The organism is Vibrio sp. L85 (genome assembly GCF_963871815.1).
GTDB classification, from domain to species: Bacteria; Pseudomonadota; Gammaproteobacteria; order Enterobacterales; family Vibrionaceae; genus Vibrio; species Vibrio harveyi.
Genome location: NZ_CAWMYL010000128.1, coordinates 1 through 57,671 on the forward strand (window position 1 = coordinate 1; position 57,671 = coordinate 57,671).

Sequence of the window (57,671 nt, forward strand, 5' to 3'; positions counted from 1 at the left end):
CCACTTAAGAAATTAGCTTATGTGTCCAACCACTGGGGTCCACTTCTAATCTACTTTCAGCAAATACAATACCTTAGAAAGAACGCCTCTCACAGTTACTTTAAGTCACTCTTAAATAAAAGGAATCCGTCATTCTAGCGAGCACTAGCGAGACTAAGAATCTACGTCCAAGGAGTTCGATACCTAAAGACCTTACTCCGGCTCAGGACCGTATTTGTTCTGACCGGCAGAACCTTTCAAGAAACCACACTCGATAAGAATCCATAGACCACATAGCAGAGAGACCGAAGCAATCAGCATTTGCGGTGTAGATGGATCCTGTGCGGCTGGGTTAGTCATTGGCGTGGCAACTCGACCAATGATCAATGGGATGTTCAACGCTAGCCAGTAAATCGACTTATTACGGTCATGCCAACGCTTAGTGGTTATCGCCAAATCTGGGATCAGAAGAATCAATAAGAAGATAGGCAGAAGAATATAAGAAAATGCAGGGAACAACTTACTGATGCCCGCACCAAAACCTAAGATTAGGATGTAGTAGATGATGTTCCACATCCAGTAAGTTTTACGACCTATACGCCCTTGGAAAGAAAACAATAACTCTTTAATCGACATCGACTTTTACCCTAATTTTGAAAGGCTATAGATTAGCCGAGTCAGCATGGTTTGAAAAGTTCATCCCCCAGAGGAAAATATCACCAGATTTCAAACTGTAGGTATGCACATTTAGAGCCTTCAGTTTGTAGACTCTAAATGTCTAAATGTCTAAATGAGGCAGTTTGGACTTTAACCCGAGCAATAGAGCTAGTTCACCACCTTCTGGAAGCAATCAATATCCATATCGCGCACATTCACCGTTAAGCTACGAACATGACTCGCTTGTTCCTGTAAAACAACCATCAGTGCTCTTGATAACTCGCGTTTTTGTTCTGCATTTCTACCTGCCAACAAATCAAAGTTGATGTGAATAAAATCAACACTATCGCCCTCTTCTCCCACCAACCAATTGTGGTAACGAAGCGCACGTGATTTGACGGACGCAAGCTCGAACAAACCACTCTCCAAGGTGACTTTGTGTAGATCTTCTAGTAATCCCTGAACATTCACACGCTCATCGACTGAGTTGGAATATTCTAAAACTAAGTTTGGCATTTTGATTCCTTTCTTATTACGGCGAACTTTTAACCCACAGTAATACCAATCTAAGGCGCATTTTCCGAGGAATGGACTATCATTCTGTCTACGCGATCACCAATCGATTGCTTTTGACAAAAATAACAGAACTAATGCAGCACCGACCAGATGAAGAAAGCCGAATAAGACATGACGCCAATCATGATCTGTTCACATTATTCTGTTATATTCCTACGTAGATTTTTTACATTAATAGACTATTTACATTAAAGATAAGGGAGATATTCCTATGCGTCGTCCTGTAGTGATGGGTAACTGGAAACTAAACGGTAGCAAAGCAATGGTAACTGAGCTGCTAACTGGTATTAACGCTGAACTTGAAGGCGTTGAAGGTGTTGACGTAGCAGTAGCTCCACCAGCTCTTTACATCGATCTAGCTGAGCGCGTAATCGCTGAAGGCGGTAACAAAGTTATCCTAGGTGCACAAAACACTGACCTAAACAACAGCGGTGCTTTCACTGGCGACATGTCTCCAGAAATGCTGAAAGACTTCGGTGCTTCTCACATCATCATCGGTCACTCAGAGCGTCGTGAATACCACAACGAATCTGACGAGTTCATCGCTAAGAAATTCAACTTCCTAAAAGAAAACGGTCTAACGCCTGTTTTCTGTATCGGTGAATCTGAAGCTCAAAACGAAGCTGGCGAAACTGAAGCTGTATGTGCACGTCAAATCAACGCAGTTATCGACACTTACGGTGTTGAAGCTCTAAACGGTGCAATCATCGCTTACGAACCAATCTGGGCTATCGGTACTGGTAAAGCAGCAACAGCTGAAGATGCACAACGCATCCACGCTTCTATCCGCGCACTAATCGCAGCGAAAGACGAAGCAGTTGCAGCACAAGTAATCATCCAATACGGCGGTTCTGTTAAGCCAGAAAACGCTGAAGCTTACTTCTCACAACCAGACATCGACGGTGCTCTAGTTGGCGGCGCTTCTCTAGACGCTAAGAGCTTCGTAGCTATCGCTAAAGCAGCGGCAGCAGCTAAAGCTTAATTTCGCTTTTTATTAAGCAGAAATAACAAAGGGATGCATCACGCATCCCTTTTTGTTTGCCTACGATCTAATGAGTTTTGTCATTCCGAGGAGTCTAAGCGACATCAGGAATCTACCCTCCGCACACCCCCAAATCAAACCAGCAAAACAACAGACATAACCTATGAGAATCCCGTCATTCCGAGGAGCCTAAGCGACATCAGGAATCTACTAACCGCATGTGTCAAACCCAAAGTTAAGTAACGAAAAGCGCCTTACATCAAAACAAAGAACCTAATCGCACTTCCGATTATTCCCACTCAATTCCATCCAACCAACGAACTCTATTCACTTACCCTGCCCTCAGATTTAGTATTGACCTATGCTTGTTCAAGGAGGAGCAATCGACATGACAACACCAATATCAGACATCGCCAGTGTGATTCACCATGGTAGGAAACATACCGTCACTGGCTCTTGTCATGAATTGAAACTGCCACACGGCAGCATCTTGATCGATTGCGGACTCTTTCAAGGTAAAGACATCCATTTTGGTAATCGCAAGGCATCACTGGATATTGAATTTCCGGTTAAACACATTAAAGCATTAGTCCTGACTCATGCTCATATCGACCATATCGGACGCCTACCTTGGTTACTGGCTGCTGGATTTAAAGGTCCCATCTACTGCACAAAAGCAACAGCCGAACTGGTACCGCTCATGCTAGAAGATGGATTAAAGCTGCAACTGGGTTTGAACTACCACCAGCGTCAACAAGTCCTCAACGTTATTAAAAAACAGCTAAGACCCCATGACTACCAACAATGGCTGCCACTTGGCAAACAATGTTACTTACGCTTTCAACCTGCAGGGCACATTCTTGGTTCTGCTTACGTAGAATTCAAACTCCCCAATAATGAAATCATCGTGCTTTCCGGCGATCTAGGTCCGTCCAATACCCCGCTCTTACCCGATCCAAAGCCGCCAAAGCGTGCCGACTATTTGTTCATCGAGTCCACATACGGCAACAAAGAGCATGAAGACATTGCAACTCGAACTGAGCGCTTGAACACCATTATCGATCACGCACTGCAAGACGGTGGTGTAATTCTGATCCCAGCTTTCAGCGTAGGACGTACGCAGGAACTGTTATTCGATATTGAGCAACTGATTCACCAACGCGACTTGTCGTCTTCTTTGCCAATTATCTTAGACTCTCCGCTCGCGAAAAGAGTCACGAAGACCTACCGGCGTTTCAAAAAACTGTGGGGAAAAGAAGCGAAGCAAAAGCTCAACAATCATCGTCATCCCCTCGCCTTTGAACAATGCATTACTGTGGAAAGCCATAGAGAACATCAAGCATTAGTGAATCGACTAACCTCCACCGATGAGCCTGCAATTGTCGTCGCGGCATCCGGTATGTGCGAAGGAGGAAGAATCGTCAATTACTTAAAAGCACTCTTACCAGACGAAAAAAATGATGTGCTGTTTGCGGGCTATCAAGCGCAAGGAACCTTAGGGCGAGAAATCCAATCAGGCAGCCACACGGTGGATATAGATAACCAACCAATCGAAGCCAACGCACAGATCCATACCATCTCTGGATATTCTGCACATGCAGACCAAAGCGATTTATTGAAGTTTGTTACTGGGATTCCAACACAACCAAAAGCCGTGCATTTGATACATGGAGAGAAAGAAGCAAAAAAAGAGTTAGGAGAGAAGTTGGAAGCAGAAGGAATTGAGGTGGTTTATTGATTAGAGCGAAGCAGATACTTAAGTAAGAGTAAAGAAAGAAGGTCCTAGCAAACTAGGACCTTACCGGAAATTGATCAGTCACTACCAAACAAGTCACGCGTGTAAACTTTATCCGCTACGTCAGCTAACTCTTCCACCATTCGGTTAGAAACAATTACATCCGCACTTTGCTTGAATTCATTCAGGTCTTTAATCACTCGAGAGTTAAAGAAATCTTCTTCTTTGAGTACTGGTTCGTAAACTACGACCTCAACACCTTTCGCCTTGATACGCTTCATGATGCCTTGAATAGAAGAAGCACGGAAGTTATCCGATCCCGCCTTCATGATTAAACGATAAATACCGACAACTTTTGGTTCGCGCTTAAGAATAGCTTCAGCCACAAAATCTTTACGAGTACGGTTAGCATCAACAATCGCACCAATGATGTTGTTTGGTACATCTTGGTAATTGGCTAAAAGCTGTTTAGTGTCTTTTGGTAAGCAGTAACCACCGTAACCAAATGATGGGTTGTTGTAATGATTACCGATACGAGGATCTAAGCCAACACCTTCAATGATCTGACGAGCATCCAAGCCATGAGCTTCTGCATAAGAGTCCAGCTCATTAAAGTATGCTACACGCATAGCAAGGTAGGTGTTTGAAAATAGTTTTACTGCTTCAGCTTCTGTCGAATCAGTAAATAGAACTTGAATATCGTCTTTTACTGCCCCTTCGACCAGCAAGCCAGCAAACACTTCGGCACGTTCACTGCGTTCACCAACGATGATACGTGATGGGTGAAGATTATCGTAAAGCGCTTTGCCTTCACGCAAGAACTCAGGGGAGAAGATGACATTCTCACATCCCAACTCTTCTTTGATTCGAGCAGTATAGCCAACAGGAACAGTAGACTTAATCACCATTACTGCATTAGGATTGATGGACATAACATCTTTAATCACCGCTTCAACTGAAGAAGTATTAAAGTAATGCGTGACTGAGTCATAATCCGTTGGCGTTGCGATCACAACATATTCTGCGCCTTTATAAGCTTTCTGCTTATCGGTTGTTGCGATGAAGTTAAGTTCCCTGTTTTCAAGGAAATGTTCAATCTCAGCATCAACAATTGGTGATTGTTTTTTGTTTAGCAATTCAACTTTTTCAGGAACAATATCTAGTGCAACCACCTCATGGTTTTGAGCTAACAGCATAGCGTTAGAAAGCCCAACATAACCGGTACCAGCAACAGCAATTTTCATAATTTTACCCTAACTAACTCTAAGAGTTACACTTCTGAAAAAGATTAGAATTAAACAACACAGCTCTTAAACAATCTATAGATGTTTGTTGTTTGGAGTTGAGCGATATCAAATCACTCAACATAATAAAAAGAAATGGACACTAAGTGTCCATTTAAATCTATTCGTTTACAGCCAGCTCTGTATCAACCAGATTTAACTCCAATTGATTATGACTCCAGACTAAGTCACCAATACCGTCCGTAGGATTAAATCCTGTAGGAGCATTTAATAATAATGTGCGGATGTTTTCGTGATCCATACTATGGCAGGCGAAATCGAGATCGTTCAACAGTAGTTCGTACTCTCTTAAAGGTAAATGAACCTCATGTGCGGTCATTATTCGCTCATGCGCTGTTTGTTTGACATTGTCGCCAATAAGCAACTCTTCATACAGTTTCTCACCAGGTCGAAGTCCAGAAAATTGAATCTCAATATCACCATGAGGATTAGCTTCGGATTTAACTTCAAGACCGGATAGTTGAATGAGATTACATGCTAAGTCTGTAATTTTTACTGACTCACCCATGTCTAAAACAAATACATCGCCTCCTTTGCCCATTGCTCCAGCTTGAATAACTAGCTGTGCAGCTTCAGGAATGGTCATGAAGAAACGAGTGATCTCTGGGTGAGTCACGGTTACTGGTCCGCCTGATGCAATTTGCTTTTTAAACACAGGAATCACGGAGCCTGAAGAACCGAGAACATTACCAAATCGTACCATACAAAATCGAGTGCCATTTGGTTTTGCATTTTCTTGATCAGCAAGAGCCTGCAGACCAAGCTCCGCCATTCGTTTGGTTGTACCCATTACGTTAGTAGGGCGAACGGCTTTATCTGTAGAGATTAATACAAATGATTCAACACCGGCTTTAATCGCCGCGCACGCAGTATAATAAGTCCCATAGATATTATTACGAACACCCTCAATTACGTTAAATTCGACTAATGGAACGTGTTTATATGCAGCGGCGTGATATACCGTTTGAACTTTAAAAGAAGACATTGTCGTTTCTAGACGATGTTGACGCTGAACAGAGCCCAACAAAGGAATAATGTCGCAAGTTAGCCCTTTTTCAATTTTAAGTTGATTTAGTTCGCGATCAATCTGATACAAACCAAATTCAGACAACTCAAATAAAATAATAGACTTGGGTGACTGCTCCACAATTTGACGACACAATTCAGAGCCAATAGAACCACCAGCACCTGTCACCATAACCACTTTGTCTTTGATATTCGCTTCTAACAACACTTGTTGAGGAGCTACTGGATCTCGCCCAAGTAAATCCTCAATCGCGACGTCCTTAAGCTCATCAATTTTGGCTTTCCCGGAGACAATATCTGTCATATCTGGGACCGTAAGCACTTCAACAGGTAACTTAGCCAGCTCGTCAAGAATGACCTTACGACGTGAACGCTTAGCACTTGGCACTGCAAGTAAGACTTGAGAAACATCATATTTATTTATGAGGGGCATTACGTCTTCAATAGCAATAACAGGCAACCCTAAGATCATGGTATTGCAAAGAGTTGAGTCACCATCAATAAATGCTCTTACGCGATAGTCTCCACTACTTCTTAATGCCATCGCCAATTGTCGACCGCCCGATCCCGCCCCATAAATGAGAACCTCTTTACTCTGCGTTGAATAGCTTTGAGCAATCAAAGAACGAACGATAACACGGGGTCCCCCACAGAAAAGAGCAAGAAACGCACCATAGATGATAGGAACAGTTCGAGGAAACGGGTCACTCATGTAGAAACTAAGGGCAGCTAAGAGCGTAGCAGAAATGACCGCACCAGCTGTCACTACAAATAAAGCTTGAAAAGTAAGATAACGAAGAACTGCTCTGTAGAGCCCTAAGCGAGCAAAAACAGCAATCGTGACAATTGTCACTGCAATTTGAATTCCCCAGACAGCGGAATAAGTAAAATAATTGGTTGCTCCAGAACGAACTAAGATTGCAAAATGAAAAGCCATGAAGATCAACATAATATCAATCAGAACACTGACAATTCTTTTGTTAGTCCGCGAAAGTTGCCATATAAATTGTAGACGTTGCATAGTATTTCTATTTGTTAGTAGCATTCATAATAATTTAAAGTGTAAGTAAAACATCCACATTTACACTATTATCTCCATTAGAATGTTAATTTCATGGTTCACTTTAGGTTACTTGTCATACAAACTCGATGAACAAACAAGGAGCTTAACATTAAAGCTCCTCAATATGTCTACTGACCTATTTTTGCGCCAGCAACAAAACCTCACGCATAACTTGACAGGTCTTATCAACCTCTTGTTCTGTCAAGGTTGGATGAACTAAAAACATCAAACTAGTTTCGCCCAATTTAACAGCGTTTTTCAAGCGCTCAACAGGGCGCCAAGGCGTACCATCAAATGCTCTTTCCAGATACACTTCAGAGCAACTACCTTGATAAGCAGGGACACCACGTTCAAGGATAGCTTCAATAATGCCATCTCGGGTCCACCCATCAGCAAGGTTTTGGGGCTCCACAAACAAATAATGCTTATACTCTGCATGCTCACAATATTCCGGCACTTCAACTCGACGAACCACGCTAAGGTCTGCAACCACCTTATCGATTTGTGCTGCATTCACTTGGCGTTGCGCCGTCCATGCAGGCATACGAGCAAGTTGGATACGACCAATCACAGCTTGCAGCTCTGTCATGCGCCAGTTAGTCCCGAAAGACTCGTGTAACCAACGGAAGCCTGGTGGATGCTCGCGGTTGTAAATGGCATCAAAGCTTTTACCGTGATCCTTGTACGACCACATGGTTGACCATAATGCTTTATCATTGGTTGTCACCATACCGCCTTCGCCACCTGTCGTCATAATCTTATCTTGACAGAAAGACCACGCACCAATGTGACCAATAGTTCCGACACTGCGACCTTTGTATTTCGCACCGTGTGCTTGAGCGCAATCTTCAATTACGTAAAAACCGTGTTGCTCTGACAGCGCCATAATGGCATCCATCTCTGCTGGCATACCAGCAAGATGCACCACAATCACCGCTTTTGTTTTTGGTGTTAGAACAGCTTGTATCGATTCCGCCGTTATCGCTTGGCTGTTTAGGTCTACATCCGCAAAAACGGGTGCAGCACCGGAAGTCACAATTGACGAGGCCGAAGCAAGGAACGTTCTTGGGGTGGTAATTACCTCATCACCCTCACCTACACCCAGGGCCTTCAATGCCACATCTAGTGCAAGCGTGCCGTTACCAAGAGCAATTGCGTACTCACAACCAGCCCATGCTGCAAAATCTTTTTCGAACTCGCGACACTCGTTACCTGTCCAATAGTTCACTTTGTTTGACAGTAGCACTTGGCTGACTGCATCAGCTTCTTCTTGAGAAAAAGAAGGCCATGGAGAAAATGGTGTATTAAGCACGATGCCACCTAAAAAATTTATTTTTCTGATTTAATGAATTTCTGAGCAGGGGAGCCCACTACTACTTGAGAGCTAGTAACATTGTTTATCACAGTTGAACCACAACCAACAATCGTATCATGACCTATGGCAATCAGTTGCTTAATTTGGCTACCGATCCCTATCCAGGAATTTTCGCCTATTTCAACCCCACCAGCCAAGTTTACACCAGGGCTAATGTGTACGCCATCTGCGAGATTACAATCGTGGTCGATAGTGCATGCTGTGTTGATGATACAACTCATTCCTATATTGCTAAAAGCGTTAATTACTGCATTCGCCATCACTACAGTCCCGGCTCCAATGTTAGCGTATTTGCTTATTACAGCACTAGGATGAGCAACAACGCCAAAGCAAGCTCCTGCAAGGCTTAGTTCTCGCTGTTTACTAATGCGGATAGCATTGTGACCTATAGCAATTATAGTAAGATCATACACTTTCGCCCTACGCAAAAGTGTATTGGTATCGCCTAATACTTTCCAATGAGCGACGGAAGTAAGGTTAGGCCATTGATCATCAAAAAATGTAATTTCGTCATAACCGTTTAGTTCTGCTATCTCAGCAACAACTTTACCATGGCCACTAGCGCCCAAAATTGCACAACGTTTCATTACTTATCACGCTCTCGGTGCTCTTGACCTATAAAAGGCTCAATAGTCGCATGACCATCTGCAGATATGCCTTCTTTTACTAATACTTTCTTAACGGTCAATAAAATAATTTTTATATCTAGCCAAAAAGACTGATTTTCCACATACCAAATATCGAGCTTAAACTTCTCTTCCCAACTGATTGCGTTACGCCCATTAACTTGCGCCCAACCAGTTACCCCAGGACGAACATCATGACGTCTTGATTGTTCTTTGTTATAAAGCGGTAGGTATTGCATGAGTAATGGACGAGGCCCAACCAAGCTCATTTCCCCTTTTAACACATTCCATAGTTCTGGGAGTTCATCTAAGCTACTATTTCTAAGCTTATCGCCAAAGGGAGTTATACGCTCAGAATCAGGAAGTGGACTCCCTTGTTGATCCACCGCATCTTTCATAGTACGAAACTTGACCATTTCAAAAGGTTTACCATTTAAGCCTGGACGCTTTTGACGGAACAAAACTGGAGAACCAAGGTTTTTACGAATCTTCCACGCAACTAGCGCAATAATAGGAGAAAGAATAATTAATGCTACAAAAGATAAGACAACGTCTAACATTCTTTTCACAGGACCTCCTTAAAAACCGAAATAAAGCGTTCCACACCTTTTTTTAAAGACAACTCTTCATAATAGAAATGTTTTGCATTCTTTTTCATCTTTTCAAGCTCTAACGGGGATTTACAAACCACGGAATTAATAGCATCAGCTAAAGACTCTGGGTTGTTAGGCTTACATGTTACTCCAGCTTCAGATTGTTCAATTAAATCAGCAGCATCACCACTTACTCCCATAATAATCGGTTTACCGATTGCCAAATTCGCTTGTGTTCTAGAAGGAATAGTGATCCTAAATAGTTCTTCGTCGTTTAAATGCACTAGAAGCATATCCGCATCATTTAGCAGGCTCCCTACCTGGTTCATTGGTACTCTTGGTAGAAAGAAAGTATTCGTTAACTTCTTGTCTTGACTTATTTGAACAGCATCTTTCTTGGCAACACCATCACCAACAAAAACAACATTGACATCAATTTCCTTTTTCATGAGAATTTCTGCCGCATCTAAAATTGCAGGTAGCCCTTGTGCCAAACCTAAATTCCCAGCAAAAACCAGATTTAACTTCCCATTAGATGGTAAGCTTACTTTGCATTTTTCATAATTATTTAATGCAGGCTCATTACACCAATTATATATAACTTCTATTTTACTATCTGGTACACCTCTCGAGACCAAACGCTTTTTAAAGCCCGGCGATAAAACTACTATTTTTGATGCGCGCTTGTAAACAAACTTACAGACCAAACTAATAATTTTTAAAGCCTTTTTATTATTCAACATTCCTGTTGCTGCTAAAGTATCTGGCCATAAGTCTTGGATATCTATAACGAAAGGAGTCCGCTTAAAAATCCCCAACAATGCAGCAGAAATACTTGTGGTTAAAGGTGGATGATAACTATAAATAACATCGACACTTCGTACTTTAAGCAAACCAATAATTGTCGAACTAACAGAAAATGATAGATAGTTTAGTATACGCTTGATTGCTGAAGAGTCATGACTAGGATACAGAGGCGCTCTGTGTATTGTAAATCCATCTAATACTTCTTTCTGGTAAGGTAAGATTTTATAGCCATCATAAACTTTCCCTCCGGGATAGTTAGGAAAACCAGTTAAAATCTCTACTTCGTGACCTTGCCTTCTCAACTCTTGGGCGAAAAGCAATCCTTTAAATGTAGGTTCTGGTTCAAACCATTGCGTTAATAATAATATTTTCATTTTGGTTATTATAGTTAAGGGCTTGTAATAGTGTATACAAGCCCCATTTAAAATTAATATTCTTTCCAAACAACTCGTTTTACATAGTCAGTATATGAATGAATAATACGTACCACTTTATCAGAGACGTTTGGCATTGAATAATCGTAAACTTGACGTAGTTGTCGTTCTTCGCCTCTAGATTGAGACTCTAAAACACCTAACGCCTGCATTACTCGTTCTACACCCAAGCCAACCATCATTACTGAAGCTTCCTCCATACCTTCAGGGCGTTCATGAGCTTCACGCATATTTAATGCAGGGAAGTTCATAATTGACGATTCTTCGTTAATAGTACCACTATCAGAAAGAACCGCTTTCGCGTGTTTTTGCAAATGGTTATAGTCATGAAAACCTAAAGGTTTTAATAATCGAATATTTGGGTGGAACTCAAGACCTTGAGCTTCAATACGATTACGAGTACGCGGATGAGTAGAAACTATAACTGGAAGATCATAGTGACTTGCAACCGTATTTAACGTCTCTGCTAACTTTGCTAGTTGCTTAGGTGAGTCAACATTTTCTTCTCGGTGAGCGCTAACTACAAAAAACTGCTCTTTCTGTAAACCAAGTCGCGAAAGTACGTTTGAGTTATCGATTTGAGGCATGTAGTGGTTTAACACCTCAAACATTGGACTGCCCGTTTTAATAACGCGATCAGCTGGAAGCCCTTCCGCTAACAAGTAATCACGAGCAATCGCGCTGTAAGTAAGATTAATGTCTGCGGTATGATCGACAATACGGCGGTTGGTCTCTTCAGGGACTCTCTGATCGAAACAGCGATTGCCTGCCTCCATATGAAAGATAGGCACCTTACGGCGTTTCGCTGGAATGGCAGAAATACAAGAGTTGGTGTCACCTAAGACCAACATAGCTTCCGGCTTTATCTCTGCCAACACTTCATCCACTTTGATAATGACCTGACCAATGGTTTCAGCAGCGTTCTTGCCAGCTGCATTAAGAAAGTAATCCGGCTTACGGACCCCTAAGTCGTTAAAGAATACTTCATTAAGCTCGAAGTCATAATTCTGACCGGTGTGCACTAGAATATGCTCACAATGCTCATCCAATTTTGCCAACACACGAGACAGACGAATAATCTCAGGGCGTGTGCCAACCACCGACATGACTTTTAATTTCTTCATTTTTGTTTCTCTTCAAGGTTTACAGTGGGAACGCAAAGGTATCTGGCGCTTCTCGGTCAAAAATCTCATTTGCCCAAAGCATAACGATCATCTCTTCTTCGCCAATATTCGTGATGTCATGTGACCAACCTGGCACTGTCTCGACGATTTGAGGAGCGCAGCCTTCTGTCTCCAACTCATAGCGCTCACCCGTCCCGATGTGCTCAAACTTAAAGCGAGCTTTACCCTTTAAGACAAGGAACTTTTCATTCTTGCTGTGGTGATAGTGCCCACCTCGAGTTATCCCAGGGTGCGCGGTAAAGAAAGAAAATTGGCCTGCCTGCTTTGTTTTTAGCATCTCGCTAAACACACCACGCTCATCACCATAACTTGGGATGGTATAGCTAAATTGCTCAGGCGACATATAGCTTAAGTAAGTCGAGTATAATGCACGAACCAATCCTGTCCCCACATCTTCCGTGACTAAGTTATCTCGACTCTCTTTAAAAGCTCGCAGTAAATCTGCAACCTCACCAACTGTGGTTGGGTACTCCGGTGAAACGACTTTAGCCCCGCTCGGCTCAGTACCATCAAGTAAAGCAATTAAGCTACGACAAACGTCATCGATATAAACAAGCGTTACTGAAGCTTTAGGGTCGTTGATGGTAATATCTAGATCATTGAGTGTGTTGTAACAGAAAGTGGCAACAAATGAGTTGTAGTTTGGGCGGCACCATTTCCCAAATACGTTAGGAAAACGGTAGATATAAAAAGACGCACCGCTCTCGTGTCCATAGAGCTCAACACTCTGCTCTGCAGAGCGTTTGCTCTGTCCATACGCATTGTCTTGAAGAGCTTGAGTGGAAGAACTCACCACAAGAGGCGTCTTTCGGCCACTGGCTTTCAGTTGCTCCACAACAAAGTCAGTAAAATCGGCGTTGCCCTCTTGGAATTCCGCTTCTGTTTTTGGGCGATTAATTCCGGCTAAGTGATAAACAAAGTCAGCTTCTGCTAACGCGTGAGTCGTTTGCTCACTTGTGGTATCACGGTCAATTTCAACAAGGTCTTCATAACCATGTTCGCGAAGCATGACACAAAGGTTTTTTCCAATGAAACCTTTTGCTCCTGTTACAACAATCTTCATTTATACACCCTCTGGTACGACCAAGCTTCCCGACTCGATATCGCCAATAAAGTCAAGCTTACGCAATAGTTCAACCATACCTTCTACATCTAAACGCTCTGTATTATGAGAATTGTAGTCCTCAATAAGTGACAGATCTTTTTCACCTTCTTCATTGTATTTTGAGTAGTTAAGGTCTCGATTATCTGATGGGATGCGGTAATAGTTACCTTGATCTTGAGCTACAAACATTTCCTCACGGCTACACAATGCTTCGTACAACTTCTCGCCATGTCGAGTACCAATGATATTCACTTGGTGACCTGACTTATCTGTAATCTGTAACAAAGCATTAACCAACACTTCAATCGTTGCCGCTGGTGCCTTTTGCACAAAAATATCACCATTTGTACCATTCTCGAATGCATGAAGGACTAAATCAACAGCATCGTTAAGAGTCATCATAAAGCGAGTCATATTAGGGTCAGTAATTGTAATCGGTTGACCATTAATAATTTGACGTAAAAACAATGGAATAACGGAACCTCGAGACGCCATAACATTACCATATCGAGTCGCCGATATTACCGTTTTATCTGGGTCAACATTACGTGATTTTGCAACGATGACTTTTTCCATCATTGCTTTAGAAATACCCATAGCATTTATAGGATAAACAGCTTTATCTGTGCTTAAGCAAACTACACGTCTAACTTCGTTTTGTATAGCTGCTTCTAAAACGTTTTCTGTACCTAATACATTAGTCTTAACAGCTTCCATAGGATGAAACTCACAAGAAGGTACTTGTTTTAGCGCAGCCGCATGATAGATGTAATCAACACCGCGAGTAGCATTGAGAATACTTTGATAATCACGAACATCACCAATATAAAACTTAAGTTTATCGCTGTTATATTTTTTACGCATATCATCTTGCTTTTTCTCATCGCGAGAGAATATACGAATCTCCTTAATATTTGTTTCTAAGAAACGATCTAAAACGGCATTACCAAATGAGCCAGTACCGCCTGTAATTAACAGAATCTTACCATTAAACATTATTTACCTCTGAATTTATAAATTTTAACCGCATCAAACAAAAGCGAAGCTCTTCGTCTCACCATCGCAAAACTGAAAGAACGCTTTTTGGGCGTTAGATTACAACTGTGCTGGCGATAAGAAATCAAAGGTTCATCAACAAACTCGACATCGCCCAATTTTAAAGCACATAAGCACAAGAAGTGGTCGTGGGCATAAGTAGCTTTGGAAAAGCCTGGTGATTTTTCTAATAATTCTCTTTTAAAAGCTAAAGCACAACCAAAAAACCTAGGAAAGAAAACAAACCGCATAACAGAAAAGATATTTTGTTTTGTTAGCTTGCATCTAGACAAATCCAAATAGTCACTTTGAATAAACTCACCATTAGAGTCAATAGTTTGAATACCATGGTGAACCATAATCACCTTGTCATCTTTCAATGCATTAAGACAAATTGAGACTTTATCTTCCGCCCAGATATCATCCTGGTCAGATAAGAAAATATAGTCTCCTTGGGCTAAGTTCAGGGCTTTTTGAAAGTTTCCCACATGCCCTAAGTTAACGTCGTTGATATGCAATTTAATACGATTATCATTAAACTCATTAATTATTGCAATAGTATCATCGCTCGAACCATCGTCACATATAATTAATTCATCCTCAACCCCAAGTTGATTCAGTATTGACGCTACTTGTTGAAACACAAATAAAGAACCATTATAAGTGGTCATACAAACAGATATCATTCTAAATTATCCTCAATAAACATATACCACCAATAGCTAACAAAAAATAAAACAACTGGAGCAGAGAGCATTGGATTTAACGCGGACGAAAAGACAATGGGGAAGACCAAAAAACATGTCGAATCGTATTTTTTAATTCTATAAAAAAACAACCTAAAGAAAGACAATATAATAGGAATAAAAAAGTATAAAAAATAAAACATTGAAAAAACACCAAACTTATGCAGTAAGTTAAAGTATGTTAACTCAATACCATACCCTTGTGTCCTTCTAGAAAAACCGTCAATATAAACCCCTAATCCAGAACCAAAATAAGATACATCATTCAATAGATAATTTAATTGTTCGCTTCTCAACTTGTTTCCGGAAGAGTTCACATCATACCCAGCAAAGAATGGTTCAGCGAAGTGAAAAATCTCACTTAGATTTAGATAGCCAATTACAAATAAAATTAAAAATAATATTAATGAAGTCTTCTTATAATTAGCTACAAACCAAAAACAAAAAAATACAATCAATAATAAAAAAACAACTTTGGAAAAAGAGGCTAGAACTGCCACTCCTGAAAAAAAGAACACAAAAGATAACTTTCTAAGTATATTTTCATTAGTTTTCTTTACAAAAAGATAGTTGAAAATAAAACCAACATAAAAAAAAGAGCATGACAAAAAAAGCCTTCTCAGTAAAGAAACATCTTCAACAACATCAGCATCGCCCAATTGACTCCGACCTGTAAAATACATAAAAATCACTATCGGAGTACAAATCAACAAGACTATATTTGTAACTTTTTCCAGGTCAAGTTTATAATAACTCCAATACACAAGATATACGGGTATAAGCAGAAAGCCAGAAAAATTCACAAGTGCATGAGTATAATCCGCACCAGACAGCAAGCCATAAAGAATATAGAAAAAGTGAAAGAAGAAATAGAAAAACACAAATGCTAAATATTCTTTTCTTACGCCTTTACGAATAAAACTTAACAAACACAGAAATACCATTCCTAGTGTAACTAAATAAGGTACTGTGGTGGTTTTAAGAAGAAATGAGGAAAGTAGGAATATAATAACTATCACTTTATTTAACGAATTAAACATCTCGCGACCAGTTTTAAATTTGAAAGCGTTGAAAAAGTCATTTTTAAAAGTTCAAACTTAGATACGTTTACATTTTGACTGCAATTTATTTTGTCAAAATAAGAAAGCAATCTAAATCTGTTCAAATTAGCATTCTCACAATCATCGAGAGGGAAAACGAACGACAATGCATCTCTATTAAACGAATAAGATTCATCCCCACTATTAATTAAAAAAGATTTACATGTACTTGTTAGTATTCTTTCATTAGTCAATGTCTTTATATCTATATTATCTTCAAAATCACTCAATTTAAATCGCAATTTCATAATCAATTCGAGCCTTGAACGATGCTGTAAATCGACTCGGTCAATAAATATCTTTGCTAAACTATACCGATCATCCCACAAATAAGGAGCAACATAAAAAGGATAACCTAAACCTTTTTTTGTAAAAACAAGCTCTCTAAGATTACAACAGTGTTCCCAGTCAATAATATAACACTCATTATCACCTATAACTATATTTCCAGGTGTAATATCTCTATGTATATAACCATGGGAATGAAGTTTCTTTAATTTTAGGTATAACTTTCTGAATGTACGATACTCAGACTCAGAAATGGCATTGATTTTATCCAAAGATACTCCTGATACTGCAGGAGCTTTATGTATATTGAAGAACTTAAAATATTCACCAAAAATGAAAGCACTATCGAGACCGATACGCTCAATAAATTCAATGTTAATGTTTTTTTTCTCAAACTTGTAAAAATTATTAAATACTTTCAAAGTTACTATCCTTGGTCTTGACCAACTTTTTTAAAAGCCTTCTAAACAAAACATAGTTCCAAAACAAAACTCTATTAAGTGATGGTTTCTTTCCTTTCAGACACTTATAATTAAAATAACCAACAGTTATATCACTACAAGGTTTAACATCATAATGCCCAGATTGAAAAATTCTGGCCAACTCTATTTTAGAAGTGCAACCTTCTAAAAAGCCAATATACTTTATGTGTATATTGTTTTTGTGAACTAAGCAGTGATAGGCTAATGCCTTAATTTGTGATTCATTGTAAACATTAGCACTTTTCTCTTGATGGTTTTTAGACTCGTCAAATAACTCTTGGGTTAATTGAATTGGAAGGTAGTCATCTTCTACATATCTCAGGTCAATTTCTTTTTTCTCTTTAAGTGAGACATATACTCTCGAGTTAACTAATTTCGGGTATTTTGGATATATCCTCAATCGTTTCCTCACTGAAATTTTATCTTTTTCCTCTATGAGAAAATCTATATCAGATCCGAAGCTTTGTTCTCGTTCTGTAACGCCTCTAAGTATAGAATGCCTGATGCCAGTTTGTGAGAGAAGTCCGATACTTCCAATAATATTATGGAAAGAATCGGCCCATTCACTAAAGCTAATATCTTTATCATCTTCACTAGTTATCTCACTCATGGATTTACCAAAGAACAACATAGCATCATCTTCGGCTTCTATTAAATCTTCAGAGCCATGAATATTGTGTCCACCACCGCATTTAATTCGCAAGTCGCTTTTTATAAAATGCATACTATCGTTCACTAAATTAAACCCAGAAGTGACGACTTTTCTGGAATAATCACTGTCAACGTAAATTATATAGACATTTAATGTTCCAATACCCACTTCTTTTAATTTGTAGTCTCTACCTTTAAGTTTCTCACCGTAAAGACAATTTAAAAGATTATTCATATCTTCGGCATCAGATATATGAATACAAAGTTTGGAAATGATGCTGTTAGTCATTTCCCTTTCGAAATTTTCAATTTGTTCACTGTAGTTTTCTACAGCTGAAGGCCAAGCTAACAGTAGATGACGTTCCTTTTTACCTTGTAAGGGCATAATTCACCAATACCTTTGATAAGTTAATCATAATATACAAAAAACAGAATCCATAAAAACCTTCCAAGAAAACAAAGTATATAAAAAATAAACAAATTGATATAAATAGCATCGTTACTATTGCCAATTTTGTTTTACGTTTATCTTTTAGTATTACTGTAATTTTTCCTGCATTAAGTATCTGTAAAACTGAAACTAGAGCAGCTGAAACTAACAACAACAAGTCGCTAGACGTATTCAACCCAGAAAATTCAGGCTCATATCTAAACAAATAATATACAACACCTATAGATAATAAAATTTGAATAATAGCCACATACTTCCTAACAACACTCAAGCCATTGGCACTATTAGTTTTTATAATGGATTTTTCAAAAGTTTTTGTTATTATCGAAGAAGCAATTGAACCTACTCCAAGAATTCTCTTAATGTAAGTAAATGAAACTAAACTATTCAAGCTCAACGTTGGAAGTATGATAACGTCGACTTGTTCGGAAAGTGACAATATAGTCCGATAAAATCGCTCTCTAAAGTCTGACCAAAAAAAGTAGAAAGTCCTATTTTTATCTTTATTTTTATCTTTATAGTTAACACAAAACAAGCAATAAGTAAGTATACAAATCAATAAAAAAGAAAGGGCCAAATCAGAAATACCAACAAAATCACCATCTTTAACATTTAAAACACCAGACGTAAATAGAGAAAGAAAACTAATCATTGAAGGAAAAAAGACAACCATCATTATATATAAATTTATATCACCTCTATTTAGGAAAAACTTACCTAAAGAATTTAAGCATGCCACACCAATCAAAAAAAATAAAACTGAAATAGCATATTCAAAATTCACATTTAAGCTAAACGACCAAGAAATCAATATAAATAGTGGAGTAACAATCACAGCATAGAATATTGTTAATAATAGATCTGCTTTTACTAAATTGATATTGCATCGCCTAGAATCAAATAATCGAGCAAAGGTCACCGGCATATAACCTTGAAAAGCAACATACAAGACGTTTGCTAAGCCAAAGCACATAATGTAAACACCAGTAAACTTTGTTCCTTTATGACTTTGGAGAAATACAAGTAGAAGAATCGGAGAGAGACCTGAAAAAAATCGAGTCATAAACACCGATGTTATTTTTATTAATTTCTTCATGTAATTTATTTATAACAAATAAAATGCAAGTCTATATCAGACTCAGCGTTTTTATCGGACTCTGATATACAGAATGAACTCTCAATAATCGTATTACTACCATTAAGTCTATACGAGACATCATTATCCATAAACTTATTTAAGCTGATATTCACATTCTCATCAATACTTCCAGCTGACTCTTTGGCACTTGTGCTTTCATTATCGTTATATGATATTGCTGCACTATTACCAAGAAAAAAATTGCTAGATATAAAGAAAACTCTATTAGTTTCTATTTCATAGTCAATGAATTGAATTCCATCACCACCACTATAAGATATAATATTGTCGCTTATTGATATTAACTTTTCTTCTATTGAGTGTTCGGGATGAAGCCTTATCTCAATCCCATCATCGTTCGAATTGGATATAACATTCCCTTCAATAGCCACTGAAACATCAAGATCCAAATCAATCGCATCGTCTTTATTATTATAAAATTCATTATTTTTAACGACACCACCACCAGACTCAAAATCGATCCCATCATAATTAGAATAAAACACACTTTCTGTGATCATGACATTTGAATCTGTGGATATTCCATCAACTGCATTTTTTATCTCTACATGGCTAATTTCGGTCCCATCAGAATCAACTATATTAAGACCATTACTCCCATTTGCATCAATTACTGTTGGACAATTTTTGTTTTTGCTACCTGTAATCTTCAACTTTTTATTCGATATGAACAAGGACTCATTATATACACCACATGCTATGGTCACTTCATCACCATCACTGGCAGAGTCAATCGCATCTTGTATGGATGAATCATCACCCGATACATTGATGACTTTCGTTACGTTGTCTTGATCACATCCAAATAATAAAAGAACAATTGTCATACATACAGCTTTCATCAAAGATTCCTTATCTACAATGATTTACTTTATATTTAAATGTAGTTCTTGAAAACTCATTGCACTAGCATCTTTGCCAGATAACTCTGGTTTTTCTTCCATAATAGGCCAATCAATATTTAAGGATGGGTCATCCCAAGATATTGACAATTCTGCTCTAGGATTGTAATAGTCCGTGCATTTATATACAAAATCGGCTTCTTTGCTAAGAACATAAAAACCATGAGCAAACCCTTCTGGAATCCATAGCTGCCTTTTGTTTTTTTCTGATAAATACTCACCAACCCATTGACCGTATGTTGGAGAGTCTTTGCGGATATCTACCGCGACGTCAAATACTTCACCAGTGACAACACGTACTAGTTTCCCTTGTGTGTTTTCTGTTTGATAATGAAGACCTCGAAGAATACCCTTTTTTGATTTGGAATGATTGTCTTGCACGAACAGTGTTGGCTTTCCCGTCACCAAATCTTCAAAACGTTTTTGATTCCAGGTTTCCATAAAAAAACCACGTTCATCACCGAAAACCGTTGGCTCAATAATTTTTACATCTGGAATGTTAGTATCTATGATTTTCATTTATTAATCCGTATATAAATTAATACTGTCTAGAGCTGAAGACCAATCACTTGCGTCTATACCAAATGAATGTGTGATTTTGTTTGTACTCATCTTCGAGTTCATTGGTCGTTTTGCCTGTGTGGGGTATTGCTCAGTTGTTACACTTTTGAGCATGGGTTTGTTTCTAATTATTTCCTGCTCAACTGCTCTATCGAGAATTACATCGGCAAATTGACACCAGCTTACATGGGGCAGTCCAGAATAATGATAAACCCCAAAGTCAACTCTATCATCACTTGTTATTTTTTCAGAAATTGCAATGAGTGCTTTCGCAATATCACCAGCGTAAGTAGGTCCACCAAATTGATCACCAACGATACTCAATTCATTTCGCTCTTGTCCTAGGCGAATTATAGTCTTAACAAAATTCCTGCCAACCTCACCGAATACCCAAGCTGTTCTTATAATAATGTGTTTGTCACATGCTCTTGAAACTTCTATTTCCCCAGCTAGTTTACTTGCACCGTAAACCCCTTGAGGGTTGGTTGCATCACTCTCTACATATTCACCAACTTTATCGCCTTCAAATACATAATCAGTAGATATATGTAAAATCGCGGCCCCGACCGCACTCGCGGCCTCCGCAAGAAATTTCGGTCCGTCACTATTTATTGCATATGAGAGCTCAACTTCATGCTCCGCTTTATCAACCGCTGTATGAGCTGCTGCATTGATAATGATAGTAGGCTTGAATGCTTTGACACTATCCAAAACCGCATCTTGATTGGTGATATCTAGGTCATCTCTATCTACTGCGAGTAAAACAACACCGTCTTTGTGTTTGAGTGCTTCCGTCAAACAATGTCCTACTTGACCTTTAGAGCCAGTCACAAGAATGCGCATTCTTAGTTTCCTTTATTTATGTTTGCAAGACGAGCAAGATAATGACCATATTCATTTTTCATCATTGGCTCAGCAAGTGCTAAAATTTCATTATCACTAAGCCATCCATTACGCCAAGCGATTTCCTCCAAACACGCAACTTTTAATCCCTGTACATTTTCAATAGTCTGAACAAAGGAAGATGCCTCGTGTAAGCTTTCATGAGTTCCTGTATCTAGCCATGCAAAACCACGCCCCAATAGCTCCACATTAAGTGTACCGTCATTTAAGTACATTTCATTCAACGTTGTGATTTCTAGCTCTCCACGATGCGAAGGTTTCACTCGCTTAGCCATTTCTACCACACGGTTGTCGTAAAAATATAAGCCTGTTACTGCGTAATTTGACTTCGGTTTAGTTGGTTTTTCTTCAATCGATACAGCTTTCTTATTGTCGTCAAATTCCACTACACCAAAGCGCTCTGGGTCTTTTACTTGGTAGCCGAAGACCGTCGCACCTGATTCGCGTGCAGCTGCGCGCTTTAACGTGTCTGAAAATGATTGGCCATAGAAGATGTTATCGCCCAGCACTAGACACACACTGTCGTCACCGATGAATTCTTCACCAATAATAAATGCTTGAGCCAAACCATCTGGGCTAGGCTGGATTGCATACTCTAAATTGATACCGAAATCAGAGCCATCCCCGAGCAAGCGTTTAAAACCAGCGTTGTCTTCTGGTGTGGTAATAACCAAAATATCGCGGATACCCGCTAGCATTAAGGTTGATATTGGATAAAAAACCATCGGCTTGTCGTAAATAGGCAGTAGTTGCTTAGAGACGCCACGAGTTAGTGGGTAAAGACGAGTGCCAGAACCACCCGCAAGAACAATACCTTTCATTCGAAATAAATCCTAGATTGATAGTATCTAGCTCCTAGGTAAACCTAAGCTCCAGACACTCAAATGTTTGTAGAAGGGAGAATATGATCAATTAATGCCTAAACGTTCACGTTGGTAACTACCATCTTGAACATTTTGGCACCACTGTTGATTCTCTAGATACCATTGCACGGTTTTTCGAAGTCCGGTTTCGAACGTTTCAATCGGCGTCCAACCAAGCTCTTTTTGCATTTTACTTGAATCAATCGCATAACGACGGTCGTGCCCAGGGCGGTCTTGCACGTACGTGATCTGGTCTGAATATGGTACTTCTTTAGGTACTAGCACATCTAAAATTGAACAAATGGTTTGCACGACTTCTAAATTTTGCTTCTCATTGTGACCACCAATGTTGTAAGTTTCACCTACTTTGCCCTCTCTCACTACTTTGTAAAGCGCACGAGCATGATCTTCCACAAACAGCCAATCACGGATTTGGTCACCTTTGCCATAAATCGGCAAATCTTTACCTTCTAAGGCATTAAGAATAACTAATGGAATAAGTTTTTCAGGGAAGTGATAGGGACCATAGTTATTCGAACAGTTGGTAACGATAGTGGGTAAGCCATAGGTTCTCAGCCATGCACGAACAAGATGATCGCTTGAGGCTTTTGACGCAGAATATGGGCTTGATGGCTTGTAAGACGTTGTTTCCATGAACATTGGAAGCCCTGAACTTTTAGGTACTTCATCTGGATGCGGCAGGTCACCATACACCTCGTCGGTCGAGATGTGGTGGAAACGAAATGCTGCTTTGGCGTTGTCGTCAAGTGCATTCCAGTATTCGCGAGTTGCTTCAAGCAAGGTATAAGTGCCAACTACATTGGTTTCAATAAAAGCCGCAGGTCCAGTAATTGACCGGTCAACGTGTGATTCTGCTGCTAAATGCATCACTGCATCCGGTTTGTGCTCAACAAACACGCGGTCAAGCGCAGCACGATCACAGATATTCACTTTCTCGAACGCATAACGTTCACTGGTATCAATCATCGCTAACGACTCCAAATTACCGGCATAAGTTAAGCAATCAACGTTGACTACTTTAGCTGACGTGTTTTCAATGATATGGCGAACAACCGCAGAGCCGATAAAGCCCGCGCCGCCAGTCACAAGTATTTTCATTTTTTAACTTACCAACACTAGAAAACACTACTAAGAGTGTTTCAAAACTTCCATTTTTATCTCAGACATCTAACCCAGTCTGAGACACTTTTCATTCAAAATGAGGCAGCCTCATCTAGCTATCTCATTGTAGTACTATCATTTCATCTATCTTGCCAAACCGGACTCAATAGAATAGGTCACGAAAAGCCTAGATTTTAGTCTCTAGGACCTCATTTTCTTCTTTTCGAAACGCAAAACGTACGAGTACAATTGCAACACCAAGCATGCCACCAAGCAACGTCCCTAACACACAAATTAGAGCACGTTTGGGTCCATCTTTGAGCTCTGGCACAACCGCAGGGTCCACAACTTTGAAGATGAATTCTTCTTGTACTTCAGCCAACATCAAGCTTTTGGTTTGTTCTTCAATCAGTTTGTAAAACGTGCTTTGCATGTCAGCGACTGCTGTTTTTTGTAGCTGTGTATTTAAATATGCAAGGTTTTGCGACGTTTCCGCAATCGTACGTTCGCGCATTACTTTGTTGATATCTTCAATTAACCAATTGACCCATTGTTGCGCAATATAGGGTGAGTAGTTTTTGACTGATATGGTGTATAAGCCACTCTCTTTATCTTGATTGATACTCAAGACCTCTTTACTGAATACTTCAAACGCCTCTTGAGCCGTAGGAGTTGCACCTCGCATACCATCAGGCTCGCGATGCCACACTCCAGTGTTTGGGTTATAGAGCTCTTCATCTAAGATGAGCTTATTGTTTGCTAAATCCCAACCTTTTGCCGCCATCAAAGGTACAAGCAAATCATGTTTGTTGATGAACACCTCAACAAATTGGCGTGATTTCATCACCTGCACAGCAAGATCTGTTTGAGAAGACTCATTTCCCCCAAGATTAACTCCCGCTAAAGCAGCTAAACCTCCAAGTTGACCTGCCATTTTTGATAAGCCGCCGCCATTCGAGCTTTCAGCAGGAGCTAAAAGCGCGTCAGCTTTATAGATATTTGGGAGGCTTAATGCATAAAGAACAGAACCAATGGCAAAAACAAGTGTTGTTACGATGATGATCCACTTTCCTTTCCACAATGCTTTGAAAAGTTCACGCAAATCGATTTCATCATCTGTGGACTGGGGTTGGGGTGGATATGGTAAGTAGTTTAGGTTGGATTCTTTTTGTGGTTCCATGGGTATTTAATCCTAAGCTCTGAAGTTCGTTGTATTGGACTTAGAGATTGGTAAAATTTGATAGACTGTTCTCCGACTTTCAAAACACAACCGCGTTGTGACAAGATTCCTAGTCTCGCTTCGGCTCGCTGGAATGACGGGCTACGGCCGAATAATGCCACTATTGATGTTCAGAGCAGTATTTGCCGTTTTGATTTAATATGTTCATAAAACTGAGCTTATGTAACTTCAATCGTCACATAAGCTCTTATTATTTTTGTATTTCTAATCTTGTTTTAAGCTGATTGTAATGACCTTGTCGTTCCTTACTTCAACGCGTTGATCGCTACACCTGTTTGGTAAAGGATCTGCGTTGCAGCAGTCCAAGTGCTTAGTGCATCACGGTAGTCAGTATCGATTGGTACAACAATTGTGTCACCCGCTTTTAGCTCTTCATGATTATTACCAAACCAGTATCCCGATGTTGGTTTATAAACTGAGCCATCGGCACGCACTACAAAGATACGATCTTCATCCGCTTGCTTCTTAGCACCACCCGCTTTATTCAGGTAATCATCCACGTCTAACTTATTGTCCAGTAGATATGTAATTGGAACTTGAACTTCGCCCATGATCGAAACTGTATTGCGGAAGGTTGGCACAAATAAGAAGTCACCATCTTCTAACATAAAGTCCGCAGAGCGCTCATCTTTAAGGATGCGATTAAGCTGCACCACCATTCGACCAAGTGCTTTGCTACGGATTGCTTCTTCAACAAACTTCAGTGTCTTGTCTGGGTCTGAGATTACTGAACCCATATTACTGTCGGCTCGGAAGGTTTTCTTGGCTGTTTCTGCTCGCATATCTGCTGCGTATTGGTTTAGTAGTTTTTGCTCTTGGAGGCGTAAAGCCTCACGAGTGAAGATCGCTCCTTGCGGGTGAGCAAATTCGGTTAGTCCTCCAGCGCGTTCAAGCAATTCACCCAATGTTTCACCTTGACGAACAGTATATGTACCAGGGAAACGAACCTCACCTTGCAGTGTTACCGTACTTTGCACCTTTACATCTGGTTTTTGCAGAATATTGAGTCTATCTCTACCCGCAATAATGACATCACTGTTTACGTCACCTTGAATCGCTTTACGTAAGTCAATTCGCTCGATATCGATAGAGGCTCTTTCGTCAGAACTTCGAATGACTGTTCGTGCAAGCTCTGCATTAATTGTGAATGCGCCGTAGGTCAAACCGCCCGCCGCCTCAATTAAATCAGAAATTTTCATACGAGGTGTAATAGGGTATCGACCTGGGTATTTCACTTCTCCCGTAATTTCTGCAATCTGTGGCGCTAGTCCTAAACGTGATTGCTGTTGTAACTTAAGTAATACCGGAGCAAGCAACGTAGCGCGCGTATTTTGTTTCAGTTCTTTCAGCTGTTCAGCTGTAACAGGCTTCCCTTGCCACATCATTCGAACATCTTTGCCCGTAACATTGCTTGATGTAACTTCAACATTTTGCTCTTTCTCTTCTTCTTGGGCTTGCTGTTGTGCTTGCTCTAAGCTTTTCGCCTTATCGTCGGTTTCAAGCAGTGAATCAACACTCTTATTACTCAAACGATTAAATACCAAAACTCTATCTCGCGAGTTTAGCTTCAAGTTGTCAGTGCTAGTTGGAGAAAGAATCGCATTGGCAAGGTTAACTTGGTAAACCTCGATATCACGTTGAGGATTAGTCTCACGTACAACAACAGCATAGCTTACATCTGCAGTAGAATTAAACGAGGTATCAACGGATTGGAATAAATCTGCGATTCGTAGACCGCTCCTCCACTCTATAAAGCCCGGATGACGAACATCACCTTCAATTTGTACGTAACGGGTCAGCTCTTCATTTTTCTTAAGCACATTAACCGCATCACCATCTTTGACTTTAGTTTGTTGGTCATGTGACTGGCTAAAGTTCAGTGTTAATGCATCGCGAGCACCTTTAGCTGCATAACGCTTCACCTCGATTTGATCGCTATAAGCATTAGCCGTAAAACCGCCAGCCATTTGAATCGCTTGCTTATAGGTTTCACCTGGTTTGATTTCATAGATTGCTGGGCGGTTTACTTCACCATCAATCGAAATCGTGTTACCCAATGCGCCGATGAAAACCACGTCCCCTGGCAGTAAACGGATATCATTACGGGCATCGCCTTTAAGTAGCAGGTCGTACATATCAAGCTTACGAATAACCTGACCATTACGCTTAAGTTGCACGTTACGGAGGGCGCCACTCTCACTAAAGCCACCACTGTAATAAATAGCTTGAGAGATCGTAGTTAGGGCGCTCACCGTGTAAGCGCCAGGCTTGTAGGCATCACCCATCACAAAAACTTGCATGGTGCGCATTTCACCCAACGAAATATCACTACGAACCCCGATCATTTGCTCTTTTACACGCTGGTTTAAAGAATCACGCACATCAGAGAATGTCATCCCCGCCACTTGAACAGGACCAAGAGAAGGGAAATTAATGATACCAGCGCGATTAACACGAAGACGATGCGTCGTGTTCTCTTTACCAAACAGTTGGATAACGATTTCATCACCAGCTCCTACCGTGTAGTCAGCCGGAACAGGCACATCACTGATTGGTGCAAACGTCGTCGGTGAACCTGCAAACAAATCTAAACCAAAACGCTTTAAACCTTGCTCGTCTTTTTCGGCGTCGTTTACTTTTGCTTCAGTCGCGCTGCTAGCAACCGGACGTTGTTCAATCACTTGAGGATTTTGGTAACTGCTTGGCTGAGACGAAGCGCCGGATGGAATAGAGATACCATACTTACTCGCCAGTGCTTGTTGCTGGTCAGCAGGTAAGTTCTGAAACATCTGAATTTGTTCTGGGGTTGGAGTCTGCGCATTAGTAAGCGGCGCAAATAGGCTTGCCAGAATACAAGCACCTATCGAGAAATATCCTTTGAGCATGATAATTCGCTATTTAAAGTCAGGAGTTAAAAATCCTAGCCACAAAACTAGGCGCTAGGTCTTTAATTAAAATCGGTGTTGGAAGCCAAGAGTAAGTGCGTTCAAACGAACCTGATCTTCAGATGTACTGTCAACAAACTCAAAGACAACCGCATTCTGCTTGTCTAAGGCGTAATGCATCCCTAAACCAAAGCTGAAACCTTGATCTTTATTTGAGCCTACATTCTGTTGGTCGATCTGAACGCTCGAATAACCAGCAAGTCCGTAAAGGGCGATACGTTCGGAGACGGGCATATTCAACTTAATAAAGCCACTCGCGAGGCTGTCTACTGCCAGTCCGCTGTCTCGTTGTGCAGAAGCTCCGTAACGCGCTTCAAAAGCGAGGTAATCATTGAAAAAGTAACCAGCTTGCGCTTGGAGAAGGAAAGGGTTTCCCTCGGTTACCGAAGAAGAGGAATGATGAAATTCGGCGTTAGAGTAACTGACTAACGCACCAGCATAAAAATCTGCTGAGGCAGAAAATGAGCACAAGCCTAAGCTGATTGCACTCAACGCCCCTAGCCATGGTCGTTTATTAATCACGTAAGTGTTCCTTGGGTGTCGACTGACCGCTGCACATTATGAATGACGCGCGCAGTGAATGTCGGTTAACTTTTTTCAATTTCGTTTGTGCGTTTCCACGCTACCGCCCGGCGGCATTACGCGTTAGCCACTGTTCGCTGATTCCCGATTCATTCGGTTTATTGATATAACTATTCTTTTTAAGCCTCACTTTTGCGACTAGTCGTTCAAAAAAACAGTCTTGATAAACGCTACACAAAAGCTGGCAAATTATGCATGGATTAGCGCAAAACGGCAAGAGGGAGGGACTTCTAAGAGTTCTGTTTATGGTTAGCAAATTCTCACAGATGAGAAACTCATTGTCTATCAGCGACTTAAAACAAGACATACCAAGACATACAAAGAGTCGCGTTGAATAAAAATCGTGAACGTTTGCGTGAACTCTGAGGTGACTTCAACTTAAGTAGTTTTATTAAATACAATAATCACACCTAAGCAATCCTCTATTCTTCCACCATCTTTCTTTAGCGTTAGGTAAATTCGCATAGGAAACTATTTACATGCTGATTGTTTTTTAACTAAAATGAGCAGTGGTATGTGATAAACAGACCAAACATCGATGTTTTAAAATCTGAAATACAAGGATTAATAATGAAGAACACAGCTCTAGCTATTCTTATGGCTCTAAGCGCGTCAACTGCATTTGCAGCGACTGAAGCTGGTACAGCAGGCACAGCAGCAGCATCTGCGACTGGTACAACTGCAGTAGCAGTAGGTGCAGCAGCAGCAGTAACTGTAGTAGCAGTTGCAGCGTCAGACAGCGATTCTACTTCTACTTCTACTTCAGGCTCAGGTTCAGGTACTAATCCACAATAGCCTAATTAAGTTCTAAGTAAAGTCATCGCCCTGAATACTCAGGGCGATTTTATTTGTTATGAGGGAATGATGAACACCTTTCTATCGCTAAAATGGATGCGCTTACTTATTGCTCTACCTTTACTGAGCTCAATCTTCGGCTGTACACAAAAGTTTAATGACGTATCCGCGACAGTCCAAGAAGCTTATGGCAACTACATCGATGTCGAGCTAACTCCAGAAGAAGTTGAAGCGGTCCCTTATGCCAGTGCTTACTTAAAAATTGGTGACCAAAAACAGGTCTTCGTAGTGTTGGCCTTTGCTGAGCAAAACCCACTAACTGGCAATACCCAGTTAAAGTGGGTAAGTGCAGACAAGGCAATGGTGGTAACAGAAAACGGTCATATCGTTAAAACTATTGGCTTGCAAACCACCAATCTAGCAGGCATTTATGGCAACGTTCCTGCCTACTCAGCGCCCTCTGCACAATATTCTCTTTCTTACGATTGGTCTGACAAATACCGTTATGGATTCCCGGCTAAAGTCCAGCGTTCTCGTCAAGGTAAAGAAACCGTCATCACCCCTATTTCATCTACCTCTACTGATGTTTATAGCGAGGTTGTAACGTTTACCAGCTTAGAAAAAAGTGTAGAGAACCAATACTGGGTAAACGGTAAAGGAGAAGTAGTGAAAACACGTCAACACTTAGGTCCAAACATGGTGCCTGTTGAATTGACGATTCTGAAAGGGTACAGCAAATCATGAATAAGCGACTGCTATCTTTATTAAGCCTAAGTTTAACGGCAACGATTCTGGCGACACCTACTACTGTTCAAGCTCAAAACCACCCCTCTTCACCGCTTAATGTTGAACTTGTCGGAACGGGCAAAGCATTGCAGTTCCAACAAGCGGCGCGTTTAGAGAGCGTACTTAAGCATGCACAAGAACAACAAATCGCCCTACAATACCCTTTAGCTGTGACTCTATTTGATAATTCCGAAACTGCAGTGCAAAGAAGTACTGCCTTAAAAAATTCGGTGTTGAACCAAATGATTCAACATAATTTAGTTGCGCACCCATTTTACAAGTTTATCCAACGAAGCCAGTTTGCACCTCGCGTGCTGTCGGCCATTGATGTTGATCGCATCCGTCTGGATAAATTTGATAACCCTCTTTTACAAGGTCAACTTGCGTTAAGTGCACCAAAACGCAAAGAGAAAGTGTTGTATGTGGGTAACTTAGAAAAAGTCTACGCAGTAGAAAACCAAGCGGGTATCACTCTGCATGAACAGGTCGAGAATCTAGGTTCAAGTGACATTGGTAAGCTCGCCTATCCGCCAATCCTAATTTACCCGGATGGCAAAGTCGTTCATCCTCACCATGGCAGTTGGCTAACCACTCAATATTACTTGCCACCACTTACCATGGTGTACATCCCATTTGATAAGTTCGAAACATCACAAATGGATAAAGACATTGTCGCTCTGCTTGCACAACGTAAACTAACCTCATCGAAGAACTAAACATGAACCTGATCAGAACCAGTTTATCCCTTTCTTTAATGGGTCCAGCGTTGGTGTGGGCTCAAGACATGCCTTTCGAAGTACCACCATTGCAACCATCACAAATGGACTTTGGTGGTGTCGGCTTAATGCAGATGCCAACTGGTCGTATGGCGCCTGAAGGCGAGTTTAACTTTGCTGTTACTGGCAGCGATGAGTACCTTTTTTACAATGTTACACTGCAAGTCATGCCATGGTTAGAAACGACCATTCGCTATACCATGGTGAATGATCTTTTTTATAGTGATGATCCAAGCTTCTCGGGTGATACCAAATACACTGACAAAGGCATCGATTTTAAAGTTCGACTTTTGCAAGAGTCAGAGTACTTACCAGAGCTTTCTGTTGGTATTCGCGACTTTGCTGGTACTGGTCTTTTTGATGGTGAATTTGTTGCCGCGACAAAACGTTACTCTAACCCAAACCTCGGTACCTTTGATTTCACTCTAGGTATGGGCTGGGGCTACTTAGGCACTCGCGACAGTATCAGTAACCCAGCTTGTAAGTTATCCGATAAATTCTGTGAGCGACCTTCGGACTTCAAAAATAACGGTGGTAGTGTGGATTTTGAACGTTGGTTTAAAGGTCCTGCTGCACTCTTTGGCGGCATCGAGTATCAAACTTTATATGCCCCGCTACGCTTTAAGCTTGAATACGACAGCAACGACTACAGTGAAGACTATCCTGTAGCACGTGGTGGTGTAGATATGACGCCTCATACTCCTTGGAACTTTGGTGTTCTGTATCGTTTAGGACATATGGCAGATTTGCGCTTGAGCTACGAGCGAGGCGATACGTTAGTTGCAGGCGTAAGCCTTTACACAAACTTCAATGATATGCCGTCTTTCTGGCGTGATACGCCAACGCCAGAAGTTGAAGACAAGCAACCAGAGCAACTGTCTGATGTAGATTGGGAACGTGTTACCGAGGAGCTGGATAAAATTGCTGGCTACCAAAATACCCAACTCTATGTTGAAGATAATACCGTTTCGGTTGTTGGCGAGCAGAAAAAGTATCGTGATCGCAATGAAGCTCATGAAAAAGCGGCGGCAGTGCTTTACAACGAAATGCCAGACAACATTGATACCTTTACTATCAATGAACGCAGTAGTGGTCTGATCGGCGATCAAACGGTTATCTCCAAAGAGAAATACCGTGACTTTGCAGAAGTTAACTACATCAATCCAAATATCGAAGATGCAACATCAACCTCGAGCGATAAACCGCAAGGTAAACCTGCTTACGATGGTTTTGAGCGCTTTGATTGGGGCTTCTCACCAAAACTGGCTCAGACCTTAGGCAACCCAGAAGAGTTCTATCTGTTCAGTGTCGGTTTAAGTGGCAGCGCCTCTTACTGGCTGACAGATAACCTAGAAATTGGTGGCTCGCTATACTGGGATTGGTACAACAACTACGATAAGTTTAACTACGTCACCCCACCGGATGGCACTTCGATTCCTCGTGTACGTACCATGTTCCGTGCTTATCAAAATGAACACGAGGTAACCATGTCCAACCTGCAGTTAACTTGGTTCCAAGAGTACTCAGATACCATGGACCAACAGTTCTACGCTGGTTATCTAGAAAGTATGTTTGCGGGTGTGGGTACCGAATTCCTGTACCGACCGAAAGGCGCAAACTGGGCGATCGGTGCAGATGTAAACTTGATCTCTCAACGTGACCCGCAAAGCTACTTCGGTGTATACGATGAGAAATGGCAATACGTTCCAGAATATGGGCGTCCGTTCCAAGTTGTAGACAAAGGCTTTACTGGTTTTGTATCAGGTTATTACTACCCTCAATGGGACTTCCTACAAGATTTGATGATTCAAGTTGATGTGGGTCAGTTCCTAGGTGGAGACATTGGCACACAAGTGAACGTATCTAAACAGTTCAAGAGTGGTGTCATTGCTGGTGCATTCGCATCAATCAGTGATTTGTCGGCTGACGAATTCGGTGAAGGTAGCTTTACTAAAGGCTTCTACATTTCGATTCCATTCGACATCATGACAGTGAAACCAAGCAACAACCGCGCGTTCTTTAGCTGGCAGCCACTGACTCGCGATGGTGGTCAGAAGCTAGGTCGTAAGTACAGCTTGATTGAACTGACTGATGAACGTAATCCTTGGTACCAAAGGCCAAACGCGTCAAACGCGTCAAACGCTGAATAACAACACTATTTAAGGGAGCTTCGGCTCCCTTTTGTTTATACCCAAGCGCTCTATACCTTTCTTTTCCTTCCAATAGCGCTAATTTCTGTTTCTTGCTAGAATTCCTGAGAAAATTTTAATCTATGGTGGAAGTCTTATGATCATCGTAACTGGTGGTGCTGGCATGATCGGCAGCAACATTGTTAAAGCACTGAACGAAGCAGGTATTAACGATATTCTGGTTGTCGACAACCTAAAAAATGGCAAGAAGTTTAAAAACTTAGTTGATCTTGATATCACAGATTACATGGATCGTGATGACTTCCTTACTCAAATCATGGCAGGTGACGACTTCGGCCCTATCGAAGCTATCTTCCATGAAGGCGCTTGTTCTGCGACAACCGAGTGGGACGGCAAATACATGATGCTAAACAACTATGAGTACTCAAAAGAGTTGCTTCATTACTGTCTAGATCGAGAGATTCCATTCCTGTACGCGTCATCAGCAGCAACATACGGCGAGACAGAAACGTTTGTTGAAGAACGTGAATACGAAGGCGCACTCAATGTATACGGCTACTCAAAGCAGCAATTTGATAACTATGTGCGTCGCTTATGGCAAGATGCCCAAGAGCATGGTGAACAGCTTTCTCAAATCACTGGTTTCCGCTACTTCAATGTGTACGGTCCGCGTGAAGATCACAAAGGCAGCATGGCGTCGGTAGCCTTCCACCTAAATAACCAAATCAATGCAGGTGAAAACCCTAAATTATTTGCAGGCAGCGAATCATTCAAACGCGACTTCGTTTACGTTGGTGATGTGTGCAAAGTAAACCTTTGGTTCCTAGAAAATGGTGTTTCTGGCATCTTCAACTGCGGTACTGGTCGTGCAGAATCTTTTGAAGAAGTGGCAAAAGCAGTGGTCAAACACCACAACAAAGGTGAAATCCAAACCATTCCGTTCCCTGATCACCTAAAAGGCGCTTACCAAGAATTCACTCAAGCGGACCTAACTAAGCTTCGTGCAGCTGGTTGTGATGTAGAATTCAAAACGGTAGCTGAGGGTGTTGCTGAATACCTAGCGATTCAAAACCGTTAATTCCCTTCAAAGGTGGTAGTTAACTCTCTACCACCTTTACTCTGATACGATTACTAGTATCATTTCTACAGACCCCCAATCGCCTTTCTTCAAAAATATAGGTACTTAAAACTTCATGACTAATCAACGTGATGATTTCGATCCTAAAGCTTATAACCCTGAATTTGAGCGCCACTTTTTAGCGCCGAAGTATTGGGGTACGTGGATAGGCGTTGTCCTTTCTTTGCCGCTTGCTTTACTACCTTTAGGGGTTCAAAAATGGCTAGCAAAAAACATCGCGAAGAAACTGGCTAAATCGCACAAAGGTCCGGCTCACCGAGCTCGAGTCAACTTTGAGCTGTGCTTCCCAGAGAAATCGTTTGAAGAGCGCGAAGCACTGATTGAAAAAACGCTTTATACCGCAGCATTGTTCTTTTTCCGTTTCAGCTTACTTAGCTTACGTTCATCTAAATGGTTACAGCAGCGTTGCCAGATCCGAGGTTTAGACATCCTTCAAAAACACATCGACAATGATGAGAAAGTCATTTTGATGGTTCCACACTCATGGGCAATTGATATTCCTGCGGTGTTACTTGCTTCGATGGGAATGCCCGTCTCTGCGATGGCAAAAAAGCAGAAAAATGAAGTGGCAGATTGGCTAATGCACGAACAACGCGTGCAATATGGCGGTCGCGTTTATGAACGCTCTGGTGGTGTTAAGCCGTTTTTGAAATCAGTTCGTGACGGTTACATTGGCTATTATTTACCCGATCAGGATCATGGTCCTGAACACAGCGTTTTTGTCGATTTCTTTGCAACCAGAAAAGCAACGCTCCCAGGCTTAGGTAAAATTGCCAAACTGTCACGCGCTAAGGTGTTACCTATGTTTGCTTCTATGAATACAGAAGATGGTACGTTTGATATCGAAATCTTACCGGCGTTTGAATTAGACAAGGGCGAAGAACAAGATGCTCGCACTTGTAACCAAGCGATTGAGTACTTTGTAGCAAATAAGCCAGAACAATACATGTGGGTGTTGCAGCTTTTACACTCTCAAGAAGATGGCAATAACTATTACAACTTGTTTAAACCAAGATATAACTCTGACTGGCAGCTAAAAAAATGAAAAAGATTTTAATAATTGGACCATCTTGGGTTGGTGATATGGTGATGTCACAGTCACTGTACATCGTTTTAAAGCAACTTCATCCAGAAAGCCAAATTGATGTAATTGCACCAGGTTGGTGTAAACCAATTCTTGAGCGCATGCCAGAGATCCACCAAGCCATTGAAATGCCTATTGGTCATGGTGAGTTCAACTTATTGGGTCGTCGAGAAATTGGTAAATCATTACGAGAAAAACAGTACGACCGCGCCTACATCCTACCGAAGTCTGCAAAGTCAGCACTGATTCCTTGGTTTGCTAATATCCCACTTCGCACTGGTTGGAAAGGTGAAATGCGCTACGGTCTACTCAATGACTTGCGTCCAAATATGAAATCTTTCCAGTTTATGGTTGAGCGCTATGTTGCATTGGCCTATTCACAAGCGGAGATGATCGACTCTTCTTCTCTGGGCGGCTTAGAAACATTGCCTCGCCCTAGCCTGTTTATTGATAAACAAGAACAAAGCGCTACGATTTCTAAGTTTAATCTCAACCAAGAATCTCCTGTTGTTGGTCTATGCCCAGGAGCGGAATTCGGTCCCGCGAAAAAATGGCCCGAAGCACACTATGCAGAAGTGGCAATTCAAATGGCGAAATCAGGGCATCAGGTATGGCTGTTTGGCTCTCAAAAAGATCTCGAAACCTGCAACAACATCAAGCAATTAGTACCTCAAGAACATCAGCATCAGATTCACGTTCTAGCAGGGCAAACAAGCCTGATTGAAGCGGTTGATCTTCTGGCGGCTTGCCAGACCGTTGTTGCGAACGACTCAGGTCTGATGCACGTGGCAGCGGCCGTTGGCTGTAATGTCGTGGCGGTCTATGGCTCCACCTCACCGAAATACACACCACCACTTGCAGAGAAGGTAGAGATTGTTCATACGGACATTGACTGCCGTCCATGCTTTAAGCGCGAGTGTCAGTTTAAGCATTTGAAGTGCTTAACTGAGTTATCGCCAAAGCAAGTTTTGGATAGTATTCAAAAACTAGAAGCGATCGCTGTTGGCTCATGTTAATTCGTATTCTCTATACTCTCTTGCTCACAATCGCATCGCCTTTCCTATTGGTTGGCTTATACAAAAGTAAGCCAAACAAACCCAAATTTGGTCAACGTTGGAAAGAGCACTTTGGTATTACTCCGAAATTAACAAGCGAAGAAAAGCCGATTTGGATACATGCAGTCTCTGTCGGCGAAAGCATTGCTGCTACGCCTTTTATTAAGGCGCTTAAAGAGCAAAACCCTGATCAACCTATTCTGGTTACGACCACGACGAGTACCGGAGCGGAACAGATTGCTAAGCTGGGTGATTTAATTGAGCACCGCTATATGCCAATTGACTTCGCCTTTGCGGTAAAACGCTTCCTGAAGACAACACAACCGAAGCAAATGCTGATCATCGAGACGGAGCTGTGGCCAAATACGTTAAACGAGGCCCATAAAGCCGGTATTCCTATCAGCGTGGTCAATGCCCGCTTATCGGAAAAATCATGTAGCAACTACGCCAAAATTCAGCCTTTGTTTAACCTCATGTTGCCATGCCTAACTCAGGTTCTTTGTCAGACAGAGTCAGACGCAAACCGTTTTGAACGACTGGGGGTTGATAAAGACAAACTGAAAGTCACTGGCTCTATTAAGTTTGATATTCAAATCTCGGATGACGTGAAAGAAAAGAGCAAAATACTAAGGCAAGAGCTAGGTCAAAATCGCCCTGTGTGGATTGCAGCAAGTACTCATAAGGGCGAAGACGAGCAAGTCTTGGCAGCACATAAAAGAGTGTTAGAGTCACACCCATATGCACTTTTGATCCTTGTACCTCGTCACCCAGAACGTTTTGATGATATGTACAACCTCTGCCAACAACAAGGCTTTGAAACCGTGCGTAGAACCACACAAGAGAACGTGGCTAATTCAACTCAAGTTTATCTCGGCGATACAATGGGAGAAATGCTTCTATTGTTAGGTGCTGCAGATATCTGCTTTATGGGTGGCAGCTTGGTTGGAGATAAGGTTGGTGGACACAATGTATTGGAGCCTGCGGCTTTGGGCGTCCCTATTATCAATGGTCCAAGCTTCTTTAATTTCAAAGAGATCGTCGAAGCCATGTTGAGGGAAGATTGCATTTTGTTAGTTAACAACGCCCAAAATCTGGCATCCTCTATTACTGTGTTAATGCAAGATGTCCATCGACATAATTGTTTTCGTAAAAATGTGATTGAGTTTATGGCAAAGAATACCGGAGCTTTGAAGAAGACGATCAGGATGGTCACAGAGGATTCATAATGAAAATATACGTAATAAACTTAAAAGAATCAGTAGAGCGTCGCGAACAAGTCGGTAAAGTATTAGATTGTGTCAATTTTGATTTTTTTGATGCGGAAAATGTAAAGCAAGACCCTGAGCATTTTATTTATGCACTTTATGATCCGAGAAAAACGCAAAAATATAAAGGTTACACACTAACAACACCTGAATTAGGATGCTGGGCTAGTCATATTTCCCTTTGGCGAAAATGTGTTTCAGATAATGAAAACTTCCTTATCTTAGAAGATAACATTGAATTATTAGGTAATCTTAAAGAACAACTAGAAAATATCGATAGACTAACTACCCAATACGGATTAGTGAAACTAGGTAACTTTTTTGAACGCAAACATATAAACATTGTAAAAATAGACGATAATTATCGACTTATTTCTAATTTAAAAGGTGCTTGTGGTACTTCCGCTTATGCTATAACACCTAAGGTTGCTGCGACCTATCTTTCGCAAATCCATGGTTTCTTCGAACCTGTAGATGACTTTATGGACAACGAATGGCGCACTAAACAGACTATTTATAGCTACGAACCTCAATTAATTTCTCGTAGCAATACCACTTCCACTATTGGACAACGGAAAGTCAAATCCAATAATAGCTTGCTAAATAAAGTAAACATTGAGCTTTACAGACTATTAAAGCAATGGAATCAAGCAAATTATAATAAAAGCAAGAAATAATGAACCTATTCTTAGCGTCAACTCCATTTCAACTTATTAATGCTTTAGAAGCGATTGAACACTACCAGTGTAATAACAACATAATCATCGTTAGAGAGCAAGAAAATGAAAATGCAGAGCGACAAATGGAAGAGTTGTTAGCACTGCATAATTGGTTTGGTATTATACGTTTAGAGCGCAACCCTACCCGTTCGCTTTACCCAAGATTGGTTTTGGTGCTAAAAAAAGTCAGAAAACTCAATCCAAGCATGACGTTCAATTATGTATTTTATACAGAATACCCAAGCCGACGCGTAGCTACTATACTTGGTAATATTACTATTAAAATTAAAGAAGTCATGTACGATGACGGCACGTGGACACTAAAAGCATATGAAGAACAACTTCGCGATAATATTCGTGTCAGCTATTCTCAATTAAAAAGAAATATTACTCTTAACCTTTTTGGCTATAAAAAACCGAGAGACTTTTACATTAGCAATAAATTCGAGCTTTTTACATTATTTGACCTAAAAGCTAAACATTTTCATATAGTGGCTAATACATTTCCACGCTTACGACGACAGATATCTAAGCAACCAACCATCTTTAAAGCTAACTCTTCAAGAGCTGTATTTATTGGAGATGGAGCGACTGATGGTGGGATTGATTTAAATGAATATAAGAAAAGCCTGCAACGCTTATCCGAACAGTTTGATGAAATTATCTACTTTCCACACAGGAATGAAAAAGCGAGTGTAAGAGATCTGTTGCAAAAAGTGCCAAATTTACGTTATGCGGAAGAAACCAAGGGACCTATAGAACTTGAAATATGTAAATACGATAATATAGCTGCGATTTATGGCTATTACTCTACAGCACTGTTTACATTGAGTCGTATTTATCCACATTTATCAATTTATACTCGCCGCTTAGAGGATCATGAGATCATTGATAAGACCTTAGTTTATAAGTTAATGGAACTCATCGAAACTTACTTAGAAGGTGATAATATTCACCGGTGGGAATAAAAAATACCCCAATCAATGGGGCATTTTCATATAAGTATCATCTAATGGTTTATAAGCTAAAACCATCATCCACAATAATGTTTTGGCCTGTCACATATCTAGACTGATCAGATAACAGGTAAACGATACTACCTGTCATCTCTTCAACGTTAAGCATACCTGCTCCGTGCGTATTTTTACGGTACGCGTCGAGGAAAGCTTCAGGCTGACCATCTAATATGCCACCAGGACTCACGCTATTCACTCTAAAGCGGCTGTCGTTAATATAACTCACCACATATTTGTTTAAGTGGACAATAGCCGATTTAATCGCGGCATATTCGACGGGCATTGTCATCGGCGTGTTGTCGTACACTGAAAACTTAGGAGCAATAACACCATAGATAGAGGAAATATTTACTAGTGAAAAAGGCTGTTCTTTATTAACAAAGTATGCTGCACATTGCTGGGCAAACAAGAATGCACTACCCAAATGAATACTCACGTTTTCGTTAAAGCTATCTAGGGTTACATCAAAAAACTTAGCACCATAACTCTTAGTTCTTGGGTAAGTACAGTTCACCGCGCCAGTGACTCCGTCTGCTTCTTGCCAAAATCGCGTAAGATCGTCGCTGTGGGTAATATTTAACTCATGCATAGTTAAGTGAGTATCGGCAAGATTTACACCAACAGAAGATAAACGAGCTTTTAGGTGCTCAAGTGAGACATCTGTTGCGACGACACTCCCACCAGCCTCTAAAATGGATTTAACGACACTGGCACCTAGTAGTCCACCCGCACCAGCAATAACGATTTTTTTATCTTTAAGCATTTGATTCATAGTCTTAATCTACTAACTATTACTGCGAATTTTTGTCTTTCGACCACTGCATATAAAGCGAGTTACGACGATCTTTGACAAAGGGGAACTGCGTTCGAATTGCCATAACATCTTCCAAATTGATGCTATATAAATCCCAAAATACCCCTTGTTGCAGTGGGTCTAGTCTTTCACCAAGCGGATTAAAAATCACACTAGAACTATCGTAATCTAATCCCTTTCCATCTGTCCCAATTCGGTTTACACCAACAACAAAATACTGATTCTCAATTGCTCTAGCTTGCAATAGACATAGCCATTGGGCAGTTCTTGTCGACGGCCAATTCGCCGTATTGATGACCATGGCAGCCCTTTCCCGATAATGATGAAAAAGCTCAGCAAAACGAAGGTCATAACAAATAGAACCACCAACAGGGATACCATCAATCATACTTACACAAGGTTGTTCACCTTGTGCAATATAATTAGTTTCTCCCGCATAAGAAAACGTATGAACTTTGTCATAAGTTGAAATAAGTCGACCACTTTGGTCTGTTATGTTCTGGCGATTTACCACTTGTCCTGATGACAAGCGAGCAAGCTGACCAAACATAATGTGGCATTGGTAATGCTGACTTAGATCCGAAAAGAAACGTACAGTATCTGACTGTTCACCATCACCTTCGGCCAGCGCTGAATCATCTACACAAAAACCTGTCAATGTAAGTTCTGGGAAAACAATAAGGTCGATATCAGAACTTGCAGCTTTGATTTCTTCAACCACGCTTCGACACTGTATTTGATTTGCAAGCTTATCTCGCCACACTTGATCAAGCGAAACCAATGCCACTTTCATTAGTTAATGCTCCTAAATACTGGCTTGATGACATCACCTTTTAGGTAACCTTCAGTACTACCAGCATCAATAGCTTTCTTGTATACGTTCAATGCAGCTTCTAACGCTTTCTCTGTCATTTCTAACTCTTTTTCACCATGGCTATGGCTAAGTGCAATCCATGGAATTAAAACGCCATTTTTTAGCATTTCTTGCGAGAATAGAGTTCGGAAGGCTAAGTCCGCCTGACCATCAGGACCGTAAGTCATATACCAAGGAGAACAAGGAACACCGCCGGCTTGGAAATATGATTCAACACCTGCTTCTTTTGCTTTGCGGTTCATAAGGTCAATTAACTTTTGACCATAATCCCAAAGATGTTCAATGGTATCGTTCTTTTGAATGTACTCGACCGTTTTTACAAACGCTCCCAACCCACACATTTCTGCACCGTGTGTTGTCGATAGTAGGAATAAACGCTCAGAACCAGCAAACTCAATCGAGCCAAGTTGCATAATTTCACGTTTACCAGCAACAGCAGCAACAGAGAAACCATTTGCCATCGCTTTACCAAACGTACACAAATCTGGCTGAATATTGTAATAGTGTTGAGCACCTTTAATATGCCAACGGAAGCCAGTGATCATTTCATCCAGAATAAAAACAATACCGTGTTTTTTACACAAACGTTGAACATCGTGAAGATAGGTTTCGCCCTCAACTTCAACAGATGGCGCAGGATGGTCCATCGTACTTGGCTCAAGAACCACACAAGCAAATTGATCTGGGTGTTGTTCAATAAGCGCTTTCAAGGAGTTAATGTCATTGTACGAAAACATTTTTGTTTGTTTGATCGTATCTTCTGGAATACCTTTCGTGATAGGTGTAGAGCCAATAAACCAGTCATCGTAAGAGAAGAACGGGTGTTCCGCACAACGCGCAACCAAATTACGGTTAGTGTATGCACGTGCTAGCTTCACTGCAGCAGAAACTGCAGTGGAACCATTTTTGGTAAATTTAACCATATCGACTGAGTCGATAAGATCAATCAAAAGCTCAGCTGCTTGTAATTCAATTAAAGAAGCACGAGTAAGGTTGTTACCGTTACGCATTTGCTCAAACGCAGCCATATCTACTTCATCATTTGCATAACCAAGGTTCACAGCACGCAAAGACATTCCGTAATCTAGATATTTCGTGCCTTTATCATCGTAGCAATACGCCCCTTTACCACGAGACAAAATTTGTGGTGCACTTTCTGGATATTGGTCATAACCACGAGAATAAGTATGCGCTCCACCCGGAATGGCTTTTAGTAAACGCTCTTTGTAATTACTCATGCTTTGTTACCTTTCAATTGATCAACCTCTTCTAGTGCCTCAAGCACCTCAAGCACTTTCACATCATCTTGAAGGTTGTTAGGGAAAAGACTTTGGTCACCAGCCAAAGCTGCTGTTACAAAGTCTTTCATCTCATTAATGTATGGTTCTTCTGGGTTAATGTATTGGCTCTCAACAGTGCCTTCTTCCCATGTACTTTCTACCCAACCGTCTGTTTCTAAGTTGCAGTAAGAGACTGAATTACTATCAGCACTAAATTTAATCTTGCCTCTTGAACCTAGAATCAGCATCTCACGAGTTGCTAGTGGACGAGAAATAACCTCTACCGTTAAGTTTAACAATACACCTGAATCATATTGAAGCAGGCAATGGTATATATCATCAATGTCCGCATTCATATCAGTTTGCTTAGCGACAACACTCGCTAAGGCTTTTACATCATGACTAAATAAATCATTCAACCAAGTCAGCTCAAATGGAACAATTTCACGAGCACCACCGCTTTCACGTTTGGACACGTAGAAGTCTTGAATGTCTTCCCAAGGGTGCCAATCCGGCAAATACTGACCTGTTTGGTAACTCACTGACAGTGGCAAGCCAATAACGTTTTGTTCAAGCAACTCCTTAACCTTTTTAGGACCAGGGAAGTAACGCATAGTGCAAGATGGAGCAATAACAAGTGAAGCTTCTAGAGCCTTCTTACCAAGTTCACGAATTTCTTCAGTATCAGTTACTGAGGCTTCGATAAAACATGGAACTCGTGCGTCGAAACACATGTTTGCATATGTCATATGCAATTGCGGTGGTGTTGAAATAACGACAACTTCTGGCTTCACATCTTCAAATGCTTTCTGTACGTCATCAAATGTCGTGATTTGATACTTCGAGCTCGCTTCCTCATTACGATCCGCTCGCACATCAAAACCAAAAACATCAATGTTTCCCAACGCCAATAAGTTTCTTACTCGACGCTTACCCATTGAGCCTAAACCAATTACAAGTGCTCTCGTTTTCATTTTAAGTTCCACTCAAATTTCATAATATTTTCGATAGCTAAAAAGTCATAAATATCGTCGATTTCATAACATTGGTAGCGTTTTATCTCATAAGGAAGAGTTCTTTGCGGGTAGAAGCTCTTCTCTTTTAGTAATACATCTCTTTTGACAACATAAGCGACGCCAAAAGGAAAATATACTTTTGCGCAGTCTTGTCGTCTAATGGCAGAGTCAGCCTGTTCATCGAGAGGAACAACGCTTCCATCATGATCAATAACTTTGACAATAGACGGATGTTCAGACACTTCCCCAAGACTCACAATGCCATCATGGGTCTGATAATGTTGCTCTAACTTACTCAGCATATTGGATATGTCTGTATTTTCGCGCAGTGGCGAGGTCGGCTCTAATAAAACGATGATGTCAAATTCTCGCCCCAACTCCTGAGCATAATAGTCAAGACTATGTTTGACGGCATCAAAACTGGTTGCCGTATCACTGGCAAGCGCATCTGGACGTAAAAATGGGCATTCGGCACCAACAGCTAGAGCAACAGACTGTATTTCAGGACAATCTGTCGTCACTAAGACAGAATCGATTTCAGTTGTTTGTAAAGCAGTTTCAATGGTCCACTGTATCAGTGGTTTACCATTCATAAGCTTGATGTTTTTTTTAGGTAGCCCTTTACTGCCACCTCTCGCCGGAATAATAGCCAGCACAGACTTCTGATTAATCATTTTTACAACCCTAGAGTATAAATATCAGTTTGAGCTCGATTAAAGTCATCCATACGACCAATATCCAGCCAGTATTCATGAATTGGAAACATTAAAACGTTGTTGCGTTTATTCATATGCTGCTCGAGCAATGTCGGCATATCAATATGATGGTTTTCAGGAACGGATTGGATGACAACTGGTGAAACCACGTAAATTCCCGCATTAACAAAAAAGCGTTGGATCGGTTTCTCGACCATACTTGTAATCCGGTTCCCTTCTCCATTAATCACGCCATAAGGGATCTGGTAGTCATATTCTCGCACGCACATAGTTGCGTCCGCATCATGCTCAGTGTGAAATTCCAGTAACCGTTGAAAATCTACCTTCGTTAAAACATCACCATTCATCATAATTAAAGGCAAATCTTTAGGAAGGTCTTTAGGTAAAAGTCCTAAAGCACCTCCAGTACCAAGCGGAGATTGCTCATGTACATAAGTGATCTTTACACCTAAACTTGAACCATCACCAAAATGCTGTTGAATAAGTTCTGGCATGTAATGGGTTGAGATATAGAAGTTAATAAAGCCTGCTTTGATAAAGTTTCGAATAACTGTTTCTAAGATAGGTTTATCACCAATCTTCAACATTGGTTTTGGGCAGTGATCCGTCAAAGGACGCAAGCGAGTTCCGAAACCACCAGCCATGATAAATACAGGGTTCTCATACACAGGAGTACTTAAAGCATGATGTAAGGTCTCTAACCCAACGACCTTGCCATTGTCTAATAGTGGAATAGACAAAATATCATTGCTTTCCATGATAGCAATGAGCTCATCACGTGGAGTTTCTATTGCAGCAGTGTACGGTGTCGTATTCATAACTTGCGCTATGTCTGCGGTTAGAGGCAAATTACGTAGTAATCCACGCCGAATATCACCATCAGTCACTACACCAAGTAGTACATCACTTTCATCAACAACCAATACAACTCGTAAGGCTTCATCGTTAATAATCTCCAACGCATCTAATAAAGTACACGCTGGCTTGACTAGTACATTTTTCCAACAATTACTCATGAGTAACCTTTGTATTTCTATATTATTTCGAGTTTATGATGGTCGCTCTGCTTGGATAGCAAACTTGATGAGCATCCAAATGACACGTGACTATAGCACCAGCACCAACAACGACGTTTTGCGCCAGCTTAAGATTTTGGATGACAGTGGCATTAGCACCAACGTAAACATCACTTTGAGTAACAATACCGCCGCATAGAACAGCTCTAGGGGCAATATGATTGTGCTCTCCAATTACGGTATCATGCTCAATCAAAGCCCCAGTGTTAATTATTGAATGTTCGCCGATAACAGCACCGCATTGCACGATTGCGCCCTTTAATACCTGAGCACCATCCTGGAGATGCGCGTGTTTTGAAACCAACGCTTGCTCCGAGATCACTGTTTCAAATTGGTAACCAAGATCCAGAAAGCGTTGATTTACTTTTTTTCTTAACGGCGATTTGGGCATCATTCCGATACCATTGACTAAGCGAACATCATCCGGCGAAAATTGACTGATATCTTCATCATTTGATAGTCGCGGAATACCGTCAAAAGCAGGTCTAGTAGAGGTATCATCTGGACTAATCACTGCGAGAATGGTTCTGTTTTGATGGCGGAGCAAATCAACGAGCACACTTGCATGACCACCACCGCCAATCATAACCAGCGGCATTAACACTTCATTACTCAACTATTAGTTCTCCAGCATCGTAATCTTTAGTCGCTGTTTGCCCGATTAAATCCCACATCTTGTAAGGTGACATACCTGTTCCTGGGCGCTTAATCGCCAAGTTTTCAACACTAAAGGTCTCACCAGAAACAATGACCTTAGCTGCCACTAAGCTTTTACGGGCTACGGATTTGTTTTTTATCTCTGATACTGTGGGAGTTTTCACCCTATTCCCTAGCGCTTTCTCTACTTGTCGAATACCTTGTACCATTGAGGCAAGCTCGTGCGGCTCTAAAGACGCTTTGTGATCCGGTCCTTCCATATTTTTATCAAGAGTAAAGTGTTTTTCGATTAACATTGCACCACGAGCAACTGCAGCAATCGGAATGGTAATACCTTCACTATGGTCAGAATAACCAGCAGGCAATTCAAACGCTTGATGTAAGGTGTCCATTGCTCTTAAGTTTATTTCATCCATAGGAGCGGGGTACTCTGTTGTACAATGCAATATGGTAACTTTACTCTTCAACGCAGCCTGTCCAGCATCCGAAGCATAAGCTTGTTGAAACGCTTGCTCGTTCGGCAGGTCATCTGCTTTTGCTGTATAACCAAACGCAATTACTCCAAGTACACTTTCAACTTCTGATAGAGTTGCCATGCCAGTTGATACAATCAAATCGCAACCTGTGCGAGCATGTTCTAGAACAAGAGGAGCATTTGTGATTTCGCCAGAAGGTATCTTTAATCGCTTAAGCCCGAGATCGTTTACCAAAAAATCCAAGCTTTCAGAGTCAAAAGCAGTCGAAAGAAACTCAATACCAAGCTTACTGCAGTGGTCAACTAGTTGGTGGTGCACCTCATAAGACAACTCCAATCGGCTTAACATAGCCAATTGAGATTCTTGCTTTTGAGTATTCACCATTTGGTAGTCAGCTTGTTTGGCTGATTCTGTGACCAGATTTTTAGCTTTAAATGTTTGGAATTTAACAATGTCAGCGCCAGCTTTATGAGCAGCTTCCACTAACTCAAAGGCGAGCTTCTCATTCCCGTTATGGTTAACACCGGCTTCAGCAATTATTAAGGTCATAGAGTCTCTTTCTGTTTTCATTCTTGGTTTACAAGGAAATTATACATTATCGAATGTAAGGTCATAGAACGCTTTGCTACGTTCAAACTGCAAGCCTTTAATCATCTCTATGACTTGCTTGCTACTATCCCCCTGCCCGTAGGGGTTAGCAATATTCTCATTTTCAGCTTTATACTTTCTGCTCACAGCAAGGCTAACCGCGTTACTGATAGATTCTTTTGTAGCAGCTGCGTTTAGAACACTTTTTGCAGCCAAACGCCCTTTTTGTCTAGAACCTATATTCACTGTAGGAACATCAAAGGCTGGCACTTCTATAATACCACTAGATGAGTTGCCGATAACGGCAGCAGCATGTTTGACTGCACTTAGATAACGTACCTGCCCTAACGATGGTATTGCTAATACACGCTCAGGGTTACTTCTAGCATATTCTTCAAGCATTGGGATAATTCGTCGCCCACCATCATCCGCATTGGGATACGTCAAAATTACTTGATGGTCGGGAAACGTATCTAAAGCATCGAGTAGCGCTTGAAAACTTTCTTCAGGAGCTTCTTCACCTAAGGTCACTGGATGATATGTGACAAGAAAGTAAGGCTTATCAATTGAGAAATTAAGAGATTCACTTAATTCCTGCGTATCCATAAAAGAAGCCCTTTTTAGATGATCAAGCCCAATAGCCCCAATATTTTTAACGCGCTCAGGAGATTCTCCTAACTGGATAACTCGCTGACGATACTCTTCTGTCGACGTACCATGCAGGTAACTCAACTTTGTAATAGCATGACGAATCGCATCATCGTAAGCACCTTCCGTTATCTCTCCACCATGAAGATGAACAATTGGAATACGAAGTATCATGGCAGTTTGCGCTGCAGCAAGCGCTTCAAAGCGGTCCCCAAGAATAACAAGAACATCTGGTGCTAATCGCGACAATGCATCAGCAAAACCTAAAACTCCTAACCCCATACTTTTCGCAGTACCTACCGCGGAATCAGAAGATAGCAAAATCTCTATTTTCTCATCGATGCTGAAGCCATCTTTTTCAATTTGTTTATAGGTTTCACCAAACTCCGGTGATAGGTGCATGCCAGAAACAAGCACTTGAAGTGTTAGATCTGGATCGCTTTGTATGTCCTTTAAAAGCCAAAAGAGCAGACCATACTCTGCTCTTGTACCAGTAAAGACTGCAACCTTTTTATCTGTCTGCGTCATGTATGTATTGAACCTACTTAGCTTTTGATTTCCACTGGGGTACTTGGAAGATTGATTAGGTGCGCCTCAATAAACTCTGAGTAAGTTAAGTCACCACGTATTGCATTCTCAAACATAGGTAATCTGTGCATGAGCTGCCAAATAGGTCGAGTCATCACACCAGAGCCATTTGTGCAAGCTAGCACCTCTTCGCGACTTTCTTTATCCGGACAGACAATTGCATTTAACCAGTAGTTTGACTTCGCATACTCTGGCTCAGTGACAAAGTTAAAATCTGTACCTTTGAAGAAGTTTTTATAGCCTTCTGCAAGCAATCTCTTTTGCTTCAAATACTGCTGGATAACTTCCATCTGTGCACATCCCAGTGCAGCATTCAGGTTAGGCATACGGTAGTTAAAGCCAGGTTCATCATGGAAAAACTCATAAGGATGAGGAACTTTTGCTGTCGTCGTGACATGCTTAGTACGTGCACCTAATTCTTGAGTCTTACATAACACCATGCCACCACCACCTGTGGTGATGATCTTATTACCATTGAAGCTGACAGCACCAAAATCACCAATAGTACCGGTATGTTTGCCCTTATAGAACGAGCCTAGACTTTCTGCGGCATCTTCAACCAACGTGATGTTCCATTTCAAGCAAACGGCAACCAGCTCATCAAGCTCTACAGGGTGACCAAACGTGTGCATTGGTACAACGGCTTTGATTCTTCTACCTGTTTTTTTATGGATACATCCCACGTCTGTGACTTCAGCATTCTCTTCTAAAAATGCATCCACAGCCTTAGGGCACAACCCTAAACTCACCGGGGAAACATCAACAAAAACCGGCTCAGCTCCCATATGATAAAGAGCATTACAGGTAGCAACGAACGTCAGTGCTTGCGTGATGACCAGATCGCCTCTTTGAACATCAGCCATGTACAATGCCGCATGCAATGCTGCTGTTCCATTCACTGTCGCTACAGCTTTAGCCGTACCAGTGTAAGCTTCAATTTTTCTCTCAAAATCATCAACAAACTTACCGACGCTAGAAACAAATGTACTTTCAATCGTTTCCATTACGTACGCTTTTTCGTTGCCATCAAACGTTGGTGCATGTAAGGGAATAAATTCGTCTGTTTTGTAAGTATCTCTCACAAATTCAACAATAGTTGTCGCTTTCATTGAATACTCCACTTACATCTTGCTATCGAGGTATTTACCAGTTTCTTTGTGCCCAAAATCAGGGATCATAGTAAAGAACAGTTTCACAATCTGCTCTTTAGTCCAAGCTCGCTCACCTTTCATCTCAGAGATGCTGTTTTCAAACAAAGTAAGCAGATCTTGCTCATAAAGAGGTTCATTTTTGATGATGCCCAGATTTTCGAATCGAGACATATCCAGCTCTTCTTTATCTGTAAAAAACTCTTCGAAGTCTTTTTCACCCGTTGTATCACTTGCAGTAAACAAACATGGCCACTTACCTTGCTCTGGGAGCGTATGCGCAAGCTGGCGAGCTTCTTCTTCTGTTTCACATAAATGAGGTTCGTAACCAAGCTGCTCTAGGTATTTCACGGCAATATCTGCAAACGAGATAAGGTGCAGAGCTTCACTCAATTTCGGGAAAAAAATGTCACGATTCTCTCCAAAGATACAAGACATCAAACATAACTCACCCGACTCTTGCGGAGTAACAAAGTAACGTTTGATGTCATTGGGAGCAACGATAGGCTGACGTTTTTGAATACGCTGGTTAAACCCATGTAGCAACGAGCCATCAGAGAATGCAACATTCGCAAATCGCGCCGTTGAGATTGCTATTTGCTCACTTTTGCGCATTAGGAACATTTCCATAATACGCTTGGATGCCCCCATCATATTGACTGGGTTTGCAGCTTTATCTGTTGACACACAAAAGTACTTCTTCGCGCCAGCATCAATAGACTGCTGAATGGTTTTGTCCGTATTAAACACATTCACATCGATCATACGCATCAATGTGTAAGGATCTTTTTCACTTCTAACATGCTTAAGCGCAGATAAGTTCAGTATGTAATCAAACTTACCATCAGCCTTTATGAATGCATCGTATTCTAGAGAGCCGATATCGAGAGCAAATGTTTGGAAGTCGCCATCGATGTAACCGAATGAACTGCGGATATCTCGAACAAGTTCCACCATGTTGTTTTCACTAATATCCACAACATACAATTTCTTAGGATTGCGTTTGAAGATCTCTTTAGTCACTGCTTGACCAATTGATCCTGCGCCGCCAAGCACAAGAAAGCTAGATTCAGAAACAATACGAGATAGCTCAACTTCATGCTGAGCGATATCTTGTGTAAACAGGGCGTCAGTGCGACCGATGAGAGGTAAAATGTTGCTCATATTTAGCCTTGAAAAATCTTTAATTACATTAGCTATAAAGTTTAGCTAATACACTCAGTGAACGTTGCTCTTCCGCATTGATTTTAAAAGCATTTCCTTTTATATCAATCTGTTCATTTAAGTTTTCAGCGAGTTCGGAAAAACTAGCAAAACTAACTAAATCAATTGACTGAGCATCTTTGAAGAACAATTCATTGTAACTTCCTTTAGCCACGCATACCTTACCCTGCCCCCACTTCATCAGTTGACGGGCAGTGCTGGCCCCACCTCTAGGTTGCAGTACTAGGTGTGTGCACGACATTACCATCGAGGTGTAAGCAAGAGGGGGCAAAGAGGTCAAGATCGAAATATCAATAGGTTGTTTTTTTACTTTGTGTAGGTAGAACAAATACAAATCTAGCAGAATGCGTTTTCGCCATTGTTTTGCAGGCCACATTACAACAAACTTGAAGTCTTTGTTGACGCCCCGCGTGACAAAAGCATGTAACATTTTTTTGATATCTTGGTATTCAAATGCATTAGGTTTTGTTCCTAACAAAACCATATTTCTCTTATTTTTTTCATCATCGAAAATAGACAGAGCAAGTCCTTGTGCTGACTTCGTCGGCAATGTATCAAAAACAACACTAGAATCGACAATTTGATAGTTTTCTCGTCCTAACACTTGGTTTAGTTTGTTACGAAAAGTCGACTCTACAGTAATAAAAAGTTGTTGTTGACCTAAAACCCACACGTCATTATCACTAATCATAAGTTTATCATCAGGCTTGATGTATCCATGCTGAACGATACATTTTAGCCAACGATCCACTTCATCATCAGTAATAAACATATAACATTTATCTTTAATACTAGAATCAAGTTCCAATACTTTACGCACATACAAAGAATTAAGAGTACTTAAAGAAAAGTATGTTATTGTTTTTGCACTAATAAATATTGACTTATCAGCATCGAAAAAGCTTATATATTTAATACCATCTATTTTATTAGGCTCATCAACAACACTTGTATTGCTTTTAAAGTAGACAACACATATTGATTCAGGAGGTATATTTACCTTATATAATAGTGCATCTAAGTATAGTGGTGAAAATACATCTGTATTAGATACTAAAAACACATGTTTATTATCATAAGGTTTCATAATTACTTATTCATTTTATCCAATACAGTTTTAATTGCTGCAATAGCATCTGATTGTTCACTGCTTTCCATATTGAAGAAGAGAGGCAAACGAACCAACCTTTCACTTTCTCTTGTTGTGTAATCGTCAGCCCCTACAAACTCACCAAACTCTTTTCCCGCAGGTGAGTTGTGTAGCGGTATATAATGAAACACCGACATAACCGAGTGTTTATTGAGCAAATTAATAAATTGCGTTCGTTGCTCTAAATCTTTTAGTTTAAGATAAAACATATGAGCATTATGTTGGCAATTCGATGGTATTGTAGGTAATACAATACCACGGGTTTCGGTATATTCACTTAACTCATCGTAGTACTGATTCCAGAGCTGCATTCTTTTTTGAGTAATGACTTCAGCATGCTCTAGTTGCGCCCATAGATAAGCAGCTTGAATTTCACTCGGAAGGAGGCTGCTGCCAACATCAACCCAAGTATATTTGTCAACCATACCTCTGAAGAACAAGCTACGATTGGTCCCTTTTTCTCGAATTATTTCTGCTCGCTCTACAAACGCTTTGTCATTGATTAGCAGCAGGCCACCTTCGCCACCAGAAGTATAGTTTTTAGTCTCATGAAAACTATATGCAGCTAAATGACCGATAGAACCAAGAGCCCTACCTTTATAAGTCGACATGACTCCTTGAGCTGCATCTTCAATAACAAACAAATCATGTTTGTTAGCAATGCTCATTATTGTATCCATTTCACAAGCAACACCAGCGTAATGAACAGGTACAATGGCTTTTGTTTTGTTTGTGATTGCAGCTTCTATTTTTGTCTCATCAATGTTCATCGTATCAGGGCGAACATCAACAAAAATTACCTTTGCTCCACGCAGTACAAAGGCATTTGCCGTACTGACAAAGGTATAGCTTGGCATGATTACTTCATCACCAGGTTGAATATCAATGAGCAATGCAGCCAACTCAAGTGCATGTGTACAAGATGGCGTTAACAAAGATTTGAGCGTTCCTAAATTACCTTCAAACCACTGCTGACATCGATGCGAAAACGCACCATCACCACTAATTTTATTACTTACAATTGCTTGCTGAATGTATTCGATTTCTTTACCTGTCACGGCTGCTTTATTGAACGGGATCACGAGAAATTCCTAAATCACCACCTACTGAGTAATGTAGGCTGTTTTTAATGCTTGATAGTCAGTTTTACCATTTGGTAAAGAAGGGATTGAGGTACTATTTACGACTTTGATGCCAGCACGTTTAACTTCTGTCATTTCCGTTAAATATTTTTTCAACTCTTCCTCATCAATTGCCACTTCAGTGAAAACAATAATTTTTTCATTGTCATCAGTGACAGCAATGCGCTCGGCAAGATATTTTTTCTTCAATACACTTTCAACTTCATCGAGGTTGACACGCAAACCAAAATGTTTGATAAAGCGCTTAATACGACCTTTGATAAAATAGTAACCATCTTCATCTTTAGCCGCTAAATCTCCGGTGTAGAGAACACCACTCCATTCATCACCAAGCGTCAAATGTTCTTTCTGATCCGCATAGCCCATACAAACATTTTCACCTTCAAAAACCAACTCGCCAGTTACTTCTGTCGAGTTAATTTCGTTGCCATTAGTATCAACTAATTTAAATCGCCCATTAGGAATCGCCACACCAATACTGCCTCGTTTTTGCAAACAGCGTTCTGGTGGAAGATACGACATTCTTGTTGTCGCTTCTGTTTGACCGTACATAATAAACAACTGCTTTTGATATTCTTGGCAATAAGTACCGATTTTGTCTTGCAACGCCTCAGTCATCTTTCCACCAGCCTGAAGTATTTTCTTTACATCAGGCAGGTCTTTGCGAAAGACTCGTAACCTATCCATCATTTCATAGGTATACGGGACACCTGCTAGCACTGATACTTTCCGCTCTCTTAGCAGCGTCCAAAACTCTTTCTGTACCACCGCCTTATTCGTCAGTACGATATCTCCCCCAACCGCGATCTGACAATTCACAATTGACATGCCATAGGTGTAATTAAGAGGTAGCGAAGTGATCGCTACATCATCTGCTTTTAGATCAAGGTACTCAACAATCGAGACCGTGTTCGCCAAAATATTTTGACGAGACTGTCGAACAAACTTTGGACTTCCCGTCGAACCCGATGTGGATGCAAGAAGACATAGTTGGTCACTCAAGTTGGCAGTTTCGCCAACACTGAGTTTCAGCAAGCTGTAACCATATGAGTTCAATACTAACTGAGCATCTCCATAAATCTCACGAAGACTTTCTGGCACCCAAACGTAATCAGGTTCATATTTTTTGATCAAGCAATGAATATATGCTTCATGAGTTTCTACCCCTTGAAGCATAGCCACGTATTGACAACTATGTGCAAAGGCGAGATAACAGACTAGCCCACCTAAAGAACTGTCAATTTGACACAAAACAAGAGCTTGCCCACGCATATACTCGTGTAAATGAGTAGCAAAATTTAGTAATTCCGCGTATGTATATGAATGCCCATCTTCGGTAAAAACCATTGTGGCACTCTCTGGATATAAGAACATTTCAGCACCAACTTATTTTAGATAGCGAGGAAGAATGACTTGGTCCTCAGCAATGTCTTCAAGCAGTTCACGTCCGAATACAGTCTCAAATTGGTCTGCTGGAATGCCCGTACCTGGTCGTTTCAAAACGATATCGGCTTCTGTCAGTATATCCCCTTTAAAAAGCTGCTTAGCTGAGACCACTGAACGACGCATATTCGCACGCTGGGCATACTCTTCTGCGGTCAAAATTCGTTCTTTGCTACCCATTGCCCGGTGAACAGATTTACATTGCTCAATCATTAGCCCCATTTCATCTGGCATAGTTGCCATCTGATTGTCCATACCAATTCGCTTATTATCCAGCGTAAAGTGTTTCTCAACCAAACAGGCACCAAGTGCAATTGAAGCGGCTGCCACTTCAGATCCCATCGTATGGTCTGAGTAACCGATAACGACATTTTTCAGCTTATTTTGTAACGTGACCATGTTGTTTAAGTTGATGATCTCTGAAGCTGCAGGATAAATAGATACACAATGGAGAACACACAAGTTTTCTGCTCCAGCATTTTGCAGCTCGTTTACAGCATTCTCTATCTCCGCCATCTCACCCATCCCTGTTGAAAGAACGATAGAGCTATTTAACGGACCCAACTGACGTAAAAACTGGCGATTGTTCAGCTCCATTGATGCAATTTTGAGGAATGATGGCTGACACTCATTTACCAGAAATTCGGCTTCTCTCAAAGAATACGGCGTGGATGAAAAGCCAATGCCAATATCATGGCAATAAAGCGCCAACTGCTTCAGCTCAGCTTCTGACAGACTGTACTTTTTTACAAAACGCTTCGCGATAGGGTTTTGCTGATAATACGTTTGGGAATAGAGAGTGTCAGTTGTCCATGATTGAAACTTCACACCATCGCAACCACAGGCTTTAGCTGCATCGATCATCTCTTTGGCAATACCCACATCACCAAAATGGCTCGTATTAAGCTCTGCAACAAAGTATGGCGTATTCTCCGCGCCTAATACACGGCCATCATTTAACTTGATAATAGACATTAGACTCTCTTCATTTTACTGATCAATTGGCTCAATAATCATCTTGCTCAAAAACAACTCGCGTTCCAAAAACGGCCATTGATCTTCTAATGGACGTCGAACAAACTTTCTCGAGGCAGTTTTCGCATAAGCTACTTCGACGTATTGCTGATTTTCCAACCCCATAATTTCACACAACACTGGACCTTCAAGTTGCATCACATCGGAAATACGTTGACTTAGGTTCTCGCTATTTTCAATCAATTGATATTTCAACTTAAAGCATTCAGCAACCTTGGCAAAATCCGGGCAATGAACGCCATTGCTGTCATCTGTACCAATTGTACGGTTGCGGAACAGCTCTTTTTGGCGACGGCGAATGATAGCGTAAGCATTGTTGTTAATAACGAATACTTTCACATTCGCGTTATAGTCAGAGATCGATTGCAACTCTTGTAGATTCATCATGATCGAGCCATCTCCGATCACGACAATTGTTGGTCGTCCCGAACACTTAGCTATGCCGAGAGCTGCAGGAAGAGCAAAGCCCATAGCCCCCTGCGAGACAGGGTGAACACAACGCTGGCCATCAGAAAACTCAATGTTCGTCGGCAGAATCACACTTGCAAAACCCGAGTCACAAACAAAAACGCCATTTTTAGGCATTGTCTCTGACAGCGCGTCTGCAAGATCATAAAGATCGACAACATCCTCTTCAGACGTTTGCTTGTGTGTGCTTTTTAAACTGCGTTTCCAATCAAAACATGCTTCCAACCAACTCGATGAAGTCTGCTCTAGATTTTCTGTTAACAACCTCTCCATGAACGGAAATAAGTCCGCATGGATAAAGTGGTCAATGTGAACACCTTGCTTGGAGTGCTCATCACGATCAATATCAACCACAGTAACTTTGGCATGGCGAGCAAACTTGCAGTGGTCGTTTCCTGTTGTGATTGAGGTTAAACGAGAACCCAAAACCAACACAAAATCCGCATTTTGCACAGCAAAGGCTCCTGCTCGAGAGCACCCCATAGAGCCAATTGAGCCTATCGATAATGCGTGTTTGGCACCATATACATCTGCAGCAGAAGCGGTATAGACAAGAGGTAGATTGTACTTCTCAATCAATTGAACCAAAGCTGTCTCTGTCTTCGACAACTTAATACCACTACCGATCATAACTACGGGTCTTTTTGCGGCACGAAGATCAGTAGTCAGCATCGCGATATCATCTTCCGACACTAGCTGGTCATGGCTGCCGGGATTGAAGCTGGGTATTACATCAATATCAACGCGCATATTCTGTACATCTAAAGGTACATCAATCCACACAGGACCTTTGCGCCCCTCTTGCGATAGATACAGCGCTTTTTCAAGTTCAAAGCGAATTTGAGAAGGATCTGAGATCATCACCGCATATTTAGTGATAGGGGTGACTAATTCAATAATATCTGCTTCTTGCTGACCAAACGTACGGATCGGGCTCTGTGTATGACGAGTTGTTTCACTCAACGTGTTCTGACCAGAGATAAATATTGCAGGTACACCATCTTGCCATGCAGACAACACCCCCGTAATACAGTTTGTTGAAGCACATCCTGTTGACACAACAGCACAGCCTAATGTATCCGTCACTTCACTAACCGCAATCGCAGCAAATGACGCACTTTGCTCATGATGGACAAAGCACGGTTCAAAGTCTTTACGCTTTGCAATCGCGTCATTTAAAAATAGAGCACCACGCCCCGTAATTACAAATGGTGTTTTGACACCAACAGATGCCAATTTATCAAAAATGTAGTCAGCTACACGCATCGTATACTATCACTTCTTTTGAGGAATGAATTTCTCGAAAACGGAAGGAACTGATACCGTAAAATGAGCAGACACAGCAAGCTCACCATCTACAGTACCAACAGCCGTTCCTTTGGCGATTCCGCGACGGAATGAATCCAACTTCGCGTCAATTGTTAATGTATCTCCTGGAACAATTTTTTTACGAAATTTAACTGCATCCAAATCTAGGAAGTTTGTCTTGCTTCCTTTGTACTCATCTTTACTCAAGAATGTCATAATGAATGTTTGCACTAAACACTCGATCTGAATAAAGCCAGGAACATTCGGATCATCCTCATAATGCGCAGGGAAAAACCACTCATTGTAAGTGAAATTTTTCACGCCTACTGCAGACACGCCAGGAACCGCTTCAATAATTTTGTCGACAAACAACAAAGGGTATCTATTTTGCTGAGATGCTAAGATACCCATCGTATCGAAGGTCAGTGGTGGTTGTTCCATATTTAGAACTCAACGTTATATTTGGTTAGAATGCGTTGACCTTCTTCGAAGCTTGAAAAGTCAGTGATATCATCAATATCCATCTCGATATCAAACTCATCTTCAAGTACTGTCATTAAATTCATATGACCAACGCTATCCCATTCTGTAACATCTTGATATTTCAAGCCTGACAATTGCTCTTTTGTGATACCAAAAGTGTCGATGAATGCTTGTGAGTATTTTTCAAAATTAGACATTATTTTCCTACCAATATTGTTTAGTAAATTGAATGTTTTTTGGGTTATTCGCCCTTCATTTTTGACAGCACATAGTATTG

At 40.9% G+C, this 57,671-nt stretch carries 54 protein-coding genes and 1 pseudogene (1 of these 55 running past the window's edge); 12 read left to right on the forward strand and 43 right to left on the reverse strand.

Annotated elements, in window-relative coordinates:
• Positions 1-192: 192 nt before the first annotated feature.
• Positions 193-615 carry a DUF805 domain-containing protein gene (locus AACR11_RS13345; protein WP_005451171.1) on the reverse strand — a complete coding sequence of 141 codons (423 nt, stop codon included), beginning with the start codon at positions 613-615 and terminating at the stop codon, positions 193-195.
• A gap of 189 nt (positions 616-804) precedes the next feature.
• Positions 805-1,152, reverse strand: a complete 348-nt coding sequence (locus tag AACR11_RS13350; RefSeq protein WP_029788852.1) for a 5-carboxymethyl-2-hydroxymuconate Delta-isomerase — start codon at positions 1,150-1,152, stop codon at positions 805-807.
• Between the two features lie 271 nt (positions 1,153-1,423).
• On the opposite strand from AACR11_RS13350, the gene tpiA reads away from it, so the two are divergent.
• A complete protein-coding gene (gene tpiA, locus AACR11_RS13355; RefSeq protein WP_005428123.1) occupies positions 1,424-2,194 on the forward strand; it encodes a triose-phosphate isomerase in 771 nt (256 codons plus the stop codon).
• Between the two features lie 388 nt (positions 2,195-2,582).
• The gene (locus AACR11_RS13360) at positions 2,583-3,932 is read left to right on the forward strand and encodes an MBL fold metallo-hydrolase RNA specificity domain-containing protein (protein WP_029788853.1); all 1,350 of its coding nucleotides are present in this window, start codon (positions 2,583-2,585) and stop codon (positions 3,930-3,932) included.
• Positions 3,933-4,006: 74 nt separating this feature from the next.
• Here the strand turns inward: AACR11_RS13360 and AACR11_RS13365 are convergent, their stop codons facing one another.
• From AACR11_RS13365 to AACR11_RS13470, 22 genes and pseudogenes are all read right to left on the reverse strand, one after another.
• Positions 4,007-5,173: a nucleotide sugar dehydrogenase gene (locus AACR11_RS13365; RefSeq protein WP_029788854.1), complete on the reverse strand. Its 1,167-nt coding sequence runs from the start codon at positions 5,171-5,173 to the stop codon at positions 4,007-4,009.
• Between the two features lie 160 nt (positions 5,174-5,333).
• Positions 5,334-7,280 carry a polysaccharide biosynthesis protein gene (locus AACR11_RS13370; protein WP_029788855.1) on the reverse strand — a complete coding sequence of 649 codons (1,947 nt, stop codon included), beginning with the start codon at positions 7,278-7,280 and terminating at the stop codon, positions 5,334-5,336.
• Positions 7,281-7,458: 178 nt separating this feature from the next.
• Positions 7,459-8,634, reverse strand: coding sequence for a DegT/DnrJ/EryC1/StrS family aminotransferase (locus AACR11_RS13375; RefSeq protein WP_029788856.1), 1,176 nt, complete (start codon positions 8,632-8,634; stop codon positions 7,459-7,461).
• A 17-nt stretch (positions 8,635-8,651) separates the two neighbouring features.
• The gene (locus AACR11_RS13380; protein ID WP_029788857.1) at positions 8,652-9,284 is read right to left on the reverse strand and encodes an acetyltransferase; all 633 of its coding nucleotides are present in this window, start codon (positions 9,282-9,284) and stop codon (positions 8,652-8,654) included.
• Positions 9,284-9,883 (reverse strand): sugar transferase, encoded by a 600-nt coding sequence (locus tag AACR11_RS13385; protein ID WP_114145612.1) that lies wholly within the window; start codon positions 9,881-9,883, stop codon positions 9,284-9,286. Before AACR11_RS13385 ends, AACR11_RS13380 begins: the two co-directional genes overlap by 1 nt.
• Positions 9,884-9,888: 5 nt before the next feature.
• Entirely contained in the window at positions 9,889-11,097 is a 1,209-nt protein-coding gene (locus tag AACR11_RS13390; RefSeq protein ID WP_029788859.1) for a glycosyltransferase family 4 protein, read from the reverse strand.
• Between the two features lie 53 nt (positions 11,098-11,150).
• The gene (gene wecB / locus AACR11_RS13395; RefSeq protein ID WP_025540060.1) at positions 11,151-12,281 is read right to left on the reverse strand and encodes a non-hydrolyzing UDP-N-acetylglucosamine 2-epimerase; all 1,131 of its coding nucleotides are present in this window, start codon (positions 12,279-12,281) and stop codon (positions 11,151-11,153) included.
• A 19-nt stretch (positions 12,282-12,300) separates the two neighbouring features.
• Positions 12,301-13,404, reverse strand: coding sequence for a UDP-2-acetamido-2,6-beta-L-arabino-hexul-4-ose reductase (gene wbjC, locus AACR11_RS13400; RefSeq protein WP_029788860.1), 1,104 nt, complete (start codon positions 13,402-13,404; stop codon positions 12,301-12,303).
• Complete coding sequence (locus AACR11_RS13405; protein ID WP_029788861.1) at positions 13,405-14,442, reverse strand: polysaccharide biosynthesis protein; 1,038 nt, start codon at positions 14,440-14,442, stop codon at positions 13,405-13,407.
• Complete coding sequence (locus AACR11_RS13410) at positions 14,442-15,167, reverse strand: glycosyltransferase (RefSeq protein WP_050582031.1); 726 nt, start codon at positions 15,165-15,167, stop codon at positions 14,442-14,444. The genes AACR11_RS13405 and AACR11_RS13410 overlap by 1 nt, the downstream gene beginning before the upstream one ends.
• Positions 15,164-16,267: a hypothetical protein gene (locus AACR11_RS13415; protein WP_029788863.1), complete on the reverse strand. Its 1,104-nt coding sequence runs from the start codon at positions 16,265-16,267 to the stop codon at positions 15,164-15,166. Before AACR11_RS13415 ends, AACR11_RS13410 begins: the two co-directional genes overlap by 4 nt.
• Positions 16,252-17,037, reverse strand: coding sequence for a protein kinase domain-containing protein (locus AACR11_RS13420; protein WP_029788864.1), 786 nt, complete (start codon positions 17,035-17,037; stop codon positions 16,252-16,254). Before AACR11_RS13420 ends, AACR11_RS13415 begins: the two co-directional genes overlap by 16 nt.
• The gene (locus tag AACR11_RS13425) at positions 17,024-18,133 is read right to left on the reverse strand and encodes a hypothetical protein (RefSeq protein ID WP_029788865.1); all 1,110 of its coding nucleotides are present in this window, start codon (positions 18,131-18,133) and stop codon (positions 17,024-17,026) included. The genes AACR11_RS13420 and AACR11_RS13425 overlap by 14 nt, the downstream gene beginning before the upstream one ends.
• Positions 18,117-19,295: a hypothetical protein gene (locus AACR11_RS13430; protein WP_139374569.1), complete on the reverse strand. Its 1,179-nt coding sequence runs from the start codon at positions 19,293-19,295 to the stop codon at positions 18,117-18,119. The genes AACR11_RS13425 and AACR11_RS13430 overlap by 17 nt, the downstream gene beginning before the upstream one ends.
• 5 nt (positions 19,296-19,300) lie before the next feature.
• Positions 19,301-20,200, reverse strand: coding sequence for a right-handed parallel beta-helix repeat-containing protein (locus AACR11_RS13435; protein WP_029788867.1), 900 nt, complete (start codon positions 20,198-20,200; stop codon positions 19,301-19,303).
• Positions 20,201-20,224: 24 nt separating this feature from the next.
• Positions 20,225-20,779 (reverse strand): dTDP-4-dehydrorhamnose 3,5-epimerase, encoded by a 555-nt coding sequence (rfbC, locus tag AACR11_RS13440; protein WP_029788868.1) that lies wholly within the window; start codon positions 20,777-20,779, stop codon positions 20,225-20,227.
• Positions 20,780-20,782: 3 nt separating this feature from the next.
• Complete coding sequence (rfbD, locus tag AACR11_RS13445) at positions 20,783-21,664, reverse strand: dTDP-4-dehydrorhamnose reductase (protein WP_029788869.1); 882 nt, start codon at positions 21,662-21,664, stop codon at positions 20,783-20,785.
• Between the two features lie 2 nt (positions 21,665-21,666).
• Positions 21,667-22,545 carry a glucose-1-phosphate thymidylyltransferase RfbA gene (rfbA, locus tag AACR11_RS13450; RefSeq protein WP_029788870.1) on the reverse strand — a complete coding sequence of 293 codons (879 nt, stop codon included), beginning with the start codon at positions 22,543-22,545 and terminating at the stop codon, positions 21,667-21,669.
• 87 nt (positions 22,546-22,632) lie between these two features.
• Complete coding sequence (gene rfbB / locus AACR11_RS13455) at positions 22,633-23,706, reverse strand: dTDP-glucose 4,6-dehydratase (RefSeq protein WP_029788871.1); 1,074 nt, start codon at positions 23,704-23,706, stop codon at positions 22,633-22,635.
• A 190-nt stretch (positions 23,707-23,896) separates the two neighbouring features.
• On the reverse strand, positions 23,897-24,889 hold the full coding sequence (locus tag AACR11_RS13460) for a Wzz/FepE/Etk N-terminal domain-containing protein (RefSeq protein WP_029788872.1): 993 nt from the start codon (positions 24,887-24,889) through the stop codon (positions 23,897-23,899).
• 305 nt (positions 24,890-25,194) lie between these two features.
• Positions 25,195-27,558, reverse strand: a pseudogene (locus AACR11_RS13465) (SLBB domain-containing protein); the annotation flags it as partial.
• A 342-nt stretch (positions 27,559-27,900) separates the two neighbouring features.
• Positions 27,901-28,416: a porin family protein gene (locus tag AACR11_RS13470; protein ID WP_079324352.1), complete on the reverse strand. Its 516-nt coding sequence runs from the start codon at positions 28,414-28,416 to the stop codon at positions 27,901-27,903.
• 630 nt (positions 28,417-29,046) lie between these two features.
• Here AACR11_RS13470 and AACR11_RS13475 point away from each other — a divergent pair.
• The 10 genes from AACR11_RS13475 to AACR11_RS13520 all read left to right on the forward strand — a co-directional run bounded on the left by AACR11_RS13475 (position 29,047) and on the right by AACR11_RS13520 (position 39,212).
• Positions 29,047-29,271 (forward strand): hypothetical protein, encoded by a 225-nt coding sequence (locus AACR11_RS13475; protein WP_029788875.1) that lies wholly within the window; start codon positions 29,047-29,049, stop codon positions 29,269-29,271.
• Between the two features lie 69 nt (positions 29,272-29,340).
• The gene (locus AACR11_RS13480; RefSeq protein ID WP_029788878.1) at positions 29,341-30,015 is read left to right on the forward strand and encodes a YjbF family lipoprotein; all 675 of its coding nucleotides are present in this window, start codon (positions 29,341-29,343) and stop codon (positions 30,013-30,015) included.
• Positions 30,012-30,773, forward strand: a complete 762-nt coding sequence (locus tag AACR11_RS13485; RefSeq protein ID WP_029788879.1) for a capsule biosynthesis GfcC family protein — start codon at positions 30,012-30,014, stop codon at positions 30,771-30,773. Before AACR11_RS13480 ends, AACR11_RS13485 begins: the two co-directional genes overlap by 4 nt.
• A gap of 2 nt (positions 30,774-30,775) precedes the next feature.
• Positions 30,776-32,983, forward strand: a complete 2,208-nt coding sequence (locus tag AACR11_RS13490) for a YjbH domain-containing protein (protein WP_029788880.1) — start codon at positions 30,776-30,778, stop codon at positions 32,981-32,983.
• Positions 32,984-33,119: 136 nt separating this feature from the next.
• Complete coding sequence (gene rfaD / locus AACR11_RS13495; protein WP_005449311.1) at positions 33,120-34,061, forward strand: ADP-glyceromanno-heptose 6-epimerase; 942 nt, start codon at positions 33,120-33,122, stop codon at positions 34,059-34,061.
• Positions 34,062-34,176: 115 nt separating this feature from the next.
• Positions 34,177-35,166, forward strand: coding sequence for a lauroyl-Kdo(2)-lipid IV(A) myristoyltransferase (lpxM, locus tag AACR11_RS13500; RefSeq protein ID WP_029788881.1), 990 nt, complete (start codon positions 34,177-34,179; stop codon positions 35,164-35,166).
• Positions 35,163-36,221: a lipopolysaccharide heptosyltransferase II gene (gene waaF / locus AACR11_RS13505; RefSeq protein WP_029788882.1), complete on the forward strand. Its 1,059-nt coding sequence runs from the start codon at positions 35,163-35,165 to the stop codon at positions 36,219-36,221. The genes lpxM and waaF overlap by 4 nt, the downstream gene beginning before the upstream one ends.
• On the forward strand, positions 36,215-37,486 hold the full coding sequence (waaA, locus tag AACR11_RS13510) for a lipid IV(A) 3-deoxy-D-manno-octulosonic acid transferase (RefSeq protein WP_029788883.1): 1,272 nt from the start codon (positions 36,215-36,217) through the stop codon (positions 37,484-37,486). The genes waaF and waaA overlap by 7 nt, the downstream gene beginning before the upstream one ends.
• Positions 37,486-38,202: a glycosyltransferase family 25 protein gene (locus AACR11_RS13515; RefSeq protein ID WP_029788884.1), complete on the forward strand. Its 717-nt coding sequence runs from the start codon at positions 37,486-37,488 to the stop codon at positions 38,200-38,202. Before waaA ends, AACR11_RS13515 begins: the two co-directional genes overlap by 1 nt.
• Positions 38,202-39,212 carry a polysialyltransferase family glycosyltransferase gene (locus AACR11_RS13520; RefSeq protein ID WP_029788885.1) on the forward strand — a complete coding sequence of 337 codons (1,011 nt, stop codon included), beginning with the start codon at positions 38,202-38,204 and terminating at the stop codon, positions 39,210-39,212. The genes AACR11_RS13515 and AACR11_RS13520 overlap by 1 nt, the downstream gene beginning before the upstream one ends.
• Positions 39,213-39,261: 49 nt before the next feature.
• Here the strand turns inward: AACR11_RS13520 and AACR11_RS13525 are convergent, their stop codons facing one another.
• The 19 genes in view from AACR11_RS13525 to AACR11_RS13615 are tightly spaced (at most 44 nt apart) and all read right to left on the reverse strand, a layout consistent with a single transcriptional unit that may run on beyond the window.
• Positions 39,262-40,032, reverse strand: coding sequence for an oxidoreductase (locus tag AACR11_RS13525; RefSeq protein WP_029788886.1), 771 nt, complete (start codon positions 40,030-40,032; stop codon positions 39,262-39,264).
• A 19-nt stretch (positions 40,033-40,051) separates the two neighbouring features.
• On the reverse strand, positions 40,052-40,867 hold the full coding sequence (locus AACR11_RS13530; RefSeq protein WP_029788887.1) for a carbon-nitrogen family hydrolase: 816 nt from the start codon (positions 40,865-40,867) through the stop codon (positions 40,052-40,054).
• Positions 40,867-42,186 carry a glutamate-1-semialdehyde 2,1-aminomutase gene (locus AACR11_RS13535; RefSeq protein ID WP_045490691.1) on the reverse strand — a complete coding sequence of 440 codons (1,320 nt, stop codon included), beginning with the start codon at positions 42,184-42,186 and terminating at the stop codon, positions 40,867-40,869. The genes AACR11_RS13530 and AACR11_RS13535 overlap by 1 nt, the downstream gene beginning before the upstream one ends.
• Positions 42,183-43,202, reverse strand: a complete 1,020-nt coding sequence (locus AACR11_RS13540; RefSeq protein ID WP_029788889.1) for a Gfo/Idh/MocA family protein — start codon at positions 43,200-43,202, stop codon at positions 42,183-42,185. The genes AACR11_RS13535 and AACR11_RS13540 overlap by 4 nt, the downstream gene beginning before the upstream one ends.
• Positions 43,199-43,918: an acylneuraminate cytidylyltransferase family protein gene (locus AACR11_RS13545; RefSeq protein ID WP_005449332.1), complete on the reverse strand. Its 720-nt coding sequence runs from the start codon at positions 43,916-43,918 to the stop codon at positions 43,199-43,201. The genes AACR11_RS13540 and AACR11_RS13545 overlap by 4 nt, the downstream gene beginning before the upstream one ends.
• Positions 43,919-43,920: 2 nt before the next feature.
• A complete protein-coding gene (locus AACR11_RS13550; protein WP_029788890.1) occupies positions 43,921-44,976 on the reverse strand; it encodes a nucleotidyltransferase family protein in 1,056 nt (351 codons plus the stop codon).
• A gap of 22 nt (positions 44,977-44,998) precedes the next feature.
• Positions 44,999-45,634, reverse strand: a complete 636-nt coding sequence (locus AACR11_RS13555) for an acetyltransferase (protein WP_029788891.1) — start codon at positions 45,632-45,634, stop codon at positions 44,999-45,001.
• A 10-nt stretch (positions 45,635-45,644) separates the two neighbouring features.
• Positions 45,645-46,718 carry an N-acetylneuraminate synthase gene (gene neuB / locus AACR11_RS13560; protein WP_029788893.1) on the reverse strand — a complete coding sequence of 358 codons (1,074 nt, stop codon included), beginning with the start codon at positions 46,716-46,718 and terminating at the stop codon, positions 45,645-45,647.
• 39 nt (positions 46,719-46,757) lie between these two features.
• Complete coding sequence (gene neuC / locus AACR11_RS13565) at positions 46,758-47,933, reverse strand: UDP-N-acetylglucosamine 2-epimerase (protein ID WP_029788895.1); 1,176 nt, start codon at positions 47,931-47,933, stop codon at positions 46,758-46,760.
• Between the two features lie 17 nt (positions 47,934-47,950).
• Positions 47,951-49,102 carry a LegC family aminotransferase gene (locus tag AACR11_RS13570; RefSeq protein WP_029788898.1) on the reverse strand — a complete coding sequence of 384 codons (1,152 nt, stop codon included), beginning with the start codon at positions 49,100-49,102 and terminating at the stop codon, positions 47,951-47,953.
• 12 nt (positions 49,103-49,114) lie between these two features.
• Positions 49,115-50,305 (reverse strand): UDP-N-acetylglucosamine 4,6-dehydratase, encoded by a 1,191-nt coding sequence (locus AACR11_RS13575; protein WP_029788900.1) that lies wholly within the window; start codon positions 50,303-50,305, stop codon positions 49,115-49,117.
• Positions 50,306-50,333: 28 nt separating this feature from the next.
• Positions 50,334-51,452 (reverse strand): hypothetical protein, encoded by a 1,119-nt coding sequence (locus tag AACR11_RS13580; protein ID WP_029788901.1) that lies wholly within the window; start codon positions 51,450-51,452, stop codon positions 50,334-50,336.
• 2 nt (positions 51,453-51,454) lie between these two features.
• Positions 51,455-52,597 (reverse strand): dTDP-4-amino-4,6-dideoxygalactose transaminase, encoded by a 1,143-nt coding sequence (gene rffA / locus AACR11_RS13585; RefSeq protein WP_029788902.1) that lies wholly within the window; start codon positions 52,595-52,597, stop codon positions 51,455-51,457.
• A 21-nt stretch (positions 52,598-52,618) separates the two neighbouring features.
• Entirely contained in the window at positions 52,619-54,004 is a 1,386-nt protein-coding gene (locus tag AACR11_RS13590; RefSeq protein ID WP_189338763.1) for an AMP-binding protein, read from the reverse strand.
• 39 nt (positions 54,005-54,043) lie between these two features.
• On the reverse strand, positions 54,044-55,075 hold the full coding sequence (locus AACR11_RS13595; RefSeq protein WP_029788904.1) for an N-acetylneuraminate synthase family protein: 1,032 nt from the start codon (positions 55,073-55,075) through the stop codon (positions 54,044-54,046).
• 15 nt (positions 55,076-55,090) lie between these two features.
• Positions 55,091-56,869, reverse strand: a complete 1,779-nt coding sequence (locus AACR11_RS13600; RefSeq protein WP_029788905.1) for a thiamine pyrophosphate-binding protein — start codon at positions 56,867-56,869, stop codon at positions 55,091-55,093.
• A 9-nt stretch (positions 56,870-56,878) separates the two neighbouring features.
• Positions 56,879-57,352, reverse strand: coding sequence for a 3-hydroxyacyl-ACP dehydratase FabZ family protein (locus tag AACR11_RS13605; RefSeq protein ID WP_029788906.1), 474 nt, complete (start codon positions 57,350-57,352; stop codon positions 56,879-56,881).
• 2 nt (positions 57,353-57,354) lie between these two features.
• Positions 57,355-57,591 carry an acyl carrier protein gene (locus AACR11_RS13610; RefSeq protein WP_029788907.1) on the reverse strand — a complete coding sequence of 79 codons (237 nt, stop codon included), beginning with the start codon at positions 57,589-57,591 and terminating at the stop codon, positions 57,355-57,357.
• Between the two features lie 44 nt (positions 57,592-57,635).
• Positions 57,636-57,671, reverse strand: partial view of a hypothetical protein gene (locus AACR11_RS13615; protein WP_079324356.1) — the 3' end only. Its footprint extends 699 nt past the window's final position; the window shows 36 of its 735 coding nt (coding positions 700-735); its start codon lies off the right edge, out of view — the gene reads right to left on this strand; the stop codon is at positions 57,636-57,638.

Coding starts and splice junctions, on each gene's coding strand:
- AACR11_RS13365 (WP_029788854.1), bottom strand. CDS start 5,173: ATGAAAATTGCTGTTGCTGGTACCGGTTATGTTGGGCTTTCTAACGCT.
- tpiA (WP_005428123.1), top strand. CDS start 1,424: ATGCGTCGTCCTGTAGTGATGGGTAACTGGAAACTAAACGGTAGCAAA.
- AACR11_RS13580 (WP_029788901.1), bottom strand. CDS start 51,452: ATGAAACCTTATGATAATAAACATGTGTTTTTAGTATCTAATACAGAT.
- AACR11_RS13480 (WP_029788878.1), top strand. CDS start 29,341: ATGAACACCTTTCTATCGCTAAAATGGATGCGCTTACTTATTGCTCTA.
- AACR11_RS13540 (WP_029788889.1), bottom strand. CDS start 43,202: ATGAAAACGAGAGCACTTGTAATTGGTTTAGGCTCAATGGGTAAGCGT.
- AACR11_RS13555 (WP_029788891.1), bottom strand. CDS start 45,634: ATGCCGCTGGTTATGATTGGCGGTGGTGGTCATGCAAGTGTGCTCGTT.
- AACR11_RS13425 (WP_029788865.1), bottom strand. CDS start 18,133: ATGCCCTTACAAGGTAAAAAGGAACGTCATCTACTGTTAGCTTGGCCT.
- AACR11_RS13380 (WP_029788857.1), bottom strand. CDS start 9,284: ATGAAACGTTGTGCAATTTTGGGCGCTAGTGGCCATGGTAAAGTTGTT.
- rfbA (WP_029788870.1), bottom strand. CDS start 22,545: ATGAAAGGTATTGTTCTTGCGGGTGGTTCTGGCACTCGTCTTTACCCA.
- wbjC (WP_029788860.1), bottom strand. CDS start 13,404: ATGAAGATTGTTGTAACAGGAGCAAAAGGTTTCATTGGAAAAAACCTT.
- AACR11_RS13545 (WP_005449332.1), bottom strand. CDS start 43,918: ATGATTAATCAGAAGTCTGTGCTGGCTATTATTCCGGCGAGAGGTGGC.
- AACR11_RS13610 (WP_029788907.1), bottom strand. CDS start 57,591: ATGTCTAATTTTGAAAAATACTCACAAGCATTCATCGACACTTTTGGT.
- AACR11_RS13550 (WP_029788890.1), bottom strand. CDS start 44,976: ATGAGTAATTGTTGGAAAAATGTACTAGTCAAGCCAGCGTGTACTTTA.
- AACR11_RS13605 (WP_029788906.1), bottom strand. CDS start 57,352: ATGGAACAACCACCACTGACCTTCGATACGATGGGTATCTTAGCATCT.
- lpxM (WP_029788881.1), top strand. CDS start 34,177: ATGACTAATCAACGTGATGATTTCGATCCTAAAGCTTATAACCCTGAA.
- rfbD (WP_029788869.1), bottom strand. CDS start 21,664: ATGCGCATTCTTGTGACTGGCTCTAAAGGTCAAGTAGGACATTGTTTG.
- AACR11_RS13385 (WP_114145612.1), bottom strand. CDS start 9,883: ATGTTAGACGTTGTCTTATCTTTTGTAGCATTAATTATTCTTTCTCCT.
- AACR11_RS13410 (WP_050582031.1), bottom strand. CDS start 15,167: ATGATATCTGTTTGTATGACCACTTATAATGGTTCTTTATTTGTGTTT.
- rfbC (WP_029788868.1), bottom strand. CDS start 20,779: ATGAAAATCATAGATACTAACATTCCAGATGTAAAAATTATTGAGCCA.
- neuC (WP_029788895.1), bottom strand. CDS start 47,933: ATGACGCAGACAGATAAAAAGGTTGCAGTCTTTACTGGTACAAGAGCA.
- AACR11_RS13415 (WP_029788863.1), bottom strand. CDS start 16,267: ATGTTTAATTCGTTAAATAAAGTGATAGTTATTATATTCCTACTTTCC.
- AACR11_RS13570 (WP_029788898.1), bottom strand. CDS start 49,102: ATGAAAGCGACAACTATTGTTGAATTTGTGAGAGATACTTACAAAACA.
- AACR11_RS13430 (WP_139374569.1), bottom strand. CDS start 19,295: ATGAAGAAATTAATAAAAATAACATCGGTGTTTATGACTCGATTTTTT.
- waaF (WP_029788882.1), top strand. CDS start 35,163: ATGAAAAAGATTTTAATAATTGGACCATCTTGGGTTGGTGATATGGTG.
- AACR11_RS13590 (WP_189338763.1), bottom strand. CDS start 54,004: ATGGTTTTTACCGAAGATGGGCATTCATATACATACGCGGAATTACTA.
- AACR11_RS13475 (WP_029788875.1), top strand. CDS start 29,047: ATGAAGAACACAGCTCTAGCTATTCTTATGGCTCTAAGCGCGTCAACT.
- AACR11_RS13520 (WP_029788885.1), top strand. CDS start 38,202: ATGAACCTATTCTTAGCGTCAACTCCATTTCAACTTATTAATGCTTTA.
- AACR11_RS13390 (WP_029788859.1), bottom strand. CDS start 11,097: ATGAAAATATTATTATTAACGCAATGGTTTGAACCAGAACCTACATTT.
- wecB (WP_025540060.1), bottom strand. CDS start 12,281: ATGAAGAAATTAAAAGTCATGTCGGTGGTTGGCACACGCCCTGAGATT.
- AACR11_RS13600 (WP_029788905.1), bottom strand. CDS start 56,869: ATGCGTGTAGCTGACTACATTTTTGATAAATTGGCATCTGTTGGTGTC.
- AACR11_RS13530 (WP_029788887.1), bottom strand. CDS start 40,867: ATGAAAGTGGCATTGGTTTCGCTTGATCAAGTGTGGCGAGATAAGCTT.
- AACR11_RS13405 (WP_029788861.1), bottom strand. CDS start 14,442: ATGTTTAATGGTAAGATTCTGTTAATTACAGGCGGTACTGGCTCATTT.
- rfbB (WP_029788871.1), bottom strand. CDS start 23,706: ATGAAAATACTTGTGACTGGCGGCGCGGGCTTTATCGGCTCTGCGGTT.
- AACR11_RS13490 (WP_029788880.1), top strand. CDS start 30,776: ATGAACCTGATCAGAACCAGTTTATCCCTTTCTTTAATGGGTCCAGCG.
- AACR11_RS13345 (WP_005451171.1), bottom strand. CDS start 615: ATGTCGATTAAAGAGTTATTGTTTTCTTTCCAAGGGCGTATAGGTCGT.
- AACR11_RS13350 (WP_029788852.1), bottom strand. CDS start 1,152: ATGCCAAACTTAGTTTTAGAATATTCCAACTCAGTCGATGAGCGTGTG.
- AACR11_RS13370 (WP_029788855.1), bottom strand. CDS start 7,280: ATGCAACGTCTACAATTTATATGGCAACTTTCGCGGACTAACAAAAGA.
- rfaD (WP_005449311.1), top strand. CDS start 33,120: ATGATCATCGTAACTGGTGGTGCTGGCATGATCGGCAGCAACATTGTT.
- AACR11_RS13595 (WP_029788904.1), bottom strand. CDS start 55,075: ATGTCTATTATCAAGTTAAATGATGGCCGTGTATTAGGCGCGGAGAAT.
- AACR11_RS13535 (WP_045490691.1), bottom strand. CDS start 42,186: ATGAGTAATTACAAAGAGCGTTTACTAAAAGCCATTCCGGGTGGAGCG.
- AACR11_RS13360 (WP_029788853.1), top strand. CDS start 2,583: ATGACAACACCAATATCAGACATCGCCAGTGTGATTCACCATGGTAGG.
- AACR11_RS13515 (WP_029788884.1), top strand. CDS start 37,486: ATGAAAATATACGTAATAAACTTAAAAGAATCAGTAGAGCGTCGCGAA.
- waaA (WP_029788883.1), top strand. CDS start 36,215: ATGTTAATTCGTATTCTCTATACTCTCTTGCTCACAATCGCATCGCCT.
- AACR11_RS13460 (WP_029788872.1), bottom strand. CDS start 24,889: ATGGAACCACAAAAAGAATCCAACCTAAACTACTTACCATATCCACCC.
- AACR11_RS13575 (WP_029788900.1), bottom strand. CDS start 50,305: ATGAGCAACATTTTACCTCTCATCGGTCGCACTGACGCCCTGTTTACA.
- neuB (WP_029788893.1), bottom strand. CDS start 46,718: ATGACCTTAATAATTGCTGAAGCCGGTGTTAACCATAACGGGAATGAG.
- AACR11_RS13525 (WP_029788886.1), bottom strand. CDS start 40,032: ATGAATCAAATGCTTAAAGATAAAAAAATCGTTATTGCTGGTGCGGGT.
- AACR11_RS13435 (WP_029788867.1), bottom strand. CDS start 20,200: ATGAAAGCTGTATGTATGACAATTGTTCTTTTATTATTTGGATGTGAT.
- AACR11_RS13485 (WP_029788879.1), top strand. CDS start 30,012: ATGAATAAGCGACTGCTATCTTTATTAAGCCTAAGTTTAACGGCAACG.